This window comes from Paraburkholderia caribensis, from assembly GCF_002902945.1.
Classification (GTDB): domain Bacteria; phylum Pseudomonadota; class Gammaproteobacteria; order Burkholderiales; family Burkholderiaceae; genus Paraburkholderia; species Paraburkholderia caribensis.
Map to the genome: position 1 here is coordinate 57,145 of NZ_CP026104.1, position 57,671 is coordinate 114,815.

General features: G+C 59.4%; 53 protein-coding genes and 1 pseudogene (2 of these 54 only partly in view). 34 read left to right on the plus strand and 20 right to left on the minus strand.

The genetic code is table 11. The features are described from left to right. From C2L66_RS41085 to C2L66_RS38910, 3 genes are all read right to left on the minus strand, one after another. A protein-coding gene (locus tag C2L66_RS41085; RefSeq protein ID WP_148654668.1) for a hypothetical protein crosses the window boundary here: on the minus strand, positions 1–32 show its start. Its footprint begins 265 nt before the window's first position; only the first 32 of its 297 coding nucleotides appear in the window; the start codon lies at positions 30–32; its stop codon lies beyond the left edge, outside the window. An 83-nt stretch (positions 33–115) separates the two neighbouring features. Continuing rightward, positions 116–1,039, minus strand: a complete 924-nt coding sequence (locus tag C2L66_RS38905; RefSeq protein WP_060610853.1) for a LysR family transcriptional regulator — start codon at positions 1,037–1,039, stop codon at positions 116–118. Positions 1,040–1,203: 164 nt separating this feature from the next. Further along, positions 1,204–1,428 carry a hypothetical protein gene (locus tag C2L66_RS38910; RefSeq protein ID WP_060610857.1) on the minus strand — a complete coding sequence of 75 codons (225 nt, stop codon included), beginning with the start codon at positions 1,426–1,428 and terminating at the stop codon, positions 1,204–1,206. 332 nt (positions 1,429–1,760) lie between these two features. On the opposite strand from C2L66_RS38910, the gene C2L66_RS38915 reads away from it, so the two are divergent. The 4 genes from C2L66_RS38915 (at position 1,761) to C2L66_RS38930 (ending at position 5,505) form a co-directional block, all read left to right on the plus strand. After that, positions 1,761–2,651, plus strand: a complete 891-nt coding sequence (locus C2L66_RS38915) for an alpha/beta hydrolase (RefSeq protein ID WP_208459758.1) — start codon at positions 1,761–1,763, stop codon at positions 2,649–2,651. Positions 2,652–3,274: 623 nt separating this feature from the next. Next, positions 3,275–3,685 carry a carboxymuconolactone decarboxylase family protein gene (locus C2L66_RS38920; protein ID WP_060610859.1) on the plus strand — a complete coding sequence of 137 codons (411 nt, stop codon included), beginning with the start codon at positions 3,275–3,277 and terminating at the stop codon, positions 3,683–3,685. A 57-nt stretch (positions 3,686–3,742) separates the two neighbouring features. Further along, a complete protein-coding gene (locus tag C2L66_RS38925) occupies positions 3,743–4,732 on the plus strand; it encodes a D-2-hydroxyacid dehydrogenase family protein (RefSeq protein WP_060610861.1) in 990 nt (329 codons plus the stop codon). A gap of 95 nt (positions 4,733–4,827) precedes the next feature. After that, positions 4,828–5,505: a GntR family transcriptional regulator gene (locus tag C2L66_RS38930; RefSeq protein WP_060610863.1), complete on the plus strand. Its 678-nt coding sequence runs from the start codon at positions 4,828–4,830 to the stop codon at positions 5,503–5,505. A 119-nt stretch (positions 5,506–5,624) separates the two neighbouring features. On the opposite strand, the gene C2L66_RS38935 is transcribed toward C2L66_RS38930, so the two are convergent. The 3 genes from C2L66_RS38935 to C2L66_RS38940 all read right to left on the minus strand — a co-directional run bounded on the left by C2L66_RS38935 (position 5,625) and on the right by C2L66_RS38940 (position 7,870). Next, a complete protein-coding gene (locus C2L66_RS38935) occupies positions 5,625–6,014 on the minus strand; it encodes an NAD-binding protein (RefSeq protein ID WP_060610866.1) in 390 nt (129 codons plus the stop codon). Positions 6,015–6,067: 53 nt separating this feature from the next. Then, positions 6,068–6,286 carry an NAD(P)-binding domain-containing protein gene (locus tag C2L66_RS41090; protein ID WP_148654669.1) on the minus strand — a complete coding sequence of 73 codons (219 nt, stop codon included), beginning with the start codon at positions 6,284–6,286 and terminating at the stop codon, positions 6,068–6,070. Positions 6,287–6,529: 243 nt separating this feature from the next. Further along, entirely contained in the window at positions 6,530–7,870 is a 1,341-nt protein-coding gene (locus C2L66_RS38940) for an MFS transporter (RefSeq protein ID WP_060610868.1), read from the minus strand. 134 nt (positions 7,871–8,004) lie between these two features. On the opposite strand from C2L66_RS38940, the gene C2L66_RS38945 reads away from it, so the two are divergent. Continuing rightward, positions 8,005–9,426 carry a sensor histidine kinase gene (locus C2L66_RS38945; RefSeq protein ID WP_060610871.1) on the plus strand — a complete coding sequence of 474 codons (1,422 nt, stop codon included), beginning with the start codon at positions 8,005–8,007 and terminating at the stop codon, positions 9,424–9,426. Between the two features lie 38 nt (positions 9,427–9,464). On the opposite strand, the gene C2L66_RS38950 is transcribed toward C2L66_RS38945, so the two are convergent. Then, complete coding sequence (locus tag C2L66_RS38950) at positions 9,465–10,730, minus strand: MFS transporter (protein WP_060610875.1); 1,266 nt, start codon at positions 10,728–10,730, stop codon at positions 9,465–9,467. A gap of 205 nt (positions 10,731–10,935) precedes the next feature. Between C2L66_RS38950 and C2L66_RS38955 the strand changes: the two genes are divergently transcribed. Next, complete coding sequence (locus C2L66_RS38955) at positions 10,936–11,790, plus strand: MipA/OmpV family protein (protein WP_148654670.1); 855 nt, start codon at positions 10,936–10,938, stop codon at positions 11,788–11,790. 8 nt (positions 11,791–11,798) lie between these two features. On the opposite strand, the gene C2L66_RS38960 is transcribed toward C2L66_RS38955, so the two are convergent. The 4 genes from C2L66_RS38960 to C2L66_RS38980 all read right to left on the minus strand — a co-directional run bounded on the left by C2L66_RS38960 (position 11,799) and on the right by C2L66_RS38980 (position 17,222). Next, entirely contained in the window at positions 11,799–13,202 is a 1,404-nt protein-coding gene (locus C2L66_RS38960) for a sensor histidine kinase (protein WP_060610880.1), read from the minus strand. After that, the gene (locus C2L66_RS38965; RefSeq protein ID WP_060611331.1) at positions 13,199–13,873 is read right to left on the minus strand and encodes a response regulator transcription factor; all 675 of its coding nucleotides are present in this window, start codon (positions 13,871–13,873) and stop codon (positions 13,199–13,201) included. The genes C2L66_RS38960 and C2L66_RS38965 overlap by 4 nt, the downstream gene beginning before the upstream one ends. 1,343 nt (positions 13,874–15,216) lie before the next feature. Then, positions 15,217–16,056: an HTD2 family dehydratase gene (locus C2L66_RS38975; RefSeq protein ID WP_060610884.1), complete on the minus strand. Its 840-nt coding sequence runs from the start codon at positions 16,054–16,056 to the stop codon at positions 15,217–15,219. Beyond that, entirely contained in the window at positions 16,053–17,222 is a 1,170-nt protein-coding gene (locus C2L66_RS38980) for a CaiB/BaiF CoA transferase family protein (RefSeq protein WP_060610887.1), read from the minus strand. The genes C2L66_RS38975 and C2L66_RS38980 overlap by 4 nt, the downstream gene beginning before the upstream one ends. A gap of 157 nt (positions 17,223–17,379) precedes the next feature. On the opposite strand from C2L66_RS38980, the gene C2L66_RS38985 reads away from it, so the two are divergent. From C2L66_RS38985 to C2L66_RS39030, 10 genes are all read left to right on the plus strand, one after another. Next, positions 17,380–18,258, plus strand: coding sequence for a LysR family transcriptional regulator (locus tag C2L66_RS38985; protein ID WP_233445140.1), 879 nt, complete (start codon positions 17,380–17,382; stop codon positions 18,256–18,258). Positions 18,259–18,425: 167 nt separating this feature from the next. Next, positions 18,426–19,181 carry a GntR family transcriptional regulator gene (locus C2L66_RS38990; RefSeq protein WP_060610891.1) on the plus strand — a complete coding sequence of 252 codons (756 nt, stop codon included), beginning with the start codon at positions 18,426–18,428 and terminating at the stop codon, positions 19,179–19,181. Between the two features lie 152 nt (positions 19,182–19,333). Next, positions 19,334–20,623, plus strand: a complete 1,290-nt coding sequence (eno, locus tag C2L66_RS38995; protein ID WP_060610894.1) for a phosphopyruvate hydratase — start codon at positions 19,334–19,336, stop codon at positions 20,621–20,623. Between the two features lie 73 nt (positions 20,624–20,696). After that, positions 20,697–22,064: a glycerate kinase type-2 family protein gene (locus C2L66_RS39000; protein ID WP_060610896.1), complete on the plus strand. Its 1,368-nt coding sequence runs from the start codon at positions 20,697–20,699 to the stop codon at positions 22,062–22,064. Between the two features lie 425 nt (positions 22,065–22,489). Continuing rightward, positions 22,490–22,969 carry an Lrp/AsnC family transcriptional regulator gene (locus C2L66_RS39005; RefSeq protein ID WP_060610899.1) on the plus strand — a complete coding sequence of 160 codons (480 nt, stop codon included), beginning with the start codon at positions 22,490–22,492 and terminating at the stop codon, positions 22,967–22,969. Positions 22,970–23,170: 201 nt separating this feature from the next. Beyond that, positions 23,171–24,241, plus strand: a complete 1,071-nt coding sequence (locus C2L66_RS39010) for an ABC transporter substrate-binding protein (RefSeq protein ID WP_103323757.1) — start codon at positions 23,171–23,173, stop codon at positions 24,239–24,241. Between the two features lie 87 nt (positions 24,242–24,328). Continuing rightward, positions 24,329–25,435, plus strand: coding sequence for an ABC transporter ATP-binding protein (locus C2L66_RS39015; RefSeq protein ID WP_158512204.1), 1,107 nt, complete (start codon positions 24,329–24,331; stop codon positions 25,433–25,435). A gap of 1 nt (position 25,436) precedes the next feature. Continuing rightward, a complete protein-coding gene (locus C2L66_RS39020; protein WP_082670584.1) occupies positions 25,437–26,285 on the plus strand; it encodes an ABC transporter permease in 849 nt (282 codons plus the stop codon). Further along, the gene (locus C2L66_RS39025; protein ID WP_060610908.1) at positions 26,282–27,076 is read left to right on the plus strand and encodes an ABC transporter permease; all 795 of its coding nucleotides are present in this window, start codon (positions 26,282–26,284) and stop codon (positions 27,074–27,076) included. Before C2L66_RS39020 ends, C2L66_RS39025 begins: the two co-directional genes overlap by 4 nt. Positions 27,077–27,129: 53 nt before the next feature. Further along, complete coding sequence (locus C2L66_RS39030) at positions 27,130–28,374, plus strand: NAD(P)/FAD-dependent oxidoreductase (RefSeq protein WP_060610911.1); 1,245 nt, start codon at positions 27,130–27,132, stop codon at positions 28,372–28,374. A 103-nt stretch (positions 28,375–28,477) separates the two neighbouring features. On the opposite strand, the gene C2L66_RS39035 is transcribed toward C2L66_RS39030, so the two are convergent. Next, positions 28,478–28,828 carry a RidA family protein gene (locus tag C2L66_RS39035; RefSeq protein ID WP_060610912.1) on the minus strand — a complete coding sequence of 117 codons (351 nt, stop codon included), beginning with the start codon at positions 28,826–28,828 and terminating at the stop codon, positions 28,478–28,480. Between the two features lie 202 nt (positions 28,829–29,030). Here C2L66_RS39035 and C2L66_RS39040 point away from each other — a divergent pair, with 202 nt between their 5' ends. The 3 genes from C2L66_RS39040 (at position 29,031) to C2L66_RS39050 (ending at position 31,310) form a co-directional block, all read left to right on the plus strand. Continuing rightward, entirely contained in the window at positions 29,031–29,960 is a 930-nt protein-coding gene (locus C2L66_RS39040; RefSeq protein WP_060610915.1) for a 2-hydroxyacid dehydrogenase, read from the plus strand. A 49-nt stretch (positions 29,961–30,009) separates the two neighbouring features. After that, positions 30,010–30,780, plus strand: a complete 771-nt coding sequence (locus tag C2L66_RS39045; protein ID WP_060611332.1) for a class II aldolase/adducin family protein — start codon at positions 30,010–30,012, stop codon at positions 30,778–30,780. Between the two features lie 86 nt (positions 30,781–30,866). After that, positions 30,867–31,310 (plus strand): GNAT family N-acetyltransferase, encoded by a 444-nt coding sequence (locus C2L66_RS39050; protein ID WP_060610918.1) that lies wholly within the window; start codon positions 30,867–30,869, stop codon positions 31,308–31,310. Positions 31,311–31,439: 129 nt separating this feature from the next. Here the strand turns inward: C2L66_RS39050 and C2L66_RS39055 are convergent, their stop codons facing one another. The 6 genes from C2L66_RS39055 to C2L66_RS39080 all read right to left on the minus strand — a co-directional run bounded on the left by C2L66_RS39055 (position 31,440) and on the right by C2L66_RS39080 (position 37,215). Further along, positions 31,440–32,228 (minus strand): alpha/beta hydrolase, encoded by a 789-nt coding sequence (locus C2L66_RS39055; RefSeq protein ID WP_060610921.1) that lies wholly within the window; start codon positions 32,226–32,228, stop codon positions 31,440–31,442. 1,010 nt (positions 32,229–33,238) lie between these two features. Then, positions 33,239–33,763 (minus strand): RNA polymerase sigma factor, encoded by a 525-nt coding sequence (locus tag C2L66_RS39065; protein ID WP_060611333.1) that lies wholly within the window; start codon positions 33,761–33,763, stop codon positions 33,239–33,241. A gap of 286 nt (positions 33,764–34,049) precedes the next feature. Further along, on the minus strand, positions 34,050–34,757 hold the full coding sequence (locus tag C2L66_RS39070) for a VC0807 family protein (RefSeq protein ID WP_060610927.1): 708 nt from the start codon (positions 34,755–34,757) through the stop codon (positions 34,050–34,052). A gap of 224 nt (positions 34,758–34,981) precedes the next feature. Continuing rightward, complete coding sequence (locus C2L66_RS42230; RefSeq protein WP_257722155.1) at positions 34,982–35,116, minus strand: RidA family protein; 135 nt, start codon at positions 35,114–35,116, stop codon at positions 34,982–34,984. Between the two features lie 195 nt (positions 35,117–35,311). Then, positions 35,312–36,067 (minus strand): class II aldolase/adducin family protein, encoded by a 756-nt coding sequence (locus C2L66_RS39075; RefSeq protein WP_060610929.1) that lies wholly within the window; start codon positions 36,065–36,067, stop codon positions 35,312–35,314. A 29-nt stretch (positions 36,068–36,096) separates the two neighbouring features. Then, complete coding sequence (locus C2L66_RS39080; protein ID WP_060610931.1) at positions 36,097–37,215, minus strand: DSD1 family PLP-dependent enzyme; 1,119 nt, start codon at positions 37,213–37,215, stop codon at positions 36,097–36,099. 157 nt (positions 37,216–37,372) lie between these two features. On the opposite strand from C2L66_RS39080, the gene C2L66_RS39085 reads away from it, so the two are divergent. From C2L66_RS39085 to C2L66_RS39100, 4 genes are all read left to right on the plus strand, one after another. Further along, a complete protein-coding gene (locus tag C2L66_RS39085) occupies positions 37,373–37,984 on the plus strand; it encodes a TetR/AcrR family transcriptional regulator (protein WP_060610932.1) in 612 nt (203 codons plus the stop codon). A gap of 308 nt (positions 37,985–38,292) precedes the next feature. Then, complete coding sequence (locus tag C2L66_RS39090) at positions 38,293–39,474, plus strand: aminotransferase class V-fold PLP-dependent enzyme (protein WP_060610934.1); 1,182 nt, start codon at positions 38,293–38,295, stop codon at positions 39,472–39,474. A 133-nt stretch (positions 39,475–39,607) separates the two neighbouring features. Then, positions 39,608–40,135: a M20/M25/M40 family metallo-hydrolase gene (locus C2L66_RS39095; RefSeq protein ID WP_060610936.1), complete on the plus strand. Its 528-nt coding sequence runs from the start codon at positions 39,608–39,610 to the stop codon at positions 40,133–40,135. 37 nt (positions 40,136–40,172) lie between these two features. After that, positions 40,173–41,423, plus strand: a complete 1,251-nt coding sequence (locus C2L66_RS39100; protein WP_060610938.1) for a diaminopropionate ammonia-lyase — start codon at positions 40,173–40,175, stop codon at positions 41,421–41,423. Between the two features lie 1,188 nt (positions 41,424–42,611). Here C2L66_RS39100 and C2L66_RS39110 read toward each other — a convergent pair. Further along, a complete protein-coding gene (locus C2L66_RS39110) occupies positions 42,612–43,736 on the minus strand; it encodes a porin (RefSeq protein ID WP_060610942.1) in 1,125 nt (374 codons plus the stop codon). A gap of 841 nt (positions 43,737–44,577) precedes the next feature. Next, entirely contained in the window at positions 44,578–45,054 is a 477-nt protein-coding gene (locus C2L66_RS39115) for an Lrp/AsnC family transcriptional regulator (protein ID WP_060610946.1), read from the minus strand. A gap of 437 nt (positions 45,055–45,491) precedes the next feature. Here C2L66_RS39115 and C2L66_RS39120 point away from each other — a divergent pair, with 437 nt between their 5' ends. The 11 genes and pseudogenes from C2L66_RS39120 to C2L66_RS39165 all read left to right on the plus strand — a co-directional run. Beyond that, positions 45,492–45,800, plus strand: coding sequence for a hypothetical protein (locus C2L66_RS39120; protein WP_060610949.1), 309 nt, complete (start codon positions 45,492–45,494; stop codon positions 45,798–45,800). An 11-nt stretch (positions 45,801–45,811) separates the two neighbouring features. Further along, positions 45,812–47,515, plus strand: a complete 1,704-nt coding sequence (locus C2L66_RS39125; RefSeq protein WP_060611334.1) for a long-chain fatty acid--CoA ligase — start codon at positions 45,812–45,814, stop codon at positions 47,513–47,515. Between the two features lie 550 nt (positions 47,516–48,065). After that, on the plus strand, positions 48,066–48,968 hold the full coding sequence (locus tag C2L66_RS39130) for a LysR substrate-binding domain-containing protein (RefSeq protein ID WP_060610951.1): 903 nt from the start codon (positions 48,066–48,068) through the stop codon (positions 48,966–48,968). Between the two features lie 125 nt (positions 48,969–49,093). Continuing rightward, a complete protein-coding gene (locus C2L66_RS39135) occupies positions 49,094–49,927 on the plus strand; it encodes an aldolase/citrate lyase family protein (protein ID WP_063803417.1) in 834 nt (277 codons plus the stop codon). A 36-nt stretch (positions 49,928–49,963) separates the two neighbouring features. After that, on the plus strand, positions 49,964–50,491 hold the full coding sequence (gene ripB, locus C2L66_RS39140; RefSeq protein ID WP_060610955.1) for a (R)-specific enoyl-CoA hydratase RipB/Ich: 528 nt from the start codon (positions 49,964–49,966) through the stop codon (positions 50,489–50,491). 11 nt (positions 50,492–50,502) lie between these two features. Beyond that, positions 50,503–51,822, plus strand: coding sequence for an acetyl-CoA hydrolase/transferase family protein (locus C2L66_RS39145; RefSeq protein WP_060610957.1), 1,320 nt, complete (start codon positions 50,503–50,505; stop codon positions 51,820–51,822). 16 nt (positions 51,823–51,838) lie between these two features. Continuing rightward, entirely contained in the window at positions 51,839–53,560 is a 1,722-nt protein-coding gene (poxB, locus tag C2L66_RS39150; RefSeq protein WP_060611335.1) for a ubiquinone-dependent pyruvate dehydrogenase, read from the plus strand. Positions 53,561–54,715: 1,155 nt separating this feature from the next. After that, positions 54,716–54,826 (plus strand): annotated as a pseudogene (locus C2L66_RS42065) (LysR family transcriptional regulator); the annotation flags it as partial. 216 nt (positions 54,827–55,042) lie between these two features. Continuing rightward, positions 55,043–55,219: a hypothetical protein gene (locus C2L66_RS42070; RefSeq protein ID WP_233445154.1), complete on the plus strand. Its 177-nt coding sequence runs from the start codon at positions 55,043–55,045 to the stop codon at positions 55,217–55,219. Positions 55,220–55,751: 532 nt separating this feature from the next. Continuing rightward, entirely contained in the window at positions 55,752–56,267 is a 516-nt protein-coding gene (locus C2L66_RS39160; protein ID WP_148654671.1) for a Fis family transcriptional regulator, read from the plus strand. 1,175 nt (positions 56,268–57,442) lie between these two features. Continuing rightward, positions 57,443–57,671 carry the 5' portion of a VOC family protein gene (locus tag C2L66_RS39165; RefSeq protein ID WP_060610961.1) on the plus strand. The gene runs 155 nt beyond the window's last position, so only the first 229 of its 384 coding nucleotides appear in the window; the start codon lies at positions 57,443–57,445; its stop codon lies off the right edge, out of view.

A 57,671-nucleotide genomic window follows, 5' to 3' on the forward strand; every position in this document is an offset into this window, starting at 1 on the left:
CGCTTCTCCTCGCGCCCGTTGGAGCGAAACATCGGTGCTACGCCATTCGCCTTAGCTGCGGCCGCGGCGGCCCGTGAGGGCGTCGGCAGGGACTGGACTTTAACTGTGCCCCGGGTTAGGCGACGACGCGCAGCGGCACCGGATAAGCGTCGCGTGAGCGAAAATAGTCCATGACGAAATCGACGAACCCGCGCACGCGCATGGTCAAATAATTCCGGCCAGTGTAGATCAGAGATAACTCTTGGGCGTCATCACACATGTCATAGCCCTCGAGCACCGGTCTGAGGGTGCCCTTTGCAATGTCCGCTGCAACGATCGATCTCGGTACACGGGCAATGCCCATGTGGCCCAGTGCTGCTTCTCTGACTGCGAGGCGATTCGCCGAGCGGAACGTGTTTTCCTTGGAAATACGGATTCGTTGCCCGTCCTCCTGAAACTCTAGCGGGTGAACGGCATCCAGAATGGTCAACAGTTCGTGATGCACGAGCGCGCGCGGATGGTCGGGCGTGCCATAGCGACTTAGATACATCGGTGTGGCGACCAATACGTCCTTTATCGTGAGTAGCGAGCGGCTGACCAGCGAGGCGGGCGGGGTATATCGCCCAGCATTGAAGCACACGTCGAAGCCGCCTTCGATCATGTTGATTGGACCGTCGAAGACCGAAACGTCGAAGGTTGCGCCGGGATTACCTTTTCGGTATTCGGCGAGCAGCGCGCCTATCCCGTCGTGAGCGAAGAGTGTGGATACGGCAACCCGGAGGATGCCCGAGGTGTCCTTCGTCGCGCGCTTAAGGTCGGCTTCCACGCGATCAAGCTGTTGGATCACTTCCCTGCACCCTTCGAAGTATTGCCGGCCCGCGTCCGTCAGTGACAATTTGCGGGTCGAGCGATTGATGAGCCGCATGCTCAGATGCTGTTCCAGCAGACCGACTGACCGCGTCACAACGGCTGCGGAGAGGTTCAATTGACGTGCTGCATGGGCAAAGCTTCCGAGGTCGATGACCTGAACAAACACTCGCATGGCTTGAATCTGATTCATGATACGGTCGCAATGTGGTTGGATAGCGCAATGATGAGGGGCAGGACCTGACATAAAGTGGCCAGTCCGATAAATTTTTCCTTAACGATTAAGGAAGAATTCGGAACGCCACAACCAGGTCGAATCGCGTTTGAGCGCAGGCCTTAATGAAGAAGACGTGCTTTTCACAACTGATGCGGGCGGAGCGCATGTTGGTGCTGCCGCGCACCAATCCGAAAAGACAAAATCGAAACGGTGGCTAGCAGGGCGATGTCGACGATGCTTAAGAGAGCAAATGGCTTGAGACAGCTGCCATCGCGTGCTGTCGCCCGCAGCCGACTTTTTAGCGGAAGCGCGGCATGGCTGCTGTAGTCGATGCCCACATCGGTCAGTGTAAAACCGTGGTTCATTGGGCAAAACTCGATAACTGAAAGACACTCCCCCAGTTAATGGAAGCAATCAATTCTTTTTTTCTCATATAATCAAAAACGCGAGGAACCGTCCCCCTTTGGTTTCGCAGGCAGACTGTCGGTAACGGATTACGTCGCTTACGCAGTCGTCTTGGGTCGACACGACGATCAAGGGTGGCGAAGGGCGCAAAACAAGAACGTTTTGCTGCGGCTTTCGTGCGAAGGAGGCCTTAGCTCAGCGAAAGCCCGTCAAGGGTCGTGCTCAAGCGTTGACGTCCTCGCTGATGCGCATTTGTACTCGATGCGGTCAATCTGTCTACTCCTGGCTAACCATGAATCCTGAGACCTCCAACTTTTCTTCTCCCGTACGCATTGTCATGGGCCTTAGCGCTGCCCTCCTGACACTAAGTCTGTCTTTCCCCGCATGGGCGCAGGAGCCGCCGTTGGCTCGTCCAGGCGGCGCCGACGCCGCTTTGTCACGTTCGTCCCGATCGGTTCTTGTACGTGACCTGCCGCTTTCAGACGGTTGCCAGCGCGTGCTGTTTTACGGACCGGCAACGAATGCGCATGGCGTGATCATCATGTTTCCGGGTGGGACTGGAGACGTGGGAATCGAGCGCAACGGCGAAATTCGCCATGGCGACAATTTCGTCGTGCGAACTCGTGACTTGTGGGCGCAAAAAGGGTATGGGGTGCTGATCGTCGATGCGATCAATCATCGATCGATTCGTGGAAAACGCGATTCTCCTAAATATGCCAGGGTCGTGCACGAGATTCTCACTTATGCCCGCTCGATGACAAATGCACCCTTGTGGATCATGGGTACCAGCCAAGGCTCGATCGCCGCCATGCTCGCAGCTTCGACGGCGCGCCCGGGAGAGGTGGCGGGTGTCGTCTTGACCGAATCGGTTTCGGTTCTCGGCCGTTCGCACGAGACCGTATTTGATGCCCATCCTGAGACCGTGCGCGTACCTGCGCTGGTTGTCGCGAACCGAGACGACGGCTGCTGGGTCGCGCCGCCGACCGACGCCGAAGCCATTGCAAAGGCGATGTCTCACACGCGCGCGGACGTGCTCATGGAGGAAGGGGGTAAAACGGATTCGGCCGATGCTTGCAGTTCACGAACGCCGCACGGCTACTGGGGTATCGACGACCGAGTCGTGGACGATATTACACGTTGGATGGGCGGCGCCGACGCTGATCGGCGCGGCAAGGCGGGCTAATTCCCATATAAGTCGCGTGGCATTAAGTTCAAAGTGGCGCCAGGCTCGGACGAAGGTGTGACGATTTCCAATCCTTATTGTGAGGTCCAGCCTGCGTTCGATGTGGCGCGGCCTGAAGCCGTCAACGGGCGTTGGCCTTGGCGACGTAGCGCGTCCTGGGACGCTCCCAATTTCAAAGTCGCTATCGTTGGCTAACTTCAACGAAGTGGTCGAGACGTCAAACGCGAGGAAGTGCGATTTCTCGTCCCTGACCTCGCTCCGAGCGACAGTGCCGTGTGAACACGCCGCGCGCCATCTGAGCAGCCGGGTTCACGCCTGTTGGTGCGATGGATGATTGGCCACGAGAGACATGCTCAGCCGCTCGATCCCAAATTGCTCTTGCGTATGCATCCCTCCCGCGCGTGGCCTCGCGCTGTTGAAACCGACCCCATCGCCGGTTCGTATTCGCTGCCGGTCGCCTACGGGCGCACCGGAGGTGCGACGTCGCATCTGACAATATTACGGGAGGGGTTTAATATTGACGGATTGTATGACGAGATTATAATGCGGCGGACTTGATCCCAGTTTGGCCGGCTGCCGGGTGGGATCCAGCTCGCACTTTCCAACGCCAACGGGAGATTGAAATGGCATTGCCCCCTGAGTTTTCCTCCGAGCTGTTTCAGAAGGGTCTTGAAGTCCGCCGCGCCGTCCTCGGCGCCCACTACGTAGATAAATCCGTGAACGAAGTCGAAGACTTTATGAAGCCGATGCAGCGGATGACGACGGAATGGTGTTGGGGAGAGATCTGGACGCGTTCTGGTCTAGACCGTAAGACGCGCAGCATGATCAACGTCGCGATGCTGACTGCGCTCAATCGTCCCGCAGAAGTCGCCTTGCATATCCGCGGGGCGTTGAACAATGGCGTGAGCGCCGAAGAGATCCAAGAAGTCCTGCTGCAAGCGTGCATTTACTGCGGCGTCCCGGCTGCGCTCGACAGCTTCAAGATCGCGAACGAGGTAGTCAAGAGCGCCCGAGCGGAAGCCGTGAATTCATAATCATCATTGGCCTTCGCTTGCGCGTAGACACACAATTTACAGACGGAACAATCCTCAATGCCTATCTCGATACTCAAGGCACCGCTTAATATCGCGGTGATTGATGACTATCAGAACGCGGTCCGCCGGCTTTCGACCTTTTCGAAGCTGGATGGACATGACGTGACCATCGTTCACGACGTGCTGACCGATCCGGCCGAACTGGCGGGGCGCATTCGCGACTCCCAAGTGCTCGTGCCGATCCGCGAGCGGACCGTGATCGACGAGAGTTTCCTCGAACGCGTGCCTTCGTTGCGGCTCATCAGCCAGACTGGGAAAGGTGTCGCGCATATCGATGTGGCAGCCTGTACGCGTCGTGGTATCGCCGTTGCGGCGAGCGCCGGCAATTCGTACGCGCCGGCAGAGCTGACATGGGCGCTAGTACTGGCCGCCGCGCGTCGTCTGCCGGCCGAAGTCGCAAGCGCGAAGGCAGGCCGTTGGCAAGCCGGTACGATCGGCGTCGAACTGCGTACGCGCGTGTTGGGTATATTCGGTTATGGTTCGATCGGCCGTATCGTAGCGCAGTACGGCAAGGCATTCGGTATGCGTGTGCTGGTTTGGGGGCGCAAAGCGTCGCTCGAAGCGGCAGTGTCCGATGGCTTCGAGGCCGCCGAGTCGAAGGCCGCTTTTTTCGAACAAAGCGATGTGATAACGCTGCATTTGCGTTTGAGCGAAGCCACCCGAGGGATCGTCGGGGCTGGCGATCTTGCACGCATGAAGTCCGACTCAATTCTGGTCAACACCAGCCGCGCTGCACTGATCGCCCCCGATGAGCTTGCGGCCGCGCTACGGGCGGGCCGCCCGGGGTTCGCAGCAGTAGATGCGTACGAGACCGAGCCGGCATACGATGACCCGCTCTTCGCACTGGAAAATGCTATCTGCGCACCGCATTTGGGATACCTTGAGAGAGATACTTACGAGGTTTTTTTCGGCGGTGCGTTTGACAACATCCTCGCATTCGAGGCGGGAAATCCCACTAATCTCGTCAACCCCGAAGTCTTGAGATAGCCGTCGGACATGGGGCGGTGCGGTTCTCTGTAAGGCTTGGGGCGCGTATCCTGTATGATCTTTATCGTCAAAGATTGTCAGGCCGGAATACAGTTATGTCCGATGAGATTGTCATGTTACGCCCGGAAATGCTCCGTCACCAGGTAGAGCACGCCTTGCGTCAGGCTATAGTGTCTGGCCGCTTCGCACCAGGTGCGCGCCTTGTGGAACGGGAGTTGTGCGAACTGCTGGGCGTGAGCCGTACCTCTATCCGCGAGGCGCTGCGCAAGCTTGAAAGCGAGAAACTTGTGAGTATCGTTCCGCATAAGGGACCGGTCGTCGCGGTCATGTCGCGAGGCGAGGCGGCAGAGCTCTATGCGATCCGCGCGCTGCTCGAAGGATATGCAGCGCGCTGCTTTGCGGAGCACGCCAGCGATGCGGCGATGGAAAGCTTCGGAGAGGCGGTGCAGGCGGTGAAGACCAGTGCGCTGACCGGTGACGGCGATGGCCTGCTGAAGTCCAAGAACTTGCTTTACGATGTTTTGCTCGATCACTGCGGCAATACGCTGGCTAAAGAGATACTTCGTAGCCTGTACTCGCGCGTGAGCCTTTTGCGCGCGACTTCGCTCATGCAGCCTGATCGTATGCCGGCGAGCCTCAAGGAAATCGACCGTTTATATAAGGCGCTCAAGGCCCACGACGGCGAGGCAGCCGAGGCTGCGGCCCGCAAACACGTGGAGAATGCCGAGAGGGCGGCAATGCGCATGCTCAAGGATGATGCAGCGGGTGCGTGAGCAGCCGGTTGTTGTACTTCCGGTGCTGTGCCAGCCTAGTGAGCCGCGAGAATGTCTCGCCGGCCGTTACGCCTATTACGGAAACGGCACGTCCGTTTGGTCGGCCACGACTTTGGCTATTACGGTGTGGTCGTGTCCGCTACCTGGCGTATCGCGCGCGGCTTGCCAGCGCTACAGGCATTTTCCGAAAACGGTGCGTGTGCATCCAGCTCGCGCTCGGTCTGTGTGGCGATGCCAACGGCGTTCAAGAGCAGATCGAGTGGCAACCAATAGCCATAAGTGTCTGATAGCAGAAGCCTTCGAAATTTCGTCTGCGTGTTGTGGTTCGTTCCAGATATGTTACCTATCACTGCCGGATCGAGGCCGAGCTTCTTGCTAGTCAGCGGCGCTTCATGCGCGATCAGGAAGCTGGCCACCTGAACCAGATTGTCGATCGCTTTGAGCGCGCGGCAGTCACCGCTCACACCCGCATAGATCAACTTGCGGCTTATGTGACGCAGGATGGACATAACATGCGCGATATGGCTAGCGTTGCCTCCCGCGATCAGGGTTAGATCGCCGGTCACAGCCCGCCGCTGGAAAGAGGTGCATCAGCACACGCGATGCAGAGCCTAAAACTATCCGCTGCCTCAACGGTACGCGCCGGCGTTGCCAGACTCATGTAGGCGACCATGCTGCCGGGTTTGAGGTTGCGCGCGATGCCATCCTTGCTGAAGAGTACTTCGCTAACTAGGTGGCTGTTTGGAAGCGTGGTGATGACGATCAGAACTTCGTCGCCCACGGCAAGCTCGCGCTATGGTGGGCTTGCTTTTCTCTGGCAAAGCGATTTGCGATTTGCGTTGGCGCGTCTTATCCCTTCAGCGCTTCTCTCCGCTCTGCAAGCAGAGAAGCCATGGGTCAATCTGTTGCACCGAGACCGATGCAGCCAATTCGTGCGCTTACCGGAGTAGCCCATATTGCAACCTTACGGGCTCGGCCTCGAGCCCGCGGCTAAGTCGTCGATTATACCGGCGCCCCCTAATCGTCAGTCGGGCAGCGGTAGGCCGAGGGTTTCGGGCATGAACCAAGGCACGATGATGCCGATCACGTAAATGCTGCCGAACAGCAGTGCTGCGTGAGGAATGCCGCCCAGAGAACGGATCATTGAACCCGCCAGTATCGGGAAGACCCAGATGACGAGGCGGGCGCCGTTGAACACGAAGCTGATGGCCGTGGCACGCACCGAAGAACGGAACAGCTCGGTCGGGTAGATAGCCATCCATACATAGGAGCAGCCGAGGGTGAAAAATCCGCTGATGGGGGCGACCCACATCATCGTCTGCGGTGTGACTACGAAGTGGTACGTCACGATCGTCATGGCGAGAGAGCCGGCGAAGGTTGCGCACACGAATGCACGGCGGCCGATCACGTCGACAACGAAGCCCGCCGCAAGATAGGCAACGATCGCACCCGCGGTATATATGAGGGAAACCTTGGCGCCCCACAACTGCGCGTCGGGTAGGCCCTCGCCTTGCGCAAGAGTGACGACATGTGTGGGCAGCCATGACGAAACGGCCCACAACCCGGTGGAGGTCACCATGGAAAGCAGCAGCGAGCTCAGCAGCAGTTTGCGCGAGGTGGGGGAGGCGAGCAGTTGCTTTAGAGGGAAGGGGCGGCGGCTCGGTGTACCGTGTTCGCCGAATTCCTCCTCCACCCATTGCGCGCCTTTGACGGCTGCCGCCCACTTTTCTGATTCGTCCACGCCTCTGCGCAGATACAGGACGAAGAGCGCCGGCAACGCGCCGAGTACGAACATCCAGCGCCAGGCGTCGGGCGAGTCTGGCATCGCGCGGGAAAGCATGTACCACGCAATGCCGGCAATGAAGGTGCCCCAACCGTAGCCGGACTGGAGAAAGCTCACGCCCTTGGCGCGCGCCCCATCCGGCCACGTTTCGGAGACAAGCGCGACGCCCGTGCTCCATTCGCTGCCCATGGCGAGCCCGGTGAGAAACCGCAGGGAGACAAGTGAGACAAATCCGTGCGCGAATGCGGTGCCACCCGAGAAGGCGGCATACAGCAGTACGGACCAGAGCATTACCTTCTTGCGCCCCATGTAGTCCGCCACCACGCCACCAGCGAGTCCACCGATTCCCCACCCGATTAGAGTGATACCGAGCAGGAGTCCGGCGTAGAGTCCCACACTCTTTGCCTGTGAGTTACTCAGTACCGAGTGCAGCATGGGAGTCATGATCAACAACGGCGCCATTGCTTCGTAGCCGTCGAAAATCCAGCCGAGAAAGCCACCGGCCAGCGTACGCCAGTGTGCGGGGGTGAGGCCGTCGGTCCAACGCGCGTTTCGCGTGATCGTCGTAGTGCTTTGCGACATATTTGCATTCCTCTCGATCGAAGACGTACTTAATCGGGCACTTATCTGAAGGTGCGGATGTGACGTTGCCCTAGTTATAATACGGTAATACAATCATTCAAACATTAAATTTAAGGCTAATTTCCGAGCTCGTCATGCGTCTGAAACTGATCCGCCGCTCCGTGAATGAAACACCGGGCGGGGACGCTACGCGCTGGCATGTCACCGCGTTTCGTTGGCTGTGTGTGTATTCCGTTATCTTTGCGTTGTCGATACTGATGCTGTCTGGATTTGTCGGTTGGTCGATGACAAAGCGCATCGAATTCGGTGACGACTCGCTAATCCACTGGGAGCGCATGTACTTTCATGGGATACCGAATGCGGGCATTTCCGCGGCTATACAGGCCAGGATCGCCGGCGATGGGACGCACGCGAACTACTATGGACTATTTGCCCCGAACGGCGTGCGCATCGCCGGCAACATCGCGGCGTTGCCGGTGGGGCTTCCTCCAGATACCGTGAAGCGCACCCTTCGCGCGGCCCTTGTGGTGGATGGGGTTGGTCGCGAGCCCGTCGTGAGGGCGATGGCTCTGCGTCGCTCCAACGGCAGCACACTCGTCATAGCGCGCGATTTAACCGAGCAGCTTTCGATTCGAAAGGCGATCGTCGATGCGCTCATGGGCGGCGGCCTTGCCTATCTGAGCGGAAGTTTCGCCGTGGGCCTGCTTTTAAGTTGGCGGCAACTGCGCCGTGTGCGAGCGATGAGGCATGCGACGCGGGCCATCTCGAACGGCGATCTCGAGCGGCGGCTGCCCACAGGTGGCGGCGACGAGCTCGACATGCTGGCCCACCTCGTCAATCAAATGCTTGGCCGCATCGTGAGACTGATGGGAGATGTCAAGTCGGCGTGCGACGGTATCGCTCACGATCTGCGTACGCCGCTCGCGCGGGTGCAGCTTCTGCTAGCCACGGCAAGTCGACGTACCGATGCGAGCGGTGACCGTGAAACCGCACGGATTCTCGATGCGGCGCGCCAGGAAACCGAGCAATTGCTGGTGCGATTTCAGGCCATTCTGCGGATTTCGGAGATCGGCGCGCGGCGCCGGAAGGCGTTCGGTCCGGTCGACATGGCGGCACTGGTTCGAGACCTGTGCGAACTTTACGAGCCGCTTGCCGAAGATCGCGGCGTGGGCTGGCTCATCGACGTGAACGAGGTACCGTGCTTCGAGGGTGACCGCGCCTTGCTGTTCGAGGCCATCGGTAATTTGCTCGACAACGCCGTCAAGTTTACGCCCCCTGGCGGCACAGTGCGTGTGGGTCTCACGAACGGTAGAGAGGGCGCACTGCTTTCGATCGCAGACGACGGACCAGGAATTGCCGAAAGCGAGCGGGAACTGGTCCTGGAATGTTTTTATCGTGCAAAGAACTCAAAAGGTGTAAGCGGCAGCGGGGTGGGCCTTAGTATCGTCGTGGCTGTGCTCGATCTGCACGGTTTCGCCTTGCGTATCGCACAAAACGAGCGCAGCACAGGGACGCTGATGCGGGTGGAGTGCTGGGCCGCAACGCGCGACCATTGAGACAGCCACGCCGGTGCAGTTCACACATATTCAGCACGTCAGGTGCCGGTTGATCGCCTCGCGATCTTCGCTTGCGCCACTTCTACACGTGAGCGCATCAGCCCGTTGCCCATCGCGCCCGCAGCCATCAGCACCGCCGTGGCCCAGAAAACCGCGCGCATGCCGACGTGGCCACCGACAAAGCCACCTATGAGCGGCCCTACCACCTGGCCAGCATACTGCGAAGACGTGGAGTATCCCAGCATGGCTCCCGCCATGCCAGATGGGACGGAATGCCGGATCACGCTCGCGATACAGGGCAAAAGGCCGCCAAGCGCGACACCCATGAGAAAGCGCAGTACGACGAGCTCCCATCCTTGCGTCACGAAGGCTTGAGGGATAAGGAGTACTGCACACGCCACGAGGCTCGCAATGATGACTTTCCAATGACCTACGCGATCGGCGAGCTTGCCGAGTGGTGAGGCTGAGAGGACGCTGCCGAGCGCAGCACCGGACATCACAAGACCGGAGACGAAGGCCACCTGGTGAGGCTGAACGAGTTGCGCCACATAGACCGTGATGATGGGCTCAATCGACATGTTGGCCAGCATTAGAAGCATGCCAGTCAGAAGCATGGCGAACACGGGTCGCGTGTCGTTAATAGCGTTCCAGCCGCTCTTCTTACCAGCGTGGGCGGCCGCCGGCGGATCGCGCTTGATGAAAAATATGGTGGCGAGGAAGGTTGCAAAGATAACGGCACCGACCGCATGAAACGTCGAGCGTATGCCTATGAGTGAGGGCAGGGTGCCGCCGATCAGTGGCCCTGCAACGTTGCCTGCCATGATGCCTGAAGCAAGTATGCCGAGCGCCCAGCCACAGCGCGCCTGCGGTGTTTGCGTTGCGACGAGCACCGTCGATCCAGAGGCATAGCCGCCAAGCAGCCCGGCGAGTAGCCGCAGCGCGACGAGTTGCCAGATGTTGTGAGCCGATCCCATGAGTGACATAACGATAGCCATGCCAAGACTCGCGCGCACAAGCATAAGCTTGCGTCCGTAGCGATCGGCCAGCTTGCCCCAAATGGGAGCGGTGAGTGCCGCAGTGAAGAATGTCGCACCGAATGCGACGCCCGACCACTGGACGATCGCTGCCCGATCGCTTACCCCGAGCTCTTCGACATAGAGCGGCAGGAAGGGCAGCATCAACGTCATGGCAACGATGGTCGTGAACGAACCGCAAACACAGACCAGCAAGTTGCGGCGCCAATGCTTAAATTCTTCGGGTTGGGGAAACGCGGGAGCCGTGGTTTCCCGGATGGTTGGATGCATGATGCGCTCCAGGTGTGCGTGAAAGTAGCCGCCAGCCGGCGGCTCTTATGCTACCGCGCGCGTGCGATGGGAGGCAGTGGTCGCGACATACCGGTATGTCTACTACCCGACTAGGTTTTGCGCTGAAACGCGCAATGTTCCCACAATGCGGACACCTTAGAATCCGGGCGATGTCTGGCACAAAGCGCCGTGCCATGTTCCCGTTGTGATTCGCTATTTCCCCTTCTGGTTGAGAAAATTGATCGGATTGCGAATCCAGCTTGCTTTCCTGGATCTTTCGATGAATCTACGACTTGCTTTTTGCTTTGCCGCGGTCGCGGCAGGGCTCGGTATGACCTCATTGGCGCGTGCCGAAGACTATAAGATTACGGTGGGCGGTGGTTTCGATGTCGCGCCACGTTATCTCGGTAGCGACGAATATCACTTCATTCCCGTTCCGTATCTCAACGTCGTCACGTCATCGGGCGTCTATGTCGATACCGATCGTGGTGTAGGCTATAAGCTGCATCTGCCGCACAACTTCTATCTCGATATGAACCTGAACTATGTTGCCGGCCGCAAAGACACTGACGAGACATTCCAAAGCGGCTCGGACGCATTGCGGGGCTTGGGCAACACACCGAGTGCCCTAGACGCGACGGTGACCGCAGGGTATCGTTTTGCCACTGTGGGCTCCCTAAGCGTTGCGGCCGATCTTCCGCTCAGCAACCGCAGCATTGGTGATGCGTGGCAGGCCGCGCTCGAAGTGCCGGTTCTTGTTGCCGGCCCGAATGTCGTAACCTCAAAGACTGTGGCTCACTTCGGTAGCCAGACCTACAACCAGACCATGTGGGGCGTGAACGCAACGCAAAGCGCGGCGTCGGGCTACCGCCAGTACGCGGTCGGAAGCGGTTTCGATTCGGTAGATTTCGACCTCATCTGGCTTCATCGCTTCAATCAACACTGGTCGCTGGAGACCAAGGGCGGCCTGACTCGCATAATCGGCGACGCAGCCCACAGCCCCATTGTTCAGCGCAGCTTGTCTTTGAACGTCGGTACGGTCATGGGATACTCGTTCTAGCGCGAAGCTTAGGCCGTCAAACGTTCCTGCCTTCCTCCCGTAGAACACGGCAACTGTACGCGGATGCCGGTGCCGCGCATGCCCGGTTCGAAGTAGCTCGCGCGGCCCCCGTGCATCATCGCGATTTCCCGGACGATGGCAAGACCGAGTCCAGCGCCGGGCGCACTGCGTGAATAGCGAGAGAAGGACTCGAATATTTGGTCGCGCCATGCCGGTGGAATGCCCGGACCGGTATCGGTAACCTCCATCACGGCGTGGGTGGCGTTCGCTTTGACTTCGACCGCGATCGTAACGTCTTCACCGCCGTGCTTAATCGCGTTCTGTATAAGATTGACGATCAGTCGGCGCAGTGCAACGGGATCGGCTGTCATATCGACACGGTCTATCCCGCAGATGAATTCGATCTCGTGGCCCTTGCTTACGACGACCGGTGCGAGTTCGGCGAGTGTGTCGGAGACGAGCGCGACAAAATCAAGCAAAGTCATTTGTGGGGCGATGCTCTTGATCGATTGCAGGTCGAGCAAGGAGTCGGTCAATTCGCCGAGGCGCTCGATATCCTGCTCCAGTTTAAGCTTAAGCGGACTGTCTTCCATGGCATCCAGCCGCGCCTGGATAATGGCAACTGGGGTGCGCAGTTCGTGCGCGGCGTCGGCAATGAAGCGTTCTTGCTGCGCGCGGCCCGCGTCAACACGGGCGAGTGCCGCATTGAATGCGCGTACGAGCGGAGCCACTTCGCTTGGTAATCCGGCTTCCGGCAGTCGAAGGCCACTGCGTTCGATATCGACGTAGCGCGCGAGCTCCGCAATGTCCCTTACGCGACGCACCGCGAGTGCGACGACGAGCGGGATCGTTGAAACGGCGAGCAGCAGGAGCGGCACGAAGAATGGAATTTCCAGATAATCGAGCACCATCACACCAATACCTTTCCAAGCGCGCACGAGCGGCCCGCCCCCGTAAGCGACCTGAATGAGGCCAAGGTCGCCCCGCATGGTTCGGAGCTTGCAGGAGAGGTTGCTGTGCTCGCTGACGTCAGTGACGTCGGCCACGAAGATGCGTGGAAGACGGTTCACGATAGACAAGCAAGCGGCCGAGCTAACACCGTGCGTGACCTGCTCACCGCCCACGTCGCGTACGGCAAACCACAAGGCAGGCGCCTCGCGTTCGAGCGCGCGCAGTGCCGGGGTTTCGATGATGGCGAGATGGCCGTCAGGCGTGCGCGATACGGCACTAGCGATGACCTCGAAGGCACGCTGGTCGAGTATGTAGCCGGAAAAATTCCATTGCAGGAAAGTGCCAATTGTCAGGACGCCGGAGACGATGGCGACGAAAAGCAGTGCGAAGATGAGTGTTGCGGAGATCCGGTGCGTAATCGAGAGATTTTGCAGCACCGACAGCGAGCGAAGCTGGCTCATCCCTGCGCACAAAGTAGATAGCCGATACCGCGCACCGGCCGGATCTCAACCCCCGCGTTGGCTTGGCTAAGTTTGCCGCGGAGCCTGGAGATGTGGGCATCGAGGGTGTTGGAGTAGAAATCTTCTCCCAAGCCATAGACGTGTGCGACGAGCTGGTGGCGTCTGACCGTCTTGTCGGCGTTTTGCATGAGTATCTGGAGGGCGAGAAGTTCACGTCGACGAAGATCGATCGTTTCTCCGCGCACGCTGACCGTCAACGACTCAAGATCGAGCTCAAGGAATCCCGCGGTTACTTTGACGGGTTGCAGTACTGGGGTACGCCTTGCCAACGCACGCAATCGGGCTGCGAGCTCGTCCATCGAGAAGGGCTTGCAGAGGTAGTCGTCGGCGCCGGCTTCGAGGCCCTCGATGCGTGCCGCCACTTCTCCCGCTGCAGTCAGAACGATGATAGGAATGCCCGGAACGGAGTTACGGAGGTAAGGAATCGCAGTGAGCCCATCACCGTCGGGCAACGAGCGGTCCAGCAGGACAACGGTGTAATCCCATTCGCTAACAGCGAAGTACGCATCCTGGATGCAGGGTACGCTGTCGACTCCGATGTTGCGCTTCCTCAACGCGCTTGTGACGGCGGCGGCGAGTTCGGGTTCGTCTTCGATCATCAGGATGCGCATGGTTCGCCAATAAAGCGCTATTTGGGGAGGCTGAAAGGAGAGAGTTGCGAGAGGGCGCATTGTGAATTGCCTTCGTGCGGGGGTCAATTGAGCATCCGCGTAGGGTCATTTCCCAAAGAGAAAGGCTTGCTGGGCGGTAGCCGCCCCCATTTCAATGCTCGTGGAGACTGCCCTCACAAATGAGAGAGGGTGCGCGCGAGGCAGTCGATAAACAATTATTACGTCGACATCCGGTGTGTCAGGACCTAGCGGCGAACTGGGGGCGCAAAGCTGGCCGCTGCAGCCCGCTGAATATCTGAAAGTGACCGTGAGGTTGAGGGTGGCTATTCCGGGCTCCTTTTTCGCCCCTTCCCTCTGCAAATCACAGTCATCGAGCGGGTCGTTCTAGACAGGACGATGCGCAAGCGCTCACGAACGACATGGCTGCGAGGAACGCGCCCTGGCGTAGCCGCTATGAAACGTCTGATAGAGCCACTGCGAAATCAGACGGGCGGGGCCGCCCGAAATGAACGAGGCATCCTGATAACCTAGCGACGCGCCGGTATAGCGAATCTGCGGCGGGAAGCTTTCTGCAATATAGCGGCCTCGCTTCCGTGGATCGCGGCTTGGATGATCATCAGCACCACCATGGTTGCGATGACGACCGCATGGTTGCGCGTACCGCGCATCGCAAAATACGGGAACGCGAATTAGGCCATGCAGACGCAGGCGGACGGGAACGTACGGCGTCTGCCGATGCGATCGGAAACGTAATCGAAGATAGGCAGGGCGAAACACGCCACCAAAGCTGCGAGTAGTAAAGCGTTCAGGACAAACTCGCGTTCGATTCGCAGCTCCTGCGAGCCGTATAGCACATCGAAAGTAGTGAGCATGTAGAACGCCGCCTGTTCGCCCGAACGAGTCAGCGCGCACAGCGGAATGGCGCGCCATTGCTAGCGGACGGCTTCAAGAACCGGCGTCTCGCGGGCGCTCCTTACGGCTGGCGAAGGTGCGATTCCCTTCGAGAAATTCGCGCATTTCCGGCACGCAAAATCGAATCACGAGCCCAATCACGAGCAAGACGCCGCTGATCCAGAACGGGAATCTCCAACCGAAATCCCATGTGCAAAGAATAGCCTCGGAAAGACTAACGCCGCGGCGGTGCCGTAGATGAAAAAGTCGTGCTATTCGATCGTAGTCCCCATCATACCGGCCAGTGCCGCGCGCCACTCGATTCTGCATGCGGACGTGCGGGTTCGCCGAACGGATCGACAGTACCCGTGCGGTCGGGCCGCCGCCGTGACAATGGCTCTGCCACTCATGCTTGTCTCCTTGGTGATTTTTTTCGGTAAGGTGGAGCTGGGTCAGAAGGTTGCTTTCGCCTGCATGGAAACTCGCTCGTCGGGTAGCGCGGTCCAGAGTTCGAGATGCTCGCCCTCCCGTGTGCCGTTGAGGGTGAGTGCGTTTCCCAAAATAGCCGGCTGCACGCCCCGGTAGTCGAACGTGGTCAGCCGCTTGCCGGCGATGCGTTGCGCGAGACTAGCCAGTAGCGTCGCATTCAGCGGCCCATGGATGACCAGGTTGGGATAACCCTCGACATCTCGACAGTAGTCCTGATCATAGTGGATGCGGTGGCCGTTGAAGGTGAGCGCAGAATAGCGAAAGAGCGTCGTAGATGTCGCGAGGAAGCTTTCGCGATGCTCGCCCGGTGCGCGCCGGACTTCTTGGCGCGCGGGACCTCCCGGAGTTGTTTCCTTGTAGACGATATCGTGCTCTTCCGAAACGACAACTCGCCCGCCGTACGCTATTTCGTGCTGCACCGTGACGAACACGAGCTCGCCAGAGCGGCCCTGCTTATGCTCTACCGCGAGGATCGTCGAACGTTTTTCCACCGTGGCACCTAAGGGCAACGCGTCGATAAAGCGGACGCGGCCGCCCGCCCACATCCGGTTCGGCAGCGGCACCGGGGGCAGGAACCCGCCGCGCTGGGGGTGCCCGTCACGGCCGAGCCGCTCCGACGATAGGCCCTCTAGGAAAAAGAGCCAATGCCACAGCGGGGGCAACGGCGCGCCAGTAACGAGGTCCTCGCCATTGCTCCCAATCGTGGCGGCCATCAGGCGGGCATGGCGGACGTCGAGCACGTCTTCGTCCACGAGAGTCTGGCCCACCCATTTGCGCAGCTTGGTGATGTCGAGCTGGCTCATGCGCTTGCCTCCTCTGCTTCATCCGGGAACTCCTCGCGGATGCGCGCGGTGTGTTCGCCAAGCTTAGGCGCTGGCTTGAAGCACTGGGCGTCCCAAGGGGCGCGCACGGGGGGAGCGATCATCTGCAGTTCCATGCCGTCCGCCGCCATCGGCCAAGTGCGCAGTGCCGGATGCCCGGTCATTTCGGCGACCAAGCGCAACTGGCCATACGCGATATTGGCGTCGCCAAGCAGCGACAGGGCGTCGTCAAGTGTCTTCGTGCTGAATACGTCACCGATCAGGGCGTCGAGCGGTTCGCGGTTTTGCACACGGGCGTTGTTGGTGGCGAAGCGCACGTCGCCTGCGATGTCTTGATCGCCGAGGAAGACTGCGCAGAAGTTGCTCCACTCGCGGTCGTTCTGGATGCTGATCACGATGTCGCGTCCTTCGCTGGTGCGATACGCCCCGTATGGTGCGATCGACGGATGCTTGAGGCCCTGCGGCGTGGGAGCGCCTCTGCCATAGCGCTCGTGAACATAAGGCACAGTCATCCAGTCGGCGGCGCCATCGAAGAGCGAGACCGAAACGCCCGTGCCCTTGCCGGACCGATTGCGCAGCGCAAGTGCAGATAGTACGGCAATGGTGGCGTTCATGCCTGCGCCGATATCGCAGATCGAAACGCCGATGCGACCGGGGGCGTCCGGCGCACCGCTCACGCTAACGAGGCCGCTCTCGCACTGCACGAGAAAATCATAGGCTTTGAGTTTGCTCGTTTCACTACCGGTTCCGTACCCGGTGATATCGCAGGTAATGAGTTGCGGATACTTGTCTCGCAGCGTGGCGCTGTCGAAACCCGCGCGCGAGAGCGCACCGGGGGCAAGGTTCTGAACGAAAATGTCGGCTTCAGCGATAAGGCGATGCAACAACGCAGCGTCGTCGGCAAGCTTAAAGTCGAGAACGACCGACTCCTTACCGCGGTTGGTCCAGAGGAAGTAGGACGAGTTACCGTTCGCGGCCCTGTCGTAGCCGCGCGCAAAGTCGCCCTCGGGGCGCTCGATCTTTATCACGCGCGCGCCCATGTCAGCGAGGCGGCACGTGCAAAGAGGGGCAGCGAGCGCCTGTTCGATGGCGACGACCGTGACTCCGGCGAGCGGCAATGGTTGTTCAGTTGAAGTCTGGCGATTCATGGATCGTCTCCGATGTTTCTGGTTAGTCGAAGGCAGTATCGCGGCTCGGCCCGAATAGAAATATCGAGAAAATTCAAATGATGCGTTTGTCAAATACGAATGCTCATAGCACAATCGAGCTTTGTTGGGGCCGGCGATGCGGTATGAACTGACGGACTTGAAAGTATTTCTGGCGGTTGCCGAAGAGGGCGGAGTTACACGTGGCGCGGATCGCTGCCACCTTGCTCCTTCATCAGTGAGCCTAAGAATCAAGGGCTTAGAAGAGGTCGTGGGCGCACCCTTGCTGGTGCGGCTCGCGCGCGGCGTGGTGCCGACGCCGGCCGGGCGCATCGTGATGGAGCATGCGCGGCGCTGCATCGCGCAAATAGAGCAGATGAATGCGGATCTGTTGCCGTTTTCGAATGGTCTGGTAGGGCATGTGACACTGTTCGCTAACAACAATGCAATCAGCTCGCATTTGCCAGACGATCTCGCGTGTTTTTTCTCGCGCTATTCTAACGTGCGGATTTCCTTAGAAGAGCGTCTTAGCCACGACATCGTAGCGGCTGTCGCCTCCGGCCGTGCGGACTTGGGCGTAGTAGCGCTCGAGGCGAATCATCCGGAGCTAGACTTTCACCGCTACCGCGAGGACGAACTCGTGGTCGTCACCGCACGCGACAGCGATATTGCCGGACTAGGCGAGATCGGCTTTGGGGGATGCCTTGAGCGTCCATTTATTAGCCTTCAGCCAGGCGCTGCTTTGCACACGTTCCTCATGAATCATGCGAGCGCACTAGGCGGGCGCCTCGACGTGCGGGTGCAGGTATCGAGCTACGGCGCGATCGTAAAGCTTGTCGCCTCGGGTGCGGGAATCGGCATCGTTGCGCGCTCGGCCATTGAGAGCGAACTAGCGAGCAATGTCACAGTGCTCAAGCTCGCTGAACGATGGGCTTGTCGCGACCTGCGTGTATGTGTACTGCGCAACGCACCGGTATTGAATCCGTTTCGGGACCGACTGCTTGAAGTGCTGACCGGCACGGCCGCCGCTTCCGCCTGAAAGCGCAACCGCTGTTGATCCCTCCGTGGCGCGGGCAGTTGAATTTTACCGCAGAGACTTTGATGATTGGCGACAATTTTCTCTTGCGATACAATGACGACGTTCGCGGAGCTTGGCGGCGTTCAGGTGCCGCTCAGGTGCCGCTCAGATGTCGTAGTGGAGTCGTCATGTCAGTTCTGAGAATCCCGAAGGTTGCAAAAAAGACTGCAGAGGCGCAGGCAGCGGACGTGCTCCGCGAGTCGATCATGTCTGGATCGATCCTGCCCGGTTCACGCGTGACTGAGATTCAGATTTCCGATGAGATGGGGCTTTCGCGCGCTACCGTGCGAGCGGCTCTGAACCAGCTTGCAAAGGAAGGACTCGTTTCGCTCATCCCATACACTGGCTGGACTGTCGTGTCGTTAAGTTCCCGGGATGCCTGGGAGCTCTATACGCTTCGTTCGAGCATCGAGCGGCTCGCGGCGCAGTTGGTGGCTTCGAGCCTGAGTGTGGAGCAGGCCGAGGTGATCCGCAAGAGCTTTGATCAGCTCGTGGAAGCGTGTCAGGGCCGTAGCCAGAAACAGATTGCCGTCGCTGACTTCTCGCTGCACAAGGCGATCATCGTGGCCGCGCGGCACGGCAGGCTGTTGTCTCAGTACGAGTTGGTCGAGCGGCAGATTCGTCTTTACATTCGCTCAAGCGATGCGCTCATTCACGATAATGAAGACATCGTGGCGCAGCACCGACCGATTGTCGAGGCGATCCTCGCGGGCGACGTAAACCGAGCCGGCGCGTTGTCAGAAGCCCACAACATGAGCGAGGGCGAGAAGCTCACTTCCCATCTGCTTTCGCTCGAGGCGAACGCCCAGGCCGAACCGGACGAGCCAGCCACCGCCCGTGGTCGGTTACGGAACCTTAAGCCGAGGAGGCGGTCGGTCGCCTGAGTCGCGGCGGACTTTACTTAGTTAACAGGCACCTTCACGGATTTCTTTCCGCATAAAATAGTTGTCGACAATCATCAATTATTTTTTTCTCTTGAATAATTGTCGACAATGATCAAAAATGCATCGTTCACTCATGGCATAGGAGCCGATAGATGTCCGGGAAGATCACTGATTTAAAAGCGCGAGAAATCCTAGATTGCCGCGGTTGGCCCACAGTTCAGGCTGACGTTTATGTAGACAATCAGTTGCTTGGCCGCGCCGACGTTCCGCAGGGACGTTCGACCGGCACGCATGAGGCATACGTGTTGACTGATGGGGATCCGAATCGTTATCGTGGACTGGGTGTGCGGAAGGCGGTGCAGAACATTGAGGGGCCGATTCGCGACGTGCTGGTAGGCCGCGATGTCACCGAACAGCGCGCGATCGACTTCGCGCTGATCGATTTGGATGGGACACCTAACAAAAGAAATTTGGGTGCTAACGCTATTCTGGGCGCTTCGCTCGCGGTTGCCCGAGCCGGTGCAGCGAGCGCGGGCGTGCCGCTTTATCGCTACCTGAATCCGTTCGCACACGTGCTACCTGTACCGCTCATGAACTTCTTGAACGGGGGCAAGCTCACAGCGAACGAGCTGGAGATTCAGGAATTCATCATCATGCCGGTGGGCGCCGAAAACTACGACCACGCGATGCAGATGACTACGGAAATCAACGAGCACTTGCGTGAGCTTGTGATTGCGCGATATGGGATTTTAGCGACCAATACCGGCGACGAGGGTGGTTTTGCAACGCCTATGAAGGGCATCTGGGAGCCCTTTGAATTTCTCCAAAAGGCGGTGGAAAAAGCCGGCTACAAGGCGGGTTTTGGTGAGGACGTGGTGTACGGACTCGACTGTGCGTCGAGCCATTGGCATGACAAGGCTACCGGCCTCTACATGCTAGACGGTGTGTCGTACGAGCGAGATGCACTGATCGAGCTCTACAAGGAAGTCGCTTCGAAGTATCCGCTCGGATCGGTCGAAGATCCGCTTGACGAAGAGGACTTCGACGGATTCGTGGCGGTCACAAAGGCGCTCCCTCAAACGCAAATTGTCGGCGATGATCTGTTCGTGACTAACGTCGAGCGCTTGCGCGTGGGCGTCGCCCGCGGCGCCGCCAATGCGATGCTCTTCAAGGTCAATCAAATCGGCTCGCTCAGTCAGGCATTTGATTCTGCGGAATACGCGTACCGCCATGGCTATGGGGTGCAGGTGTCTGAGCGATCGGGCGAGACGGAAGATCCGCTCATTTCGGACCTTGTGGTGGCGCTGAACGGCGGACAGATAAAGACGGGCATGCCGATTCGCAGCGAACGGACGTCCAAACACAATCGCCTTCTGCAGATCGAAGGTGAACTGGGTTCGGTAGCGACATATGCGGGCCATCATTTCCGTCGTCCGCGCTAATCGCGCGTAACTGGAACGCGCGCTGGCAGCGCGCGATGACCATCTCTGGGGAACGCGAGCGGGTGCAAGGGCAATGACCTATACCTATATCAGAAATAGAGAAGCGCTACTGGCAGACGGCAACGCTGACGCACGCCGTCTCGCGCTCGACATAGCCGAGGAGGCCATCGCAGCGGCCGATCCGGGGCTTGCCTTGCGACAGGCAATGTCGATCTCCAGCACAGCGCTGAAGATTGGCGACAGGGAGTATGAACTGTGCGAAGAGACACGTATCTTCGTCATCGGTGCAGGAAAGGCAACCTTCCCTATCGCTCAAACCATAGAGCAGATACTCGGAGATCGGATTTTCAAGGGCTTCGTGATTTGCAAACGAGGGCAGCATGGCGCATTGCGGCACATCGAGATGATGCTGGCAAGTCATCCGGTGCCGGATGCGTCATCGCTTGAAGCGGCGCAGCGTACGCGCGCGCTTCTCGAAGAGGTGCGCGCGGGCGACATCGTGCTGAGTTGCTTTACCGGAGGTTCGTCGTCGCTGTTTGTCGCGCCGGTCGAGGGCGTCACGCTCGAAGAAAAGGCGCGCACGACCGAGATCCTCCTCACGTGCGGAGCGAACATCGTGGAAATCAACGATGTTCGCAAGCATCTCAGCAGGGTGAAAGGCGGACGTCTTGTCGAAAAGTTGCCTGCGGGCACACGGATCGTGAACCTCACCGTCTCCGACGTCATTGGCGACGCGCTCGATTACATTACCGACCCGACGGTGCCGGACCGGTCCTCTTTTGAGGATGCACGGCGTGTGTTGGACAAGTATCGGTTATGGGACCGGCTGCCACATACCGTGACCGCGTTTCTGCGTGTTGGCGCACCTCACTACGAGACCGTACGCGAGACGGCACTCCAGCACTTGGAGATCAACAACGTGCTGCTTGTACGAACCGACGCGGCGTGCGCAGGCGCTGTGCAGGCGGCGCAGCGCCGCGGCTTACGGGCGGTGCTGCTCTCGACTTTTTTCGAAGGTGAAAGCAGCGCGCTGGGACGCAATCTCGCTGCGATCGGACGCCAGATCAGGCTCGACGGGCAGCCGGTGAAGCCGCCTTGCCTACTGGTCGGCGGCGGGGAGACCACGGTCACGACCCATGGTGCCAAAGGAGTAGGAGGCCCGAACCAGGAGTTCGCAACGAGTGCCGCGCTTGAGCTGGCGGGGGAAGTCGGCATCGTGGTTATCGGCATGGACACCGACGGGAGCGACGGCCCCACCGCCTACGCTGGCGCGCTCGCGGATGGCTCGACGGTCAACCTTGCGAATGCGCGTGGCGTCGATCTCTATAGCGCTCTCGCGCGCCACGACGTTACGCCAGCGCTCGAAGCGATTCATCACACCATCGAAACAGGGGCGACTGGTACCAACGTGAATGATCTGAAGCTAGTGCTGATTGTCTGAGGCTTCGAGCATCTTCGACAGCGCGGCACATCACGCGCGGCAAATCTGGAGTGCAGTGTGGAAAACCCTGTGAATGAAACGATGAACCCGACGCAGCGCTTGCGTCCAGTGCCATCTCCCGCTTCACGCAAAACGTACGGGACATCATCGACGATGATGCCAGTATCGATGTACCGCTGCTCTGCCGCCTCTCGGACATGCCGACGGCTGAAATCGCCTCGCGCGCAAGGGGGCAGCCACCTCTGGCAGAGTTCGGAAACGACGAGTTGCATGCAGCCCTCTCGTCTGCGCGGCGGGCGAGTGTGCGCAAACGCACGGCCTCGCTGGTCGAGGCACACCCGTTACGCGAGTGTGACTTCGCATCAATCGCGTGACCCGCATTGACAGCGAGCGCGCCAGCCTTGCGCCCCTAGGGAGGTCACCTCATGTCCACACGACTGGATGTCTTCGACCGGCGAATCCTCGAGATTGTGCAGGACAACAACCTCGCCACACATCGGGAGATTGCTGACGCGATTCATCTTTCGGCTCCTTCGGTTGCTCGCCGACTGCAGCGCTTGCGCCAAGAAGGGGTCATATGGAAGGACATTAGTGTTGTGCGTCCCGAGCATATCGGGAAGCGGATTACCGTCGTGGTAGACGTGGCGGCGGAGGACGTCGGCAGTGAGCGCATCGCGGCTATGAAACAGAGATTTGAGCGGTGCCCTCAGGTTCAACAGTGCTACTACGTAACGGGCGATGTTGATTTTGTACTCATCATGTCGGTAAAGGACATGGAGGAATACATGGCGTTGAGTCGTTCACTTTTCTACGAAGGCGGACACGTGCGAGATATCCGGACCTCCATCTGCATGCAGCAAGTCAAGGTTTCTCTTGGTATTCCGGTAGGGAAGGAGGGGGAGTAAGCAGTCGCTTTCCTGGTCGCGCCCGATGAAAAAAGCTGTCGCGATAGCGGTTCGAATCGAGAAAAACGCGCGAAATTGATTCGTTCTGCTTTTTTGGCCACCAGCATAATCACCTTACGATGGATCCGGCTGTATTCGTTAAAAACCGTCCTCGAGCCCCGTCCCCACGCTGCGCGGACAACCAAAACAAGAGGAAGAGTCATGAAAGAAGAATGCATCAGCACCAGCCGCCGCGAATTTATCGCTGCTGCTTCGGCCCTCAGCGTTGCACCGTTCTTCGTCAAGACTGCCAAGGCAGCGTCCAAGCAACTGATGGTGCGCACTTCGGGCGGCGCTTACGACGAAGTGAAGCGTGCCACGGTCTATGAGCCATTCCGGCAGGAAACCGGAATTGAGATTGTCACTGTGCCGGCTACGGCCGGCAAGATGATGGCCATGTTTCGGGCCGGGCAAGGCGGTCTCGATGTGATCGATATCGGCAATGATGCATTGCTGATTCTCAACCGAATGGGCGTGCTTCAGCCTATCGATTACAGCCGGTTCAAGTACACGGACGTCAATGACATCGATCCGTCGCTGCGCCTGAGCTATCAGGTCGCAAACTATTTGTACGCGAACGTGATGTGCTACAACACGTCAATCTACAAACCCGGGACCGAGCCGCAATCCGTTAAGGATTTCTGGAACGTCAAACGCTTTCCCGGCACGCGCACGTTACCCGGCATTGAGGCTGGCACACTCAGTCTCGACATGGCACTTCTTGCAGACGGTGTGCCGAAGGATAAGATTTACCCGATCGATATTCCGCGTGCGTTTCAGTCGATGTCGCGAATCCGCCCCACTATCAAGAAGTTCTGGGACAGCGGAGCGCTTTCCACGCAGATGATCGCGAGCGGCGATGCGGCGCTGGGCGTGCTATGGAGCACCCGGGCTCAGGTCGCGATCGACGCTGGAGCGCCCATCGCGATGCAGTGGAACGACAACGAGGTGCTGGTCCAGGCGTATGGCATCGCGAAGTCATCGACGAACGTCGAAGCCGCAAACAAATTCATCGACTATAGCCTGAGCCCCGTCGTGCAGGCGCGTTGGCTAAACAAGTACAAAGCCGTACCGGCCAATCGCCGTGCGTGGACGCAGATGCCCGCGAGCCTGATCGACCCGAAGACCGGACAACCTTGGACGGCATCGAGGGGGCACGTTCATAACATCGAGTGGTGGGCCGATAACATGGCGAAGGTTACCCAGTACTGGTCGGACTGGGTCATCACCTGAGCATGGCTCGTGATTCTGTGTGAAGTCAGCGCTGTTTAATGTCAAATGATTGTGGGTGCCGTCATGAAGGGAATTCCGGAGGTCAGGTTGAATCAGACAGAAAGCGGCGGGGCAGGCGCGCTTGAACTCGTGGGCTTGACGAAGCACTACGGGCCTGACGTCGCCGTAGACCGCTTCAACGCGAAGATTGCTGCAGGTGAGTTCTTTTCGATGCTCGGTCCATCCGGTTCCGGCAAGACGACCACGCTCATGATGATCGCGGGTTTTGCCGGCGTGGACGAAGGGCAACTGCTCGTCGACGGCAAAGACGTGGCGAAGCTGCCGCCGCAAAAGCGTGGATTCGGTATGGTGTTCCAGAACTACGCGATCTTTCCTCACATGACGGTCTTCGAGAACGTGGCATTTCCGCTGCGCGCCCGCGGTGTGGCGCGGTCGATGATTGCCGACCGAGTAAAGTGGGCGCTAGACATGGTGCAGTTGACTCGCTATGCCGAGCGATATTCGCGTCAACTATCGGGTGGCCAGCTCCAGCGCGTGGCGATCGCGCGCGCCATTGTCTTTCATCCGAAGGTGGTTCTAATGGACGAGCCTCTTGGTGCGCTCGACCGTAACCTTCGTTACGCAATGCAAACTGAGATTAAGGAAATCCAACAGCGCCTTGAGATGACCGTGGTGTACGTGACACATGACCAGGAGGAAGCGCTCAATATGTCCGACCGGATCGCGATCCTGAGCAACGGTCGGCTACAGCAGTTGGGCAATCCGATCGACGTCTACCAGAATCCGGCGAACAGCTTCACGGCGCGGTTCTTGGGCGAGGCGAATCTGCTGCGCGGCAAGGTGCTGCGGATCGAAGACGGCGAAAGCGTTGTTTGGTTGTCAGAGGAGGGCGCGGAGTTCCGTGCGCTCTTCAACCGCGGGCCCGGGGTCGGAGAGGCGTGCGAACTTTTCGTGCGCCCCGAGAAGATCGCGTTGTCTCCGTGTGATGCCACCCCGGGTCTTGATCTCAACACGATGGTCGGACGTATCGAACGAGTCGCCTTTCTTGGCAATACCGTACGCTACACCGTGGTTACGCCGGGAAGACTGTCGTTGACGGTGGACGCGCAGAACGGTGCGAACGACCGGCTGTGCCGTGGCGACAACATCCGGGTATCGTGGTCCGCGACAGATTCCGCTGTTCTAGGAGCCTGACATGCGAACGCGATTGATGGATGCCAATGGCCTGTTGATACTCCCGTCGCTAATCGTGCTACTGGCGATATTTGCCGCACCGCTTGTCTGGTTCTTCGTGAAGACGCTGGCGATCGACGTTGCTCCCGGCACCCTGACAAGCGTTGTCACGGACGTGATGAAATCGCGGGCGGTACAGGTGGCGCTTTCATATACGATCTGGAACTCGCTGATCGTCACAATGGTGTCGCTCGTCATGGGCTATCCGATCGCCTACTACCTCGCGAATCGTAGCGGCATGCGGTTGAAGGTCGTGATTTTTTGCGTCGTAATTCCTTACTTCACGAGCACCATCGTACGTACGTACGCCTGGATGGTGCTTCTTGGCAACGACGGGGTGGTGAACCGCATGCTCGTCAGCCTCGGCTTAGCAAAACAACCCGAACAGCTTCTTTACAACAATGGCGCGGTGATCGTGGGCATGGTGTACGTCATGTTGCCGTTCGTGGTGCTCACGCTGTACGCGGTTATGAGGCGCATCGATACGAATCTGCTTCGCGCGGCCGAAGCGCTAGGTGCAAGTCCGACCTATACCTTTTTAAGGATCTACCTGCCCCTCACGATGAGCGGCGTGGTGTCCAGCGCGCTCATGGTGATCATTTTGTCGATTGGTTTCTTTATCACACCCGCGTTGATGGGCGGCCCGCGTGATGTCATGCTCGGTATGCTGATTCAGCGATCGGTGGAGATTTTGCTCGACTGGCGGTCGGCTTCGGTGATCTCCCTCGTGCTGTTGGCGGCCACGCTGGTGCTATACGCCATCTACGCCAAAGTCACCGATATTCAGCGTCTTCTTGGAGCCAGCGTATGAAATACGGCGTTTCGTTTGTCACCGCGATCGGTTGTGCCATTCTCGTAATGCCGATTTTGATCGTCGTTACCATCTCATTCGGGGGTGACACGTTCGTTGTGTTCCCGCCGCGGCACTACTCGCTCCACTGGTTCCATGTCCTGTTCGGGGATCTCGACTGGCGCGAAGCCTTCGTTTCGAGCGTAAGGATTGCCCTCGTGGCCTGCGTGTTGGCGACGTTCACGGGCTTTCTTGCCGCGTATGCGCTTGTACGCGGCACTTTCCCGTTCAAACGTCTGATCCTCACATTCACGCTCATGCCGATGATCGTTCCAACCATCATTACCTCGGTCGCAATGTATTTTTTGACCGCGAAGCTGGGGCTCGTCGGCAATGTGCTTTGGGTAGGGATGTGTCATGCCGTGCTCGCGCTGCCGCTCGTCGTGCTGATTCTCTCCTCGGTCCTACAGTCGATCGATCCCAATCTCGAGCGGGCGGCATTGAGCCTTGGGGCCTCGCGCGCCCGCATGTTGCGCACGCTGGTCGCGCCGCTGGCGCTACCTGGCATGGTGTCAGCCGCATTGTTCGCGTTCCTTGCGTCGTTCGACGAACTCGTGGTGGCCATGTTTCTCACAAACGCGCAAAGCAAGACGTTGCCAGTCAAGATCTGGAGCAGCCTTGAGCTCGAAATAGAACCGACGATCTCCGCGGTCAGCACCGTGCTGATTATCGTCACCGCATTCGTGCTGGTGTGCGAAACGTTGTTAAGACGCTCTTCGTCACGTGCTTCCTCGCGAGTAGCTTCGCATTGAGGTCAGTGGTGTGACAAGAAGAAGGTAATTGACAGTTCAACAAGGAATCAGATATGAGCGGTGGCAAGGTAGTGGTTGTTGGCGCGGGCGTCGTGGGAATGTCGACCGCCCTTTTTCTGCGCCGTGCTGGGCGCGACGTGACGGTCATTGATCCGTTCGCCCCGGCAGGTGGTTGCTCTTACGGCAACGCGGGGATGATCAGCGCGAATAATGCGGCGCCCATCGCCATGCCGGGAATGGTCGCGCGTGTGCCCGGGTGGCTGATGGACCCGATGGGGCCGCTAATCGTGCGACAACGCTATTTGCTGAAGGTAATGCCTTGGCTCGCGCGCTGGATTCGGGCGGGCAGGATTGACCGTGTACTGCAGATTTCTGACGCCATGCGTGCGCTGAATCGCAATTCGCATGAACTTTGGCGCGAACTGGTGGGAGCCGAGCGTTACGCCGAGCTGATACGCCGCAACGGGCAAGTGCATCTCGCGGCAACAGATGATATGCCGGCGCGCAATGCCGACGCCGAGCGCAGGATTCGCGAACGCCACGGTTTGGAGGTAGTGCAGCTTGGGCAAGACGATATCCGCCGCATGTTTCCGGGGATTGCGCCGGACATTACGCGGGGCATTATTGTGCCGGGCAACGGATATACGACGAATCCCCGCCGCCTGGTCGGCTCGATCGGCGAAGCGTTCGTGGCGGAAGGTGGGCAGATGGTTTCGGAGCGCGTACTCAAGCTGGTACCGCGCGAGCGCGGCATGCTCGTACTTACGAATACCTCCAACTATGTCGTGGACGACGTGGTCGTGGCGGCCGGCGTGTGGTCAAAGGACCTCATCAAAGGTTTCGGGGTGCGGGTCCCGCTGGAAGCCGAACGCGGCTATCACGCGATGTTGCCCAATCCAAACATCGACCTGCAATATACGCTGACCCTGCGTTCACGCGGTTTCGGCATGACGCCGATGGAATCGGGCCTGCGGGTGGCCGGAACGGTAGAGTTCACGAATCGCGAAAGTCCGCCGGATGAGCGCCGTGCGCAGCAGTTCGTGCCTAAGGCCAAGCGTTTGTTCCCCAGTCTTATACACGGCGAGCCGAAGCTGTGGATGGGTATGCGTCCCTCGTTACCCGACAGCTTGCCCGTGGTCGGGCGTCTTCCGCGTATTCCCTGTGTGCATCTCGCGTTCGGCAGCTCTCACTTCGGCATGACGGCGGGACCAGCCACAGCGCGCCTTGTGGCCGATGGGGTGCTCGAAATCAAGAGTGCGATCGACGTCGCTCCTTATCATCTCGATCGCTTTCGTTGAGTGGAAAGGAGCGAGCTGCATGACCTCTGAGGCCTGAAGGCCGCTCTACCAGGGACAGGAAGCGCGCGACATGAGTGCCGCGCGGCAAGAGCAAGAAGGGCGATCAGGACGCCTTGGCGGCGATGCCGACAATTTCGACGAGGATGTTTGGCCCGAGATCGGCGACGCCGATGCATGCACGAGTGGGTTGGTCCTTGCCGTCGAACCACGCCTCCCATGCTGCGTTGAGTTCGTCCTTGCGACTCATGTCGGTGATGTAGATCATCGTATTGAGCAGCAGCGAACGATGGCTGCCGGAAATCTCGAGCCACTTTGCCAGCTTGTTTAAAGCTTGAGTTGTCTGCTCGCCGAGGCCGACACTGCGGTCGTCGGCCGTGGCGCCGCATAGATAGACGGTATTGTCGTGGTGAACGGCAAGATGCAGCAAAGGCTTGCCATGAAGTCGCTTGATCATTAATGCTCCGGGGTTAATGAATGAACGGACGTCTCTGATACCGACGAACTTGAGAGAAGATAGCGCATTCGGTTTGCAAGAATTTATCGATTAGCTATGCGAATCAGAGTGCTTGTTTTGACCATATGACGGTATCTTTTCTGAATTCACAGCAGGTCCGGATGACGGCCGGACGAGTTCGTAGAGGCGACGCGGAGGGACCATGGGGATTCTGGTACTGACTGAGCCCGCTCCGGCGGATGACTATGCCGATGCGGTACGAAAGATGGCGGGTGACATTCCCGTCTGGACATCCGGGGACCATCCGGAGGCGACTAGGGTAGAGGCGATTCTGGCGTGGCGGCTCAAGCCGGGCATTCTGCCCGCCTATCCCAATCTCCGTGTTCTCTCCGGCATCGGGGCGGGCGTGGATGGACTGTTGCACGTGCCGGACCTACCAGAGCATGTCGTAGTGACCCGCGTGGTCGATCCTGCCCAAGCAGTTGAAATCGCGCAGTACGTGGTTGCTGGCGTGCTGCATTTCACGCGGGACATCGGCGAGTACGTGCGGCAGCAGGCTGAGTCTCGATGGCGGCGCCTGCCGGTCCGGGGCGCATCGCGATGCCGTGTAGGTATCCTCGGAGTAGGTCGTGTGGGGCAGGCGATCGCGAACGCTTTCTTGCCGCTAGGTTATCCCGTTACGGGATGGAGTCGGTCGTCCCGGCCGGCTAGCAATATCGAAGTGGTGAGCGGCGCGGGTGCGTTGCTCGGTTTCCTCGCGTGCACCGATATCCTCGTATGCGCCTTGCCGCTCACGCAGGAGACCCACGGCTTGCTGAACCGCGCGAGGTTGGCTGTCCTTCCGCAAGGGGCGATCGTGGTGAATGTGGGCCGAGGGGGGCATCTGGTCGAAGCGGACCTGCGTGAACTATTGGACTCAGGGCATCTTGGCGGTGCGGTGCTGGACGTCTTTGCGAACGAGCCACCTCCACGCGACAACTGGGTTTGGCAGCACCAAAAGGTGCTGGCGACCCCGCATATCGCATCTTCTCCTGCGCGCCAATTGGTCGCGGAGCAATGTGTAGACGCGCTCGTGAGGGCGCGGCGCGGTCTCGCGCAACCGAATGCTGTGGACCGAGCACTCGGTTACTGAGGGTGGCGCCTGGTTTAGGGCGCTCTTTAGTGAACTTATGGAGAAGCCAATGGAAATCGGAAGCCTCAAGGGCAAGGTGAGCGACAAAGAATGGCAGCTGCGGTGCGATCTTGCGGCTTGTTACCGACTAGTGGCGCTACACGGCTGGAGCGATCTCATATATACCCATATGACCGCTCGCCTGCCGGACGCCGATCACCGCTTCCTCATCAATCCGTACGGCCTGCTTTTCGAGGAAATTACGGCGTCGTCGCTTGTGAAGATCGATCTGGACGGCAACAAGTGCGATGAAAGTCCGTTTCCTGTCAATGCCGCTGGCTTCACGATCCATAGCGCCATCCATTCGATTCGTGAAGACGCGCTGTGTGTGATGCACACGCATACCCGGGCAGGCAGCGCGGTGAGTATCCAGGAAGCGGGCCTGCTTCCGCTCTCGCAGCAGTCGACGATCGTGGTCGGATCGCTTGGTTACCATGACTATGAGGGAATTGCAACGCGCGCCGATGAAATTCCCCGCCTTCAGGCGAGTCTCGGCAATAACAGGTTCCTCGTGTTACGCAATCATGGATTGCTGACCGTGGGCTCTTCGATCGCAGAGGCGTTCCGAGCTATGTACTTCTTCGAAACGTCATGCCAGATCCAGATCGCGGCTCAAGCCGGTGGGGGTGCCCTGCGCATGGTCGATCCGGAGGTGGTCAACCGCAATGCCAATGTAAGGTCGGGGACCATTCGAGACGGCGGGGCGCAAACCGTGGCCGAACTAATGTGGTCCGCTTTATTACGCAAGCTCGATCGGATCGATCCGTCTTATGCTTCGTAGATCTTGCCAGGCGTAAATCTTCAGTTGAACCCCGTTTTTTGTTGGAGTGTAATGTCGCCTTCACCAAGATCACGAAGGGAATAGGGTTGCACACAATTCGTCGAGCAATTCTCTCCGACCTGCCGTTCATCTATGAAGGCGAGTTGTCGTACATACGGGAGATTGAGCCGGAGCAGGAGGCACGTTGGCGCGAAGGCATGCTACATCACCTGCGCCAATGGGTGACCGATTTTCCTCGCTCGTTCGTCGCAATTAACGAAGAAGGGGAGCCGATAGGATACTGCTACTGGGAAATCCATGGCGAGTCGGCTTTGCTCGCTTCAATATATGTCGTTCCGTCGCTGCGCCGCGCCGGGCTCGGTCGCGAACTGTTGAACCGCTATATGTTCGATGCAAGAGAGCAAGGGCTTGATCAACTGTCGCTCGGCGTGCGCTCAAACAATGGCGCACGCCACATGTACGAAGCAGCCGGTTTCTGTTTCACGCACGAGACCCGTGGCTATCGCTACTACGTGCTCGAAACAACTTGAGCGATCCGTATGGCGGGCGGCCCATTGCACAGCGTCTGTTTGTCCGCACTCGTCATGGTAGTCATTACCCTTCTTGCTTCGACCGTTGATAGCGGGCGCGCGTGCAACGGGTACGCCATTGCTGCAGCGTTACTGCACGGCGTGCTCTGCCGCGTCTTCAATCACTGCGGCTACTTCCTCTGGGCGCGACTCGTACACCGAGTGGCTCGCTCCCTCCAGTACCGTCGTATGACTGTGCGCACGCGTGTAATACCAGCGTTCGAGATCCGGATTGATGACCTTGTCTGCACCGGCAACGATCGCCCAGCTCGGCTTGATCGTCCATGCGGCGGCAGTCAGGGGCGCCGTAAAGACTTGGGCGGCCGTCAGTATTTGGCTGCGCGCTTCGAATCGCGCCTGCTGCTGGGGCAGGTCGGCGGCGAAGTCCTGCGGGAAATCTGCCGGATTCAGATACGTGTAGCCGTCGCTCGTCGTCTGCACGGCACCATCCTGTTTCGCCGTGACGCTTGGCATGCGCTTTCCGAGATCACTTTCGTCTTCGCCCACCGCCGGTGCGTGTGCGGCAACATAGACTAGGCCGACCACATGAGAATCCTCACCGGCTTCGGTAATGACGGAACCCCCGTAGCTATGGCCCACGAGAATGGTCGCGCCGTCCTGCAGGCCGAGCACGCGCTTCGTCGCCGTGACGTCGTCTGCGAGCGAGGTCAGCGGTTCTTGCACGATACTCACGTGATAGCCGTCTTTCGTCAGTATGTCGTAGACGGGCTTCCAGCCGGAACCATCTACCCAAGCACCGTGAACCAGCACGACATTGTGCACCGGTTCGGCATTCAGGCTCTGCGCAAAGGCGGTGCTGGAAGCTAACAGCGTGGCGGACAGGGACATTGCAGCGGTCACGAGAGGCAGCAATTTCATAATTTCACTCCTTGGTAACGTTCATTCGAGTCTGCGCAACGCGAGGCGGATGCCTAACGATCGCGCCGCAGAAGCATCGTTTCAGCCGAAATATGGGTTGCAGAAGCTCGCCGGGTTAATGCGATTATTGGAGGGTGAATAGGCTGGTGCGATTAGTGGAGCACCGTTCTTGCCACTCTCTGCTAGATCGCCATGCGAGCACCGCTGTGACGTCATAGACGTGCACAGCGGCGGTCTTCGCTTCAGCTCCCCGGGGCGATCTCGAGGTGCCGCGGCTCGTTCCCAGCGAGATACCGTAGCCACCCTGTTCGATAGGAGTGAGGTCGGCGTGAACCTGAGCGCGCGCCAGCCCGCCGCCGCTTCGCGCGAAGGCGAGCGCGGGGGCAGCAACGGCAGAAGTCGCAAGCTGGGCGAGATGGACTGTCATGTTGTATTACTAAATAAACTGAGATTGCGGTTAGCGAAAACAGTCGGCAATGCATCAAGCGTCTTTCGTAGCGGTCGCGACAGTCAGCTCCCTCAGACTGGACTGGGTTTGGCGCGGTACATATCGAGATAAACATCACATTGTCCAAAATATTCCCGAATAATTTCGGCTGACCGCTAAACGGGCCGAAGGCCTTTCAGCGAGAGCGTGCCTCTGCCGGCACGCTCGGCACTTCTCGGGACGTCGCAACGCACAGCCGCACCGTGGTTACTTTGCCAGTATGGTTCGCACCACGCTGGAGCAGCAGGCCGCGCGAAGAGGTGGGAAGGGGGAGGCATGCATGCGGTGACCACGCTGATTCGGGTCACGTGCAACGGCATGCACACTACGTGCTGATTCTTTGGCCGAGGCAAACTCGGAGAGCTGGTCATAGGGCGTTGCTCTTTCCGGACTGATCCGAGCATGCTCGCCGGAAACGACGGATTGAGCGGCGCGCTGCGTGAAACGACATCCTGAAGATGCCAATTACTGGCCGGATATTTAGTTAGGCAGTTCCCCGCGGGGCGCGCAACCATCCGTCTTCCTAACCGACGCGTGCGAGCTTCGCGGTGCCGGGCATGTCATTGGGTACTAGTACCGCACGCAAACGCTCGCGACCTCGTGCGAGGCGAGACATGACCGTGCCGATGGGAATTCCCAGCGCCGACGCGGTTTCGGCGTAGCTGAGTTCTTCCAGACCGACCAGCAACACGACTTCGCGTTGTTCAGCGGGCAGTCGTTGCAAGGCTAAGTCCAGATCACGTATTTCCATTCCGGCGGTCTGGTTAGCGCCCACCGCGAATGCTGCGTCGGAGATCGTTTCGTCGTCGATCGCCACGTGCGGGCCACGAGCCCTCGAGCGAAGGGTCTGGTTGACGTGTAGGTTGTGCATGATTGCAAAGAGCCAAGCGCGCAGGTCCGAGCCCGGCCGGAACTGCCCATCGTTCCTCAACGCGCGCTCCAATGCGTCTTGGACCAGATCGTCGGCCAGATCAGAGTTTCTGATGAGCGCACGCGCATAGCGCCTCAAGTGCGGCAAGTGTTCGGCGAGACAACTGCGTATGTTCACGACTGCTTTCGCATCGAGCTTCGACATCGCTTTACCATTCAACTCAATATTGCATGATTGTATGACAATACTATCATAAAAACGTTTCGCAGCCGGATGCGCGATGGGAGGGGGGAGGTGTTTGGTGCCGCGGTGCCCCGGTCAAAGCTATCCGCGAACGGATGCCCTGGCAGGCTTGTGCTGGGGAGAAGCACATAGGGACGCCCGAGCCGAAAGGCGGGGCGAGTGTTCGAACACGGCGCCGCGAACCAGCCAGCGGGCTTCGCCGGCCGGAGGGCAAAATGCTTCAGCCAGTCGTCCCTTTTAACTGAGGCGAGCTGACGTCGCCAGAGCCGCGCACAGGCGGCGAGACAAGCTTGGCCCGACCATAGAGCATGGTCCACGTCAGCAGCACGACGTCCGTTGCGAGGCTCCAGATGGGATTGAAGATGAGAAACTCGCGGGTCGAGAAGTATTGGGAAATCGTGTAGTTGCCGATGGACTTGATGAGGAACGCGATGATCCAGACCCAGGTCATGAATCGGTACACGCGCATGGCATATGGCTGCATGGCGACGGCGTCGAAGGCGGCGCGCTTGTGCGGGTCGTTGCCGGTGGAGAGTTGGCGCGACATCGAGAGCACGAGCGGTTTGCCCATCAGAATCGATAGGGCGAAGATGAGCGCGAGAATGGGATTTTCGAGCGCACGGCCAGCCAGTGCTCCTTTCTCGGTATGCGAGAGCACGAGCGCGAGCATGTCGACGATGACGTTCTCAGCCGCGATCAGGCCGAGAAAGTCCACGGCCTTCTGGCGAAATACACTGTGCGCCAGCGCGAGAATTGGCGGTAAGCCTGATAACCCGAGCGGGCACAGGCTGGATGACGCGAAATGAGGCGCGGCGTAGTGGTAAATGATGGACGGCGCAACCATGCTAATGAACATGCTGCGGACAAGCGAGAAGACCGCGACATGGCGCGTGGCCCGCTCGAGCGATCCGGACGATGATTGGCCCATAGTGACTCCTCCTAGGGTGAGTGTTTTGCAAACCCCGCAGGCGATCTGCCAGTGCGGGCGTTCGACGGGGTGATACACCGGCGCTCCGGTGCGCTTTAAAAAATCCTGCGGATTAATTTAGAGTTCCGCGGCACTGACTACAATCTCAACCAGCGTACTCGGGCCGAGGTCGGCAATGCCGATGGCCGCGTGTGTAGGCGCTCCCTACCGTCGAACGACTTCGCCTAGGCTTCGTTCCGCTCGTCGACCAGGCTCATGTCGGTGAGATAGATTGTGGCGTTCAGGACGAACGTGTGATCGCCGCCGATATGCCTGAGCCATCTGGCGATCTTCTCAATCGCCGCAATGGGTTTGTTCACCCGTGCCGGCCGATTTGTCATTCGCCGTCGCACAGCATGTGTAGGAGGTGTTGCTGTGACGGACCGGCCGTGCGGGGGTGGGGCGGGGCGGGGCGGAATCGTTCGATCATTTCGGGCCTGGCGGGTGAGCGTCGCGCGTCGGAACCGGCGCGTTGGATTACGAGGGGAAATTGGTGAAGGCATGCTGGCTGCGACTCAGGTCGCGTAGCTCTGGTCGATGCGGTCGAGCTTGCGGATGAGCGCCGGCCAGATGAATTGACCCGGGCTGCTCCCCGTTTGCACGCGGACACCTTCTCGCCCGCGCCCGAGCACTTCGGGTTCGATGTTTTGAAGCTCACCCATCGCCTGCGCGCCGACCTGGATTTGACACGCCGTTTCGAAGATGTACATCGCCAGGAATGCATCGGCGATGCTCGGGCCGACTGTCAGGAGACCGTGATTCCGCAGGCAAAAGTAGGTGGCATTGCCGAGATCGGCCTGCAGGCGGGGTTTTTCATCGGTGCGGAACGCGACGCCCTCGTAATCGTGATACGCGATCGAATCGAGCACGAAGGTACTTTGCTGCGAGATAGGAAGGAGTCCATCTTTTTGTGTCGAAACTGCGATGCCCGCGCGCGTGTGCGTATGGAGGACACACTGTACATCGGGTCGTCCTTCATGAATTGCACTGTGTATCGTAAAGCCTGCCGGATTAACTGGATAGGGCGAATCGGAGAGCTTATTACAGGCTTCGTCGACCTTGATCAGGGATGAGGCGGTGATCTCATCGAACATTAGCCCGTACGGATTGATCAGGAAATGATGAGTGTCGCCTGGAATGCGCGCCGAGATATGCGTGAACAACAAATCGCTCCAGCCGTAGAGTGAGACGAGGCGATAGCAGGCGGCGAGATCGACACGGAGTTTCCATTCTTCCGGGGAAATGTCGTTGTGCTGCGGGGACGGGGACATGACAGCTCCTGTACGAATCGATAAGAGAGTTAGAGGCTGGCGCCGCGTGCGGCCACGGGCCAGAGTGCCTCGACAATGCCTTCGCGCACGCACACGATGACGTCATGAAGGTTGACAGTAGGGTCGCAGTGCGAGGGGATGAGCTTTAGTTGCGTGCCGAGCGGCAGCGTGGTGCCGGGCGGCAGAAGAAGGGTGCCGTGCTCATCGGAGGCGGCCACGAGCCGCATATCCGATCGCCCGAGCACGCCCGGCAGGCCTTTCTCCAGGGTGTACGATTTCAGTCCGGCGTCGAGAACGGCCCGGCCGGGCGCGGTTGCACTCATGACGGTAGTGAGGACGAAGAGGCTCTGCTCGAATTCGGAATAGGGCTTCCCGTCCACGCCAACAATGGCTGCGTACTCGCCATCCATGAAGATGTACGAGCCGCATTGCAGCTCGGTCCAAAGACGCGATTCGCCTTCGAGGCGGAACGTTCCTGTACCGCCCCCGCCCACGACCAGGCATTTCAGCCCGGTGCGTTCAATGGCGCTAATACTCAGGCGTACAGACGCTGCCGCGTGCTCGATGGCCAGCTTGCGCTCTTCGTAGGAAGCGAGATGCTGGGCTTTGCCCTCATAGGCTTGGAGCCCTAAGAACCTAAGACCGGGCGCCGCCGCTATGCGCTGCGCCAGCGCCGCCGCTGCCTCCCCCGCCGCGACGCCGCACCTCCACATGCCCATATCAATTTCGACGAGCGCTCCGAGTACGACGTCGAGTTCCTGTGCGGCTTGTGACGCGGCTTCCACTTGTTCGGGGGCGTCAAAACACAAGGAGATCGTTGCGATCTTCGCAAGTTGCGCGAGGCGCCGCAACTTGCGAATGTCGAGTACTTCGTTGCTCACAAGCACATCACGGACGCCTGCTGCCACCAGAGCTTCGGCCTCGCCCACCTTTTGGCAGCACAGGCCGATGGCGCCGTGCTCAATTTGCTTGCGGGCGATCATAGGGCAGCGATGCGTCTTGGCATGCGGTCGCAGGCCAACACCAACGCTTTTTGCGTAGTTGGCCATTTTCGCAACGTTGCGCTCGAAGGGGTCGAGGTCCAGTATCAGTGCAGGAGTTTCAACTTCAGCGAGTGGGGTACCTACGCGGACATCGAGCTGAGTCATGGTCGGGAATCTAGAAAGGAAAGCGAAATATTTGTCACCTGTTTGGCCGACGGCGGAAAGACGACTTTGAACCTGAGCGGCCATCGAATTACTGTACCGTCTGGACTGTACGGTAAACTATTTTTCATGTAAACCACCGGACGATCCTGAAAACGCTATGAGCGGCAAGACTGCGAAGAAGCGAGGCCGGCCCAGCGCGCGCGCGAAAATCATCAATGCGGCACTCGACCTCATTAAGGAAGTCGGCGTCCCGGCTCTGACGCTCGACGCTGTGGCAGAACGCGCGGGCGTGAGCAAGGGCGGACTGCTCTATCACTTTCCGTTCAAGGAAGAACTGCTCACGGCGGCGAACGAGACCATCGTCGAACATCTGCTAGCCGGTCGCGAGGCGGAAGCGGCCCTGTTGCCCGACGTCCCAGGCCGCGCCCTGCGCGCCTACGTGCTGGCCTCGGTCAACAATCGCGCGGGGAACGACGAAGTGGCAAGCCGCCTGCTCGCAGCTGGTCCGGCCCTCAAGGCGTCGGCTGATCCAATTCGGCAGTACTGGCGGGAGCGGTTTCAGCAATTGTCGACAGATATCGGTTTCGATGCGGCGGGGTTGGTTCATGTTGCGACTGAAGGATTGTGGTTCATGGAAATGCTTGGGCTCTCTCCCTTCTCTGACCAAGAACGGCAGCGAATCGTGGACCTCATTCTGGGCATGATCAGCGGCACTGCCGAACAGACACGGGTGAAACGCAAGAGCGCGCGCAATACGCCGTCACGCTGAAGAGCTGCGCGAACCGCTCGATCCGATAGTCAAGCCGCCCGATCGAATCGATGACTACAGTTAGCAATTTTGCTCAAAGCGGGAGCTCTGACAAGGCAACAAATAATCAATATTTGAGCCAAAAATGAGTTGTTTTTGCGTCGTTTTGCACGGCCATAAAGATTGCGCCGGCACGTCGCTTGACACACTGTCGGCAACGTTTATTCTTCACCTCGAATCGCTTGAGGGGCACGTATCACATCGCTCGCCTACGGCAGATTAACTAGCGTACGTAAACGCATGAATGTAAGTCTCATTTGGAGATTCGGATGTCGATCGATGTAGACCGGTTACGTGCCGACACGCCCGGTGTCATGCATTGCCTGCACTTCAACAACGCGGGCGCCGGGCTGATGCCTGCGCCCGTACTGGACGCCATGACATCTCACCTCCGGCGGGAAGCGGAGATCGGTGGGTATGAGGCTGGTTTCGAAGCGAGCGCGGCGCTCGATGCGGTCTATGACAGCGTGGCTGCGCTTATAGGTGCGCGTCGCGATGAAATTGCATTGACGGAAAACGCGACCGTTGCGTGGCAAATGGCGTTCTATTCCTTGCGCTTCGAGCAGGGGGATCGCATCCTTACCGCGCAGGCCGAGTATGCCGCCAATTTTGTAGCTTTCCTGCACATGGCGAGACGCACCGGAGCGGTCGTCGAAGTCGTGCCGAACAACGAAGACGGTGTGCTGGATACAGATGCGCTCGAGACCATGATTGACGAGCGCGTCAAGCTGATTGCGATCACTTGGGTACCTACCAACGGCGGTCTCGTCAATCCGGTGGCGGAAGTGGGCAGGATCGCCCGCTCTCGAGGCGTCCGTTACCTAGTGGACGCATGTCAGGCGGTCGGGCAGATGCCCGTGGACGTGATCGAAATCGGTTGCGACATGCTTTCCGCCACGGGGCGCAAGTTCTTGCGCGGACCGCGCGGCACGGGGTTCCTCTATGTACGTCGCCAGATACTGGGCGAGCTTCACCCGCCGGTGATCGACCACTTTGCCGCACCATGGATCGAGCCCCAGCGTTACGACCTGCGTGATGACGCGCGCCGTTTCGAAACTTGGGAAAACAACTATGCTGCCCGGCTCGGCCTCAAGGTTGCGGTTGACTACGCCATGGCAGTGGGCCTCGACGCGATCCGCGCACGGTGCCTTGCGCTTTCCGCCGAATTGCGCGCCGCTCTGACGGCAATTCCGGGCGTGCGCCTGCACGATCTCGGCACAGACCTGGCCGCGATCGTCTCTTTCACGATCGACAACCGGGATCCGTTGGCGGTCAACCGGCGTCTCTTCGAGGCACGCATCAACGTGACCACGTCTCGGCCGGCGGTGACGTTGCTGGATTCTCTTGCACGCGAGCTGCCTACTCTGTTGCGCGCGTCGCCGCATTACTACAACACCTCGACCGAGGTCGAAGCGTTCGCGAAGGCCATCCGCCAAATCACATCTGACTGACGACAATTTGTGCGAGTAAAAGTCCACGATTGGAGCACGAATGGGAGAAAAAACGCCGACCTAGTCGACGACAACGATATTGCGCTGCGGAACGCATTTCTATACTGACCAGGTGCTCACTCGTGTTGTTGCCATGCGAAGCTTTGGTGCCCCCGTCCTGCAAGCCGAAATGGTGCACTATAGCCACCACCTTCACCAACATCCAGAAGCAGGATTCGAGGAGTTCAAGACCAGTGCCTTCATCGCGCGCTGGCTAGAAGAGCTTGGCCTGTCTGTTAGGCAAATCGGCGGGACCGGACTCGTGGCAAGCCTGTCGTGCGGTTCAGGTACTGGTGCGATCGGATTGCGGGCGGATATGGATGCGCTGTACATCACCGAGGCGGCCGCTGATCGTCCCTACACGTCGGCGCGCCTGTGCAGGATGCACGCTTGCGGCCATGACGGCCATATGGCGATGTTGCTCGGCGCCGTGCATCTGCACACCGGTGGCAAAGATTTCGACGGCACCGTGCGATTCGTCTCGATGACAGCTTGTTTAAGCGCTTTCCCTTCGATGAGATCTACGCGGTACGCGCTATCGCTCTATGACTTTAACGACAGTATTCTCGGCCTAGGCGCGGCGTGTTTCGCCTCGATCGTTCGCACGCGGTTGCCGGCTTGACGGCCCTATCACCCATTATGCGCAAGGATCCAAATCCATGCTGATGCTAAACCCTGGCGCGATGCGCTGCGCCTACCCGGAAACGCTACGAAGTATCCTGAACATGGAGGCGGCAAAAGAAAGCGAGGCGTGGCTTAAGACGTGGGAGTTCATCAACCCGCATGCCACACCTACCTGGAACCTGCCCGACCTTGCATCGGACACCGGCGTGAAGAGGGTTGTCGTAAAAGACGAATCAAAGCGTTCCAGCCTTGAAAGCTTCAAGGCATTAGGAGCGCCGGTCGCTCTGGTTCGTCTCCTCATGCGCACGCATCCCGACGCGGGATTTACGGCTCCAGCCTTGTTGCGCGGCATTCACTCCGCCGAACTCAGGCACTTCACCGTTGTGAGCGCAACGGACGGCAATCATGGGCGGGCGCTGGCGGCGGGAGCTAGAAGTGTGGGCTGCCGATGTGTAATCGTCATCCATCGCAACGTGAGCGAGGAGCGGCGAGCTGCGATTGCGCAGCATGGCGCAGAGGTAATCCGCATCCAAGGAAGTTACGACGAGTCCGTGGTGGAAGCCGACCGCCTTGCGAGAGAGTACGGCTGGCACGTCGTATCGGATACGTCGTACGAAGGCTACGAGACGATTCCGCGCGACGTGATGCAAGGCTATGCCACGATCGCGGCTGAGGTGAGCGTACCCACAAGCGACCGCGGTGTGGCTTTTCGCGGCGGTTATACGCATGTGTTTATCCCCGGTGGCGTCGGTGGGCTGGCGGCGGGACTCGTCAGCTACTTTTGGGAGCAGTCCGCCGAACGCAGGCCTACGTTTGTCGTGGTCGAGCCGGAGCAAGCCGACTGCCTCTATCAGAGTGCTATCCGTGGCACGGCCGCCGAGGCATCGGGTACGGTGGACTCCGTGATGGCCGGCCTCGCGTGCGGCAAGGCTTCGCCGCTCGCGTGGCGCTTTCTACGTCCGGCTGTCGATGCGTTCTTGACCATCCGCGACAGCGATGCGGTCGCAGCCATGCGCCGGCTCGCCGAGGGCACCGCGCGCGATATTCCGATGCTTGGCGGCGAATCTGGCGCGGCCAGTCTCGCCGGCCTCCTATCCGTCGCAGGTCGGGCGGCATGGCGCGACGCGATTGGTCTTGACGCGAACTCGCGAGTGCTTTTGATCAGTACAGAAGGGGCTACCGCGCCGGATCTCTACGCTCGGCTCTCAGGTCACTCGCCGCAGAATGTGTTGTCGGCTCAGGGTGCGTGGCTCGCGCACGGGGTGGGGGCCACGGACGTGGCGTGATGGTTGCACGCCACTACCGCTCGGCGCACAGACAAAACTGAATGGGAGGCAAGACATGTATCCGTCTGATGAGCTCAAGGCGGATTTTCACCACACGGTCGGAATTTTTTTGCCACGGCCCGCGAGTTCGCGGCGAGCTTTGCCAACCGCAATCCTGCAGGCGAGGTCGACTGGGTGCGCGCTGCGCTCCAGCCCGCGTTTGCCGTGGGCTTGGCGATATCGAGGTGCCGGAAGCCGACGGCGCCGACCGCCAGCCGTTTACCGTACCCATTCGCGTGGCCGAGGAACTGAGTTGGCTCGCGCTGATTTCGGAGTCGCGTTCGCCCTAATCAACCACCACGGGCCCACCACGCGCATTGCGTCGCATGCCAGTGGCGAAGCGAAGGCTCGGCCAATTCCCGCCATGCAACGCGGTGATGCAACTGGTTGTACTGTGATGTCGGAGCCGTGCGCCGGCAGTGATTTCGGTGCGATCCTGTCGACTGCAACGCGGGTCGGTGGCGGCTGCGCGGCGTCAGCAATGCCGCTGGCGCCGACCTATTTATGGCCTTCGCACAGACTTACGGTAGTCGCGACGGCATTTGCTGCTTCGTCGTCGAGGCAGCGAGCGAGGGCTTCGTGGCTCGATCGCCCGCATGAAAGCGAGCTCCTCGTAATGACCAACACGTCGAATATCTGGCTTCGGATGTGGTCGTTGCGGCAGGCGCCTAGTCGGCGGATCTGTTGCAACTGCGCGGCATAAGGTTCCCCCGTGAAGCTGAACGCGGTTACCACGCCGCTGCCAAATCCGAACATGAATCTTAAATAGACGCTCACGTTCAGTTCTTGCGCGTTCGGGATGACGTCGACGGAAGACGGGTATGTGCTTTGCGGGCTCCCTCTCTGCCCGACTGCTTTCCTGTGGCTTGGCGCGTGGGCACACGTGCGCGGCTTGCATCTAGCGTTTGGGCACCTCGCGCTCAAGCGGGACGACGGGACCCGCCACGGGTCGGCGTGGCCGATCTGGTGATAGGCCTGAAGCGCACCATCGGTGCGCTCTCGTGCAGATGGTGCGCTTCTAATTTGTCGTCCTCGCCGTTTCGCTCAGATCGCTGGTCCGATTCGTTGGCGGCTACAAGCCAACGGTACTGTGGCCGCCTGTGCGAAGCCCGGCGCCGCCTATTCGCTGGACGTCAGGGGTTATTTTTTTCAGAAGCGAGTACGCAGGGCGAGCATTGCCCCCACGCTGCTCGACTTGCCGCCAAAGGTGCCAAGCGGACTGTTCGGATCTTTAACAGCTGCGCCGGACAGGTGGCTGTAGTCGGCTTCCACATAGACGTCGGTCCTTTTGGAGAGCAGGTAGTCGGCGATACCGTAGATCGACCCCGTGCGTCCGCTCTGGCCCTGAGCGACGTTGGTCGTCCAGTCGTACATACCGGCCAGAGTAAAGATCATGTACGAGCGTGGGGACCACGTGCCACCTACCTGAAGAAGGTGGTCAGTGCGCGGCGTGGTCTGCTTACCAGCGCCAGCGGCCGTGTTGTAATTGCCGATCATGCTCGTATTGGCAAGCGGTTGGCCGCTGCCGCTAGCAGAGGGTGTGAAGCCAGCTTCGCGTCGCGTTTCGAGATAGTATGTTTCGACCGTGACCTTGTCGAATGAATAGCGCGCGGCCACGCCGCCCGCGTCCATCGCGTGAGAGTGTGAATCGACGGACTGCTGGCCAAACATGCCTGCACGCAGCGAGCCGTAATTGTAGAGCAGGCTGCCAGCGGTGGTGGAACCAATTGAGGCCGAACCGGCCTGGTTTCCGAAGGACCGCTGCAGCTTGATGGACACCGGACCGAAGTCGTTCGCGTACTGCGCGGTGTTATCGTACCGCACACCGATCAGTCCGGCCTCCCATTCGTCCGGCCCGATGTTGCCCACGCCAATGGGATCGAAGCGCGCGATAAAATCGAAGCCCACGCTGTACTGACGACCAAGCTTCAACGAACCCCATGTCGTGTTCGACAGCCCCAGCCATGCGAACCGCCCGAACAGCTGGCCCTGCTGCCCGAATTGACCGTTCGTCACGCTGAAACCGTTTTCAAGGCCGAAGACCGCCGATGTGCCTCCACCGAGATCTTCCCGGCCGGAGAGGCCCCAGCGGCTGCCGGTGACCGCACCATCGGAGAGCAAGACCTGATTGGCCGAGCCCCCCTTGACCGGCTGGTTGGTTGCAAACCGGACACCCGTATCTGCGATGCCGTAGAGGATCACATCCGACTGTGCATATGCGCCATGCGCCGACAACCCGATAACGCAGATTGCAAGAAGTTTTCTCTTTTGCATCAATACTCCTGAAAATTAGGAATTCTTTATGTAAGTGAAAATTCAATTCCAATGCGTCAAGGTCTTCACATCGTGTCGCAGGGATTCACGATGCGTGACTGCACGATGCCGACGACGTATACGAAAAACCAGGGTTACCTGGCAATCGAGCGTGAGGCATCTGCAATCGCACTGACTGACATCGTAAAGACATCAAATCGCATAACAAAAATAGAAACCGAGTCTTTATGAGCAAGTCGCTCGTTATTCCCTTTTAGAATGAGCTTTTTTCTTCGGTGCCCGCACGTGACAGACGGCGCAACTTTCAGCGAGGTAGTCCAACTTGTGGACCGACCGCTTCGAACGGGCACAGCGCTGCTGGCATGTGCTTTCCGAGCAGCGCGTAGGTGCATCGGCTGCGCGCTGGTCATCGAGGCGGTAAGGGGCGCAGATATGAAGGCATTGGGTGTCGGCGTCGGATCGGTTCCGTTGTTGAAGGTACGTCGAGCCAATGCCGGGTACCGTCTGGCGAATTCGATCAGCTTCGCGCTCGAACTTCGTCGGCATACTCACGGTAGCCGGCCGTGCAGCTTGTGTTGGAGGTGGATTATCGGAGACGTCGCCTGCGCGACGTCACGCTGAGCGCTCAGGCCGCAGCGATACAGCGTGTGACTCGCCTCAGTGATTTTGACGCGGCGTTGCGAGCCGGCATCGGTTGCACGCCGATTTGCTGCTGGGAGCAGCTTGAGGCGCTGGCTGAAGTTGCCGCGCGTCGTGACTAGTTTGCGGTCGGCGGCACTAGGCTTGAAGATCGATGACGCAGAGGCCAATATGCTTCACGTTCATATACGCGGCACGGCGGTCAAGCATCTTTTCCCACCGGAATCTCCATGGAGACCTTCACGCGATGCATAGCGACCGCCGTATAGAAGTGCTTTACGTTGCCGGCCTCAAAGAACAGTGAGCGGGTGAGCGCTTCGTATTCCGTCATGTCCTTGACGGACATGATCAACACAAAGTCGGCCTCGCCGGTGACGTAATAGCATTGCTGAATCTGCGGACAGCGGAAGAAGCGATGTTTCACCGCGTCGAGCTGCTCGATCGCTTCGCTTTCCACCGCGACATTGACAATGATCGTCATGCGGTTGCCGACCTCCTCTGGTCGCACGATGCTAACGTCCTTCCAGATTACGCCCTCGCTGCGCATCCGTTGCAGCCGTCGCGCGACGGCGGGCGTTGATAGGTTGACCTCCTCGGCGATTGCGCGGTGCGTGGCGAGGTTGTTCGCCTGGACGATCTTCAAAATGTGCAGGTCAAAAGCGTCGAGGCGTGTGGTCATTGCTGTATCTCTTGGTTAAGTGCGGGCTTGTATCACTAAGCGATTCGGGAGCCCGATCCAACGGCAAGGCTCGGGAAATTCTCCCATCGTGCAGGTGACGGCCGAAATCGGCGGTGAAAAAACTTAGGTTTTCTTTGCACGGCAGACGAATCAATTATGTTCCGGAGTTGCGTCGTTCTTCATGCCGATCTAAACCGCCGATCTGCGTTCTCAAAATGAGAAAAACGCTTCTAAATGCACCGTTTTTGTATTTCGGATCGCATCTCTATCTCTGTATCATGGAATCTCGAGCTGTAGTACGACCAAGGCGACCAATTCATCCCAGTCGTCTCTTCGATGCGCCGAGCGTCGGCGAAGCGCATCGCTTTTTCGCTCGGACTCGGTTCGAGAGACGCTGTTAAGTGTGCTTGATCAAAAGTCCATTGGGGAGATAGGCAATGTCGAAGAAGCAACGGTTCGTCGTCTACGCAGCAGCTGTACTGTCTATGGGTTCCGGGCTGCAAGCGCTTGCGCAAGACCCGCAAAGCGTCACCAGCGGCACAGCGTTGAACACCGTACCGGCGTCGGGACCCGTGAGTAGGAAAGCGCAGTTGAAGGCAGAGCGCACAGAAGCACGCGCAAAGCGGCGTGCCGAGCTCAAGTCGTTGCAAGGCGCGGGCTATCAGCCGCAACAGAGCAGTACGGACTATCCGCAGGACCTGCTGAACGCCCAGAAAAAAGCGGCCGCCACCGGTGCGAGGCAGTGAGGGCGAAGGTTGTGAATTCACAAGCCGTCTCACCAAATTCTCGGCCGCAGCACTGGCCCGCGCATCTACCTACCCGTTTGACGGTCCCTGAGACCAACCTGTTCTTTAACGCTGAGGTCAGCGCCGCCCGCTTTCCCGACAAGCCTTTCCTGGTGTTCTACGGCCGCTCCGTTTCTTTTTCGATGTTTAAGGAGGAAGCTGAGCGGATCGCCGGATTCCTGCAGCATCACTGTGGCGTGCGCGCCGGTGATCGGGTTCTGCTCTATTCCCAGAACTGTCCGCAATGGGCGATCGCGTACTACGCGATTCTGCGAGCCAATGCGGTGGTCGTGCCGGTCAATCCGATGAATACGACAGAGGAGATGTGTTACTACGTCGAGGACAGCGAGGCCAGAACGATTATCGTAGCCCAAGAACTGTATGCGCGCGTCTGGAGCTTGCTGGAGCATCCTGAAGGCGGAGGGCTTGAACACGCACTGGTCGTGACGTACAGCGACTATATTCCCGCCACGCCCGATGCCTACTGGCCGGATTTCATCACCGCACCGTGCAACATAAGCGGTCCTGGCGTTTCGCATTGGCGTGATGCCATCGCAGCTGCCAAAGAGCCTGGCCCCTTGATCGCAGGCCCTGACGATTTGTGCGTGATGCCTTACACATCGGGCACGACCGGCAGACCGAAGGGGTGCATGCACACGCATCGCAGCGTAATGTGCACTGCCTTGGGGGGCGTCCATTGGTTTGGCTCTACGCAAGATTCGATACAACTCGCCGTACTGCCGCTCTTTCATGTGACGGGTATGCAGGGCGGCCTCAATGCACCGCTCTATAGCGGTGCCACCGTGGTAATGCTCGCGCGCTGGGACCGCGATGCGGCTGCGAAAGCCATTCAGCAGCATAGTATCGCTGGCTGGAATGCGATCTCCACCATGGTAGCGGACTTTCTCGCGAACCCGCAGCTCGACGACTACAATCTTTCGGCGCTGCGCTGGATACGCGGCGGAGGTGCCGCTATGCCCGTCCGTCTGGTGCGGAGGTTGAAGGCACGCCTCGACCTCGACTATATCGAGGGGTACGGTATGTCGGAGACGACAGGCGCTACGCACATTAATCCCGCACAGCGCCCCAAGGCGCAGTGTCTCGGCATTCCGGTCTTTGACATTGACGCGCGCATCGTCGACCCTGCTACGCTCGCGCCGCTGCCGCAAGGCGAGGCCGGTGAGATCGTCGTGCACGGTCCCCAGGTCATGCTGGGGTACTGGCACGCGCCCGAGGGTACGCGCAACGCCTTGGTTGAGATCGACGGCAAGATCTTCTTGCGCACGGGCGATCTGGGCTTTGTCGACGAAGACGGGTACTTCTTTATGACAGACCGGCTCAAGCGCATGATCAACGCTTCGGGTTACAAGGTCTGGCCCGCAGAAGTGGAAGCAGCTTTGTACCGGCACCCTGCGGTGCATGAAGTGTGTGTAATCGCGGCGCACGACGATCATCGGGGAGAGACTGTCAAGGCACTGGTGGTACTTACCGCGCGCGCGCGCGAACATGTAAGTCCAACCGACATCATTGCATGGGCGCGCCAGAACATGGCGGCATACAAGGTGCCGCGCGTCGTCGAATTTCTGGAGGCGCTCCCAAAGTCCGGCACCGGTAAGGTCATGTGGCGCCAGCTCCAAGAGGAGGAAGCCATCAAGGCGACGCGGCGAGACAAGTGATGCTGCTGTAGATTTGTAACATCCATGTGGCAGCGTGGCGTGGTTCGTCTCGTGCCGGATCTGCGGATCGCGTGGAGCGCGCGTCGTGACCGGCGCAAAGCGTCTTGCATCGCCTATCTCGTGATAAAAGCCGTTCCCGTCGTGCCACTTTGAGCAAGCGGTTGACGTAGCGGGTCGGCGACTGACACAGCGTGGTTTCATCGAGATCGTTTATCGGGAGTGGCAATGGAATAGGCTCATTGCCGCCAATCGTGCTTCCGCCACGCTGGAGGCAGCCATCGGCGAAGGCAACTGCTCGTCGTATGGGATGGCGCTCGCGCTTGCTTTATGCGACAACGTATTCTCCGCCGCGTTGAGTCTACGGACAATTGAGGAATATAGAAGGGTCATTGAAACAAGAGAAAGTCAGTGTTTGCATCGGAGCTTGTGTGAGACACAGAAATCGGGGATGCGGAATGGACATGCAGCAGTAGAACCACGTATGCTTCTTTAGGGCGGGGATCGCGGCCCATCCATTTCAATTCGGCGTCATTTTGCGGTGTGCTATGTGATGCATTTTGGCCTTGTTGACCTTCAGACCTTCGCCGCTGTCGCGGAAGCGGGCAGCCTCACGCACGGCGCGGCGCGTGTCAATCTATCGCTCGCCGCAGTCAGCGCGCGCATCCGGCAGATGGAGGAGGTGGTAGGAGTGCCGCTTTTGGAGCGTCGCCCGCACGGCGTGCGCGTCACGGAGGCGGGTCAAACCTTCCTGCGCCACGCTCGCGCCACGCTCGGCGCGCTCCAACGGATGACGGACGACCTTGCGCAGTTCTCAGAGGGAATGCGCGGAACTATTCGCGTCATCTCAAACACGAATGCACTTGTGGAGGCGCTGCCTGGACCGCTTAGCCGCTTTCTCTGCGACAACCCAAACATTAATATCGAGGTCGAACAGCGTCCGAGCGATGAGATCATTGCGGCCATCGCGGAGGGGGTAGCCGATATCGGCATCATCGCTTCGCCGCCCGAAGGCGTGGCGCTGACGACGTTTCCCTTTGCTACTGATCGCCTGTGCGCAGTCGTGCCCGCTGTCGATGAGCGTTTCGTACAAACGCGGGAAATCGCCTTCTCAGATCTCATCGAGGTCGACTTCGTCGGACACGAGCGTGGCTCATCAATCCAGGTCTTCCTGGAAAATCAGGCCAAACGGCTGCATCGTCCCCTGCGGCACCGGATTCAACTGGCGAATTTCGAGTCGATCTGCCGCTTGGTCGAAAACGGCGTGGGCGTTGCGATACTGCCAGAATCGGCAGCTCGGCGGCTCCAACGCTCGATGCGTGTGCGCCTGCTGCGCATCACCGACACGTGGGCTTTGCGCAAGATACTGATCTGCGTGAACGACCTTGAGCGGCTGCCTTCTTCCACCCGACGCCTTGTTGAACATCTTGCGCGCCTTGGCGCCGCCTCCAGCTGAGAGAATAGTACAAGGCGCTGGATTCGGTTCGCGTTGAGCCAGGCTTCGCCAATCAGCGATTGTTCAGGAACCGATGGGAACAGAGAATGAATCCCGTTGGCAATCGAACTTTTGGAGGTGAAGCAATGAATGCTCGCGATGTCGAGACGAGAACGCGATCCTGGCTTTTTACGCCGGCGACACGCCCCGAGCGTTTTGCGAATGCAGGCCGGGCGGGGGCTGATGTGCTGATCGTTGACCTGGAGGACGCTGTACGCCCCGAGGAAAAGGACACAGCCCGCCGCCAGTTGCGCAACCTGCTCAGCCAGCCATTTGGTTCCAGCGCCGCGCTCGCAGTGCGCATCAATACGCCAAACTCGCGCAATGGTCTGAATGACCTCGCTGCGCTGCTCGACGCAGAGTTTCAACCAGCGTACATCGTGATTCCCAAGGTGGAAGCTGCACAAACGGTTCTGCAGGTGGAAGCGCTGTTATGCGAAGTCGCGAGCGATGCACGCGTTGTGCCGCTAGTGGAATCGCGCAAGGGCATCGTCGTGCTGCCGGAGGTGCTCGCCGTCGCCTCGCGCGTAGCAGCGGTCATGTTCGGTGCTGGCGACTATGCCGGGGACGTCGGGGTGCACGCCGATTCGTTCGCCCTATCGGTTGCACGTGTGCAGATCTCGGCCGCGTGCGCGGTGAGTGACGTGCGCGCCATCGACGCGCCATGCTTCGAGATCGCCAATAGCGGCGCACTGGAGGAAGAAATCCGGTTTGCCGCCGGGAACGGGTTCGACGGCAAGGCGGCCATCCATCCCTCCCACGTCCGATCAATTAACGCGGCCATGACACCGAACGCCGCCAAGATCGACTGGGCCCATCGCGTGATCGACGCTGCACGGGAAGGTGCGGCGGTGATCGACGGCCGTATGGTCGACGAGGCGATCGCGCGCGAGGCGAGGCGTGTACTGTCGCGTGCCTGAGCCTCGCTGTTCTTTTCACTTTAACAGGAGCATGTTATGAGCGAATCCATCACTGCCTACCGCAAGATCGGAGAGAACCGCTTTCGCGAGGTCTCCGGCCTTTACTACGAAGACTTCGAGGTCGGCAACACGTACGAGCATCGCCCGGGCCGGACCATCACGGATGTCGACAATATCTGGACCACTCTGCTTACAATGAACACGCAGCAGGTTCACTTCGACCAAGCCTACGCTAGCCACACCGAATGGAAGAAGTTGCTGGTGGACAGCACCTTCACGCTTGCGCTTCTGACGGGCATGAGCGTTCGAACGGTGAGCGCCAAGGTGGTGGCCAATCTCGGCTGGAACAACGTGCGCGCGACACATCCAGTTTTTGCCGGTGATACGCTCTATGCCGAATCGACCGTACTCGACAAACGTGAATCGAAAAGCCGCCCCACGCAAGGTATCGTCACAGTTCTCACACACGGTATCAATCAGGATGGCAAACTGGTGATGTCGTTCGAGCGAACGATGCTCGTATACCGGCGCGGACATTCGCCGGAAGCGGAAGCTAACTATTAAGGAGAGGCGTTATGGATAACTATGCCATTTATTCTTCAAAAGTTCGCACACCTGAGGAAGCGGTATCGTCGATCTCCAACGGTTCGAGTCTGGCGCTCGGCATGGCGATGTCTCAGCCGCCTTCGCTGCTGGCTGCGGTGGCGGCGCGTGCCAGTGCGGGCGATGTCGATGCTCTGAAGGTCTATTATTTCCACGCTGAATCGTTTCTGAGCGAGACGCTGCTGCGATATGAACTGATGGGCCGGATCCAGCCGCATTGCATGTTCCTCGGTGAGCCCGAGCGGAAGCTGATCCGGCAGGGCGTCGAAGAAGGCGACCGCAAGGTCGTCTTCTTCGTGCCGAACACCTTCAGCCAGTCGCCGCGTCTCTTCAGCGACCATATTCCAGTCGATATGATGCTGGTGATGGTGTCGCCGATGGATAGCAACGGCTATTTTACCTTCGGCACCAACAACGATTACACGAGCTCCGTCGCACGTTCTGCGCGCCGGCTTGTAGTTGAAGTCAATCCAAACATGCCGCGCGTGTTCGGCGATTCTCTTCTGCATGTTTCCGAGGTCGACGCCATCGTCGAATCCGATCATCCGCTGCCGCAACTGCTGCCAAAGCCTGCGAGCGAAAAAGATCACGTCATCGCGGATCTGATCTCAGGACTGGTTCCCGACGGTGCTTGCCTGCAGATGGGTATTGGCGCGCTGCCTAATGCCGTCTGCGGTGCTTTACATGGCCACCGCGACCTAGGCGTGCACACCGAACTGCTGACGCCTGGGCTCGTCGACCTGATCCGCCGCGGCGTAGTCACAAACCGCAAAAAGGGCGTGAATCGCGGCAAATCGGTCTTTACCTTCGCAATGGGCGATCAGGCGATGTATGACTTCATGAACGACAACCCCTCCATCGAGAGCTATCCGGTGGACTACGTGAACAGCCCCGCCGTCATCTCAAAGAATCCGAATATGATCTCGGTGAATTCGACCGTGGAGATGGACCTGACCGGCGCGTGTAATTCCGAGCACGTGAACGGGCACCAGTACAGTGCGACGGGCGGCCAACTCGATTTCGTCCGCGGCGCCTACAGTTCCGCGGGCGGCAAGTCGATCATCGCGTTCCATTCCACGGCAAGGGGCGGCGCAGTTTCGAAGATCGTGCCGAAGCTATCGGGACCGGTAACCACGCCGCGCACGGATACGCACATCGTGGTGACCGAGTATGGCGTAGCCAATCTCAAGGGGCTGTCGTCGACGGAGCGGGCGCGAGCGCTGATCGGTTTAGCACACCCTGACTTCCGTGCGACGCTCAAGGACGAAGCCAAAGCACTTCATCTGATCTAATTTCAGGAGTTCGATGATGGCACGACAAACCATTGCCGATTACCTCACGAACGCGCTGGCTTCCGCAGGTGTCCAACGCATCTGGGGTGTGACGGGCGACAGTCTCAACGGACTATCGGACAGTTTGCGGCGGCTTGGGGCGATCGAGTGGGTCAATACTCGTCACGAAGAGTCGGCCGCGTTTGCCGCAGGCGCCGAGGCGACGCTGACCGGGAAGCTCGCCGTGTGTGCGGGAAGCTGCGGCCCGGGCAACCTGCATCTCATCAATGGGTTATTCGATTGCCAGCGCAACCATGTTCCCGTGTTGGCCATCGCCGCTCATATTCCCACTTCCGAAATCGGGCTTGGCTACTTTCAGGAAACGCATCCACAGGAGCTCTTTCGCGAATGCAGTCACTTTGTCGAATTGGTGACCAATCCACGGCAGTTTCCGCGCGTACTCGACCGTGCGATTCGCACGGCGCTTGAGTCGCGCGGCGTGGCGGTTATAGTGTTGCCGGGCGACGTGGCGCTCGAAAGCGCTCCCGACGATAAACCCGGCGTGCTGTCCCTCGAGGCTTCGGTCACGGTCCCTGATGCGGCGCAGCTCGACAGGCTGGCTCAATTACTGAACGGCTCGGAGGCTGTCACACTGTTGTGCGGAAGCGGCTGCGGGGGCGCACACGACGAAGTGGTGGCTTTAGCCGACAAATTGGGGGCACCGATCGTTCATGCCTTGCGCGGCAAGGAGCATGTGGAGTGGGACAATCCGTTCGATGTGGGCATGACGGGACTGATTGGGTTCAGTTCCGGCTATCATGCAATGAAAGCGTGCGAGACGCTCGTGATGCTCGGGACCGACTTTCCGTATCGGAACTTCTACCCTGCTGGGGCGAAGGTGATTCAAATCGACCGCAACGGCGCCGCGCTCGGCCGCCGGGTGCCCGTAGAACTAGGTCTCGTCGGCGATGTCAAGGCCACATTGGTTGCGCTTCAGGGGCTGGTCGAGCGCAAGTCAGACCGGCGCTTTCTCGAAGCGGCGCGCAAGCACTATGCGGAAGCTCGTGTCGACCTCGATGCCTTCGCACGACCATCGCCGCCTGGCAGCCCGATTCATCCTCAGTACCTAACGAAGCTCGTCAGCGAGCTCGCGGAAGAGGATGCGGTCTTCAGCGTCGACGTCGGCACGCCGACTCTGTGGGCTGCGCGCTATCTCCGCATGAACGGCAAGCGGAGGCTGCTGGGGTCGTTCAACCATGGTTCAATGGCGAATGCCTTGCCGCAGGGGCTGGGCGCCCAAGCCGCTGCGCCGAACCGCCAGGTAGTGGCACTTTGCGGCGATGGCGGCCTTTCGATGCTGATGGGCGATTTGCTCACGGCGCGCCAAAACCGTCTGCCGCTGACGGTCGTTGTGTTCAACAACAGCTCGCTTGGCTTCGTATCGATGGAAATGAAAGCGGGTGGCTATCTCGACGACGATACGCAGCTCGGTTCGACCGACTACGCCGCGATTGCTCGCGGCGCAGGCATCGAGGGGATACGCGTGGAGGGCTCCGCGGATCTGGAGGGCGCCCTCACGCATGCACTCTCGCGGCCGTGGCCCGTGCTGGTAGACGTCGTAGTCGCAAAGCAAGAGATTGCTTTACCGCCCAAGATCGAGTGGGCTCACGCGAAGGGCTTCAGCCTGTATATGCTGCGGGCCGTGCTTAATGCGAAGGGCAATGAGGTCGTTGAGCTTGCGACGACCTGGCTGCGCTAATCGGCGTTGCGGCGTCGGAGCCGGTTATGTGCGGTACCCGGTGAGGGGCTGCTGGCACGGCCTACCGGACCGCTTTCCTTGCAGGTGGGATTTCGCAATGAAGCGCCCGAATGCTATTGCCCGTACCCAGAAAGAAGCTGATTTTTTCACCCCGCTCCTGACAGGATTGGCGGCTCAAGATCGATATGCCAGAAAGACAGTCTGCGCTGTTGCCCCTGCGTGTCTGTGAGAGGCCGCCATCGCTGCGGTCCTCGCCGCCTTATCAACATACTCGTTTGTCCAAGGAGCCACCAATATTGCGGGGTGATGTTTCTGGTTCCTTGATGCGGGGCGAGGTGGTGGGAAGCGAGGGCGAGAAAAACGCACCGGTTGTTCGACGCGCCGCAGCGGGAGTCGCATTGCCATCGAGGTCAGTGGTAGACGTCAGGTGGCCTGCGCTATTGGACATGCGCCACGAGCCTGATTGCGCATGATCGGTATAACGAATAAACGGAACGCTGCCAGAAAGACGAACGAGAACGCCGCCACCGATGGCCATTGGCCCGACTGCCAGAACCAGCCGCCACGAACCGAGCGCACTCGATCCGAGTTAGTACACGAGCAGATGCAGGGAGGTTGCATGCCGTTGGCGCCGTCCGCAAGCTGTCCGACCCAACTGCTTGCAACCGAATGCGTCGTGACGAAACTCACGGTGAGTATGGTGATGCCCAGCACTCAACGCAGTGGGCGTCGTGCTTAGGTCAAAGGGCGCGGCAAGTAGGCGACAGCCCCCATAGTTATGCCCGTTTGCGAAGACCCCCATGACGAGGCAAACGGTGGCGAAGACTGCGGTCAACGTAAATGATCCACGATGTTTGCATCAGAGGCTGAAGTGATGTGCCGCGCTCGAGTCGGTATTGCGCACGAAGATGCGCGACGCCGGCAGGAGCAGGACGAAGGCGAAGAGTTGGCGTTCCGCGACCCCGACGACATACACGATGCACCCGCAACGGCTGCAGGCGCGATGAGCGAGATCGGTTGTAGCGGGGTGAGAAGTTTTGTTTTCTTGTTAACTGACCCTCGTGTGTCGCAGTATCGACGACGGAATTCTTTCGCAGAGGGATTTATACTGCCCAATATATACAGTCACCTGGCTCAATATGTTTTAGCACTCGCATGCAGCTCCGACATTTACGCTATTTCGTGGCCGTCGCTGAGGCGCGGAACTTTACTCGCGCAGCGGAGCGGGTGGGTATCGGACAGCCAGCGCTCAGTCAGCAGATTAAAAGCCTCGAGCGCGACCTGGGCGTCGATCTATTCGTGCGTACGCCGCACGGGGCTGAACTCCGTACGCGGGTAAGGCGTTCCTCGTCGAAGCGCAGCGAGTGCTCAACGCGGCGCGGACCGTGCGGCCGTGTCGCCCAGCGCGCCGCCCGTGGGAAGTCACGGCGGATCCGTGTTCGCTTTACCGGGTCGGCAGCATTCACCCCGCTTGTGCCCAACATGATCCGTCGCTACACGCACCGCTATCCGACGGTCAATCTCACGCTCGAGGAGGCGAATACCCTCAAGCTGCTAGAACGCCTAATCGTGAAGACCATCTTGACGCCGTTTTCTTTCGCCCGGGGCAGACGTTGCCAGACGGCGTTGCCGACCACTGGTTTCCTGACGAGCCCGTGAAGATCGTAGTGTCCTCTACGCGCGCGCTCGCGGGTGGTTGCCGCGTTGCACTCACCGCACTCGCCGACGAGGCTTTCGTGATCATGCCTTCACCGGCAGGTATCGCACTGCACGGTGAGATCGTCCGCGCCTGCGCATAGGCGGGTTTCAGTCCGCGGCTCGCACAGCCGGCACCGCAGCCCTGCTCGGTGGTCAATCTCGTGACGGCGGGACTCGGCGTGCCGATAGTTCCTGCCGCCATCGCCCAAGTACATCTCAGGGGAGTGAACTACCTGGATGTGGCCGGCGCCCCTGCGTGCTCGGCTCGCGTTGGGCTGGCGGGAAGGGGAGGCCTCAGCAACGGTGCGCCAGTTCGCGGAGATGGCCTGAGGCATGCACATGGTGGTCCGGTCTGCTGACCCCCTTCTGAAAACGGAGGCGTTGTTGTGTCGCTGCCGTACCGGCTGTCTTTCCGCGTCAAGTTGCAATATGTGCAATTTTCCTGCAATCGCGTCTGGGTACACTGCAGCGAGTGACGTAAGCGATGTAGGCAGTGGCCGCCCTGCAAGGGTTGAGGTGGGATCCCGGCGTTGCCTCCTCTTTTGACCGCGCGCCGCAGCCGGCTGCGACTCATTCGGATAATTCGATGCACCGTGCTGACCAATCAAGACGACAATATTCCTTCAGAAGCACGCGCCGCCCCAAGATGGCGCTCCTGCCAATACCTCGTCCCGTTGCCGACGACCTGTCGCTGCATCACCATGTTCTGCTGGAAGGGCTCAGAACGGGCAACGGCAGCCTCTATGCCTGCCAGTATCTGACCAGCGTCGCGATGGCGGCGTTACTTCTCGTCGATCAGGGCTATGGCTCGCTCGACGGTGTGAGCTTCGATGAATTGCTGGCCGGCATCGCACAAACTACCTCGTCAGGTGGCGAGACGGGTCATTACCATATGGTCGGCAAGGTCTTCGAGAACTTCGCTCGAGTTGTTGCGCTCCATGACAAGCAGCTTTACTCTGCGCCGATTCGCGCTATAGAAAAGACTCGCGCGATGCTAGCCCGTCTGTAACACGACTCTGCCATTGCAAGACAACAACCCGGTGTCCGGCTCTGCGCGAGCGGTGACGGCACGACGGCAGCATCGGTCACCCAAAAAGTACGAGTCATGCAAGCCAGCAACACTAAGTATGGTTTCGTTACCGTAGTGCCTGACACATAGGAGTCTTTGTCTTGCAGGAATGGTTAGTCGTTCTCGGGAGTGTGGCGGCAGGCGACGGAAAGTCGGAATGGTTCCGGTAAGTTATCCGATGAAGAACTTTAACCTGCAGACGAAGGCGCGCTTTTCACGCCTGGGCGCCCTGTCGGCTCGACGCAGGCAAGCAGTGGCGACGCCGAATACTTCGACCACTATAGAAACGGCGGCTCCATCGCGGCCTGCGTCGCGCCGGGATCGCCCGCAGGCAAGGTTAGAATGCCTTTCCGATTGGGAAAGGGTGCTTGAGTAAGCAGCGATTTTCAGCGAGTCCAATATCTTGCACAATGTTTGTAACACGAACATCTTGGATGACGGGAAGTGACACGTCCTTCCGATGGGGCACGGGTACCCGGCATTGAGGCGGTTCGTTGCTGCTGTCCACTCGCGCAACGTGCAATCGGTCTGCCCAGAACGGCGTTCTCCGGAGGTTTAGAGTGGGGCAGGCAAGCTCGTGATGAAGTGCGACCTGCCAATCGAGCATTCCCGGCTGGGCTAGGCGACCTGGCGGAGGGGGGAGTTGATCGGCTCTATGCGTCGGTCAACGTGCGTCAATGTCCATGGCGTTTCGCAGTCTCGATGTCATCCGCATGGCGTACCACCGCAGGTCGGGGCAGCGTTCTGTCTCGCGGCGGAGCGGTTACTGGACGTCGAGCTGATGCGCAATCACAAAATACTCGCGACCACGTTGGCGGCCCTGTGCGGAGGTATCGACTGTTTGACGCGTCGCTTGGCACGATCTGGGAGGCTGGCCAGACGCGCCCGTGTGAGCGATAGCACGCCAAGGAGCGACCCACATGCTACCGCTCGAGCGTTAAGAAGGGGCGCCAATCTCAGTGCCATTCCCGACACCGCTGTCTGGGCTCGCCGGATACGACGCGCCCAGCCGGTTGGTGAACGCCAAGTGTCGTCTTGATCTTTACCTCATGCCGCCTACGGGAGCCGATGGCGTTCCCGAACAGCGTGCTTCTGCAACACAAGGAGCCTGAAAGATGTCTTTGATTGACCACCTCGACCACCTCGTCCTTACCTGTGTCGATTCAGAAGCGACGAAGCACTTCTACACGAAGGTGATGCAGATGGAACTGGAATCGTTCGGCGCAGGTCGTCTGGCGTTTCGTTTCGGCAACCAAAAGATCAACCTCCACGTGCGGGGCTCAGAGTTCGAACCGAAGGCGCATGTGCCCGTGCCGGGTGCACTGGACCTGTGCTTCATTGCTT

Excerpts from the sequence above, each read along its gene's own strand:
- C2L66_RS38905 (WP_060610853.1), bottom strand. The coding sequence starts at position 1,039 with ATGAATCAGATTCAAGCCATGCGAGTGTTTGTTCAGGTCATCGACCTC.
- C2L66_RS38910 (WP_060610857.1), bottom strand. The coding sequence starts at position 1,428 with ATGAACCACGGTTTTACACTGACCGATGTGGGCATCGACTACAGCAGC.
- C2L66_RS38915 (WP_208459758.1), top strand. The coding sequence starts at position 1,761 with ATGAATCCTGAGACCTCCAACTTTTCTTCTCCCGTACGCATTGTCATG.
- C2L66_RS38920 (WP_060610859.1), top strand. The coding sequence starts at position 3,275 with ATGGCATTGCCCCCTGAGTTTTCCTCCGAGCTGTTTCAGAAGGGTCTT.
- C2L66_RS38925 (WP_060610861.1), top strand. The coding sequence starts at position 3,743 with ATGCCTATCTCGATACTCAAGGCACCGCTTAATATCGCGGTGATTGAT.
- C2L66_RS38930 (WP_060610863.1), top strand. The coding sequence starts at position 4,828 with ATGTCCGATGAGATTGTCATGTTACGCCCGGAAATGCTCCGTCACCAG.
- C2L66_RS38935 (WP_060610866.1), bottom strand. The coding sequence starts at position 6,014 with ATGTCCATCCTGCGTCACATAAGCCGCAAGTTGATCTATGCGGGTGTG.
- C2L66_RS38940 (WP_060610868.1), bottom strand. The coding sequence starts at position 7,870 with ATGTCGCAAAGCACTACGACGATCACGCGAAACGCGCGTTGGACCGAC.
- C2L66_RS38945 (WP_060610871.1), top strand. The coding sequence starts at position 8,005 with ATGCGTCTGAAACTGATCCGCCGCTCCGTGAATGAAACACCGGGCGGG.
- C2L66_RS38950 (WP_060610875.1), bottom strand. The coding sequence starts at position 10,730 with ATGCATCCAACCATCCGGGAAACCACGGCTCCCGCGTTTCCCCAACCC.
- C2L66_RS38960 (WP_060610880.1), bottom strand. The coding sequence starts at position 13,202 with ATGAGCCAGCTTCGCTCGCTGTCGGTGCTGCAAAATCTCTCGATTACG.
- C2L66_RS38965 (WP_060611331.1), bottom strand. The coding sequence starts at position 13,873 with ATGCGCATCCTGATGATCGAAGACGAACCCGAACTCGCCGCCGCCGTC.
- C2L66_RS38975 (WP_060610884.1), bottom strand. The coding sequence starts at position 16,056 with ATGAGCCAGCTCGACATCACCAAGCTGCGCAAATGGGTGGGCCAGACT.
- C2L66_RS38980 (WP_060610887.1), bottom strand. The coding sequence starts at position 17,222 with ATGAATCGCCAGACTTCAACTGAACAACCATTGCCGCTCGCCGGAGTC.
- C2L66_RS38990 (WP_060610891.1), top strand. The coding sequence starts at position 18,426 with ATGTCAGTTCTGAGAATCCCGAAGGTTGCAAAAAAGACTGCAGAGGCG.
- eno (WP_060610894.1), top strand. The coding sequence starts at position 19,334 with ATGTCCGGGAAGATCACTGATTTAAAAGCGCGAGAAATCCTAGATTGC.
- C2L66_RS39000 (WP_060610896.1), top strand. The coding sequence starts at position 20,697 with ATGACCTATACCTATATCAGAAATAGAGAAGCGCTACTGGCAGACGGC.
- C2L66_RS39005 (WP_060610899.1), top strand. The coding sequence starts at position 22,490 with ATGTCCACACGACTGGATGTCTTCGACCGGCGAATCCTCGAGATTGTG.
- C2L66_RS39010 (WP_103323757.1), top strand. The coding sequence starts at position 23,171 with ATGAAAGAAGAATGCATCAGCACCAGCCGCCGCGAATTTATCGCTGCT.
- C2L66_RS39020 (WP_082670584.1), top strand. The coding sequence starts at position 25,437 with ATGCGAACGCGATTGATGGATGCCAATGGCCTGTTGATACTCCCGTCG.
- C2L66_RS39025 (WP_060610908.1), top strand. The coding sequence starts at position 26,282 with ATGAAATACGGCGTTTCGTTTGTCACCGCGATCGGTTGTGCCATTCTC.
- C2L66_RS39030 (WP_060610911.1), top strand. The coding sequence starts at position 27,130 with ATGAGCGGTGGCAAGGTAGTGGTTGTTGGCGCGGGCGTCGTGGGAATG.
- C2L66_RS39035 (WP_060610912.1), bottom strand. The coding sequence starts at position 28,828 with ATGATCAAGCGACTTCATGGCAAGCCTTTGCTGCATCTTGCCGTTCAC.
- C2L66_RS39040 (WP_060610915.1), top strand. The coding sequence starts at position 29,031 with ATGGGGATTCTGGTACTGACTGAGCCCGCTCCGGCGGATGACTATGCC.
- C2L66_RS39045 (WP_060611332.1), top strand. The coding sequence starts at position 30,010 with ATGGAAATCGGAAGCCTCAAGGGCAAGGTGAGCGACAAAGAATGGCAG.
- C2L66_RS39055 (WP_060610921.1), bottom strand. The coding sequence starts at position 32,228 with ATGAAATTGCTGCCTCTCGTGACCGCTGCAATGTCCCTGTCCGCCACG.
- C2L66_RS39070 (WP_060610927.1), bottom strand. The coding sequence starts at position 34,757 with ATGGGCCAATCATCGTCCGGATCGCTCGAGCGGGCCACGCGCCATGTC.
- C2L66_RS39075 (WP_060610929.1), bottom strand. The coding sequence starts at position 36,067 with ATGTCCCCGTCCCCGCAGCACAACGACATTTCCCCGGAAGAATGGAAA.
- C2L66_RS39080 (WP_060610931.1), bottom strand. The coding sequence starts at position 37,215 with ATGACTCAGCTCGATGTCCGCGTAGGTACCCCACTCGCTGAAGTTGAA.
- C2L66_RS39085 (WP_060610932.1), top strand. The coding sequence starts at position 37,373 with ATGAGCGGCAAGACTGCGAAGAAGCGAGGCCGGCCCAGCGCGCGCGCG.
- C2L66_RS39090 (WP_060610934.1), top strand. The coding sequence starts at position 38,293 with ATGTCGATCGATGTAGACCGGTTACGTGCCGACACGCCCGGTGTCATG.
- C2L66_RS39095 (WP_060610936.1), top strand. The coding sequence starts at position 39,608 with ATGCGAAGCTTTGGTGCCCCCGTCCTGCAAGCCGAAATGGTGCACTAT.
- C2L66_RS39100 (WP_060610938.1), top strand. The coding sequence starts at position 40,173 with ATGCTGATGCTAAACCCTGGCGCGATGCGCTGCGCCTACCCGGAAACG.
- C2L66_RS39110 (WP_060610942.1), bottom strand. The coding sequence starts at position 43,736 with ATGCAAAAGAGAAAACTTCTTGCAATCTGCGTTATCGGGTTGTCGGCG.
- C2L66_RS39115 (WP_060610946.1), bottom strand. The coding sequence starts at position 45,054 with ATGACCACACGCCTCGACGCTTTTGACCTGCACATTTTGAAGATCGTC.
- C2L66_RS39120 (WP_060610949.1), top strand. The coding sequence starts at position 45,492 with ATGTCGAAGAAGCAACGGTTCGTCGTCTACGCAGCAGCTGTACTGTCT.
- C2L66_RS39130 (WP_060610951.1), top strand. The coding sequence starts at position 48,066 with ATGCATTTTGGCCTTGTTGACCTTCAGACCTTCGCCGCTGTCGCGGAA.
- C2L66_RS39135 (WP_063803417.1), top strand. The coding sequence starts at position 49,094 with ATGAATGCTCGCGATGTCGAGACGAGAACGCGATCCTGGCTTTTTACG.
- ripB (WP_060610955.1), top strand. The coding sequence starts at position 49,964 with ATGAGCGAATCCATCACTGCCTACCGCAAGATCGGAGAGAACCGCTTT.
- C2L66_RS39145 (WP_060610957.1), top strand. The coding sequence starts at position 50,503 with ATGGATAACTATGCCATTTATTCTTCAAAAGTTCGCACACCTGAGGAA.
- poxB (WP_060611335.1), top strand. The coding sequence starts at position 51,839 with ATGGCACGACAAACCATTGCCGATTACCTCACGAACGCGCTGGCTTCC.
- C2L66_RS42070 (WP_233445154.1), top strand. The coding sequence starts at position 55,043 with ATGATCCGTCGCTACACGCACCGCTATCCGACGGTCAATCTCACGCTC.